Raw genomic sequence first — 57,671 nt, 5'->3', positions numbered from 1 at the left:
GTGAAGTGAAATAAATGGTATCTATTCCTTCTTTCGTTCCCTGAAGAGTGCAGATGAGGTTGCCTGCACCATGTCCGGTCTGTGAAGTTGTATCGTCTTCGTACACCTCAACCCCCAGATCCCTGAATTTTTTCTTCAGAACTTTGGCAATTTGAGCTTCATACTTTGTTTCAGAATCAATTTGCACCAGTTCCAGAAATTCGTTTAATAAGCGTTCCTCATTAATCATTTATGTACAAACCTCCAAATTTAAGCTTACTAAGCAAGTATACTCCCAAAATTTTAGCACAGCAAATCAGGAATCCATTAGAGCGGGATATTCCCGTGCTTTTTCTTAGGCCTGCTTTCTTTTTTATTGCGCAGCATCTCAAGCGCCTGAATGATTTTGATTCTGGTCTCACGCGGATCGATTACATCATCCACCATGCCCCGGCTTGCAGCCACATATGGATTGGCGAACTTTTCTCTGTACTCCTCGATTTTTTGTGCCCTGGTGGCCTCGGGATCATCACTGTTCTGGATTTCCCTTGCAAAAATAATGTTGGCTGCCCCTTGAGGACCCATTACGGCTACCTCCGCATTCGGCCATGCAAAAACAAGATCTGCGCCAATAGATTTACTGTTAAGGGCAACGTAAGCACCTCCGAATGCTTTTCTTAAAATAACCGTAAGCTTTGGCACTGTTGCTTCTGAGTATGCATAAAGAATCTTTGCGCCATGCCGGATAATTCCCCCATGCTCCTGTTTTACACCCGGAAAAAATCCTGTAACGTCCTCAAAGGTTATAAGCGGAATATTAAAGGAATCACAGAACCGGATAAACCTTGAGGCCTTATCAGAAGAATCTATATCAAGGCCTCCTGCCATTACCTTCGGCTGATTGCAGACAAGTCCTACCGTCTCACCCTTAATCCGGGCCAGGCCGACAACAATATTTTTAGCGAAGTCGCGCTGTACCTCCATAAACGTATCATGATCCACTACCTGTTCAATGACTTTTCGAACGTCATATGGACGAAGGGCATCAAAGGGAATAACATCTGTCAAATCAGGACGGTAATCATCGTCCTCATCCCATTTCGACATAGGCGGCTTTTCTTCGTTATTCTGAGGAAGGTAGCTTAACAGACTCCGCACCTGCTCAATCACTTCCTCTTCGGTCTCCCCTCTAAAGTGCGCGTTTCCGCTGATTGTATTGTGCACACGGGCACCGCCCAGATCCTCAGGAGAAATTTTCTCCCCTGTTACCGTTTCAATTACTTTAGGGCCGGTTATGAACATCTGGCTTGTTTTTTCCACCATGAAGACAAAATCAGTGATTGCTGGAGAATATACTGCACCGCCGGCACAAGGTCCCATAATGACTGAAATCTGCGGTATAACTCCTGAATAAATGGAGTTCCGGTAGAAAATATGGCCGTATCCATCAAGAGAAACAACGCCTTCCTGAATTCTGGCGCCGCCGGAATCATTCAAGCCTACAAATGGAGCTCCATTTTCAGCTGCTAAATCCATTACATTGGCAATTTTTTTTGCATGCATTTCCCCGAGGGCTCCTCCAAAAACAGTAAAGTCCTGTGAAAATAAGAAAATCGGCCGTCCGTTGACCTTTCCATAACCAGTTACAACACCATCACCAGGCCCTTTTTGGTTTTCCAGTCCAAAATCTGTGCTGCGGTGCTCAATAAATGGATTCAGCTCAACGAAAGTTCCCGGGTCCACTAATAAATCGATTCGTTCCCGGGCAGTCAGTTTCCCTTTTTCATGCTGTTTTTGTATACGCTCATCCCCGCCGCCCAGTTCGACTTCCCTGCGCCGGTCGTATAACTCATTTATTTTCTCATAGATGTCTGCCATGCTTTATTTCAATCCTTTCTTTTCACAAAATTCATATAAAATACCGCCTGTTGATTTCGGATGCATAAAGGCTACATGGGCACCTCCTGCACCAGCCTTCGGTTCATCCTGCAGCATCCTGATACCCTGTTCCTTCATTTCGTTTATGCGCTCCTGTATGCTGTCAACTCCCAGTGCTACATGATGCAGCCCTTCTCCCCGCTTTTCTATAAATTTGGCAATTGGGCTTTCTTCGCTTGTTGGCTCCAGCAGCTCAAGCTTTGTTTCCCCCGCTTTAATAAACGCAACCTTTACTCCCTGGCTGTCCACTTCCTCTATTCCGAGAAATTCAAGCTTAAGCGTTTCAATATAAAATGGAAGCGCTTTATTAATAGACCTGACAGCAATCCCAATATGGTCCACCTTCTTAATCATCTGTTTACCTCCTTATGAATGTCGGAATTCATCGAAGTCTTACAGGTATTTAGTAAGCCCCGCTTCCAAGACTTTAATAGTCAATGCTGGATGAGCGGGAACAAACTGCCCGTAAAGCCCGATTGGTTCAACTCCATTAGCCGAGATAAACTCCCCGCCTTTTGAAGTTTCAATTTATCAACTTCCCAGCAACAATGGGCATATTTAGAGTCTATTATTTAAATATTCGTTAAAAATGTCGAAATTCCTCTAAAAAATTGAGCGGTTGTTCAATTTGATGATTCTTAGTACAATAAAAGTAATAATTGGGACGAGGAGGCATAGAATGTCAAATAAAAAACTAGCGAAAGTGATTGTCTATTTAATGATATTTGCAATGCTTGCATCTACCCTCATTATGGGTATGTCGATGTTTTTATAACAAGAAAATTTATTCAGCTTTCAGCTGCTCAGGATGGCACTTCCGGGCAGTTTTTTTCTGGCGGAATACAATTTGTGCACTTTTTTTACAGGAGTTTTGTGAAATGCTTTTCAGCTTAAACCTAACGAGCAGGGAGAGCTTCGGACACAAAAGCAAGAATCCGAGAGGGGAGAGCCTGAACCCAGCCCAGCTTCGAACAGTACGGGTGAAAATACGAACTGCATAGTCCCAATCTTAAGATGATCCACCCCATAAAAAAAACTGCATCCAGTCAGATGCAGCTGTACTTTTTTTCAGTTATCTTTATTTATGGCACCGTAATCTTTTCCAAGTTCGTCAAAGCCTTTACCTGACGTGACTACTAAGATCTTTGTTCCAATCGGCACCCATTCATATAACGACTCGACGGCCTCATTTTGCAATCTAATACAGCCATTGGAAACATATTTGCCGATTGATGAAGGATCGTTCGTCCCGTGAATGCCGTAGATTCTGCCATCAGTATCCTTTGCGTCAAACCCTATCCATCTTGTGCCAAGCGGATTACGGGGGTCACCGCCTTTTATGTCCTTTTTTCTGTAGTAAGGATCAGCTGCCTTCACAGTCACAGTGAACAGCCCTTCCGGTGTAAGGTCATCCGTTTTCCCAGTTGCAGCTGTGATGACATGCTGCACTTTTTGATCCTTTATAATCGCAATTTCATTTGTCTGTTTATTGACAATTAGAAATGGATCTCCAGGCAGCGGATTAGGCCCCAATGGCCAGATTGGGGATAGTGAAAAAAACAAGACAGCCGCTGCAGCAAACTTCAGCATGACAGTTCACGCTCCAATCCTTTTCCTTAGTTTGCTTCTGAGGTCCCGTTTTGATTCATAACCTTATCCTTTATTCCTCTAAACGAGCTCTTTATAATTAAATACTGTTCCATTTCTTTTACAAAATGCAGCAGGGCGGCACGTGCTTCAAATTCCTCCCTTGTTTTGGGGAGCTCCATATTTTCAAAAGAAACCCTCATTCTGTACAGTTTTTCAAGAAATTGAATGGCTGTATTGCCAGGATGGATATGCTCAGATAATTCTTCAATAAAATCAGCGATCATCTCCCCCTGTTCAACAGGAAGTGCAATGGAGGTTACACTCGGAAGAACCCTTTCAATAATTTCAAATTGTTTCTCTCTCATTTTAAAATAATGATAATATAAATTTTCATCTCTTCGAAAGTGGTTTTCAACATCCCTGAAAGCCAGTGCTTTTGCCTCATCAATCAATTCCATTGTTTCCGTTATTTCTCTGCCGTCCCAGCTGCTTTCATGGGTACGCAAATAACTGACGATTTCGTCAAAGATAATTTTAAAGTTTTCTTCTATTTCCTGCCTATATTCCTTAAGCTTCGATTCCAGGCTCGGCATATAGAGGTTCGCAATTAGCGCAACACCGATTCCGACAATAATAATCCCCAATTCATTCAGTAAGAGTTCCTTTGAAACCTCCCCTGCAGAATAAATATGCAAAATAATAACTGAGCTTGTCACAATTCCATCGCTGGCCTTTGCCATGACAGCTGCCGGAATAAAAAACAGAAGCAGCAGTCCAATTACAAGCGGATGGTAAGCAATGCCTTCAAAAAACAAAGACGAAAATGCCATTGCCAGCAGACAGGCGAAAAATCGGTCCCAAGAAGCCCGGAGTGATTTTTTCTTTGTTACTTTTATGCATAATATAGTCAGGATGCCTGCAGAAACAAAATTATCAAGCTGCAGCATCTGTGCAATCATGATGCTGATGGAAGTTCCCACTGCAGTCTTGATTGTCCGGTAGCCAATTCTGTACCTCATTTATTCATACTCCTATGTTCAATTGCCCCTTATTAGAAGGCTGTTATGTATTTAAATGCGAAAGAGAAGATGATCCTTTGATCATCTTCTCCCATAGCATATATCGATTATAGCATTTTTTGCAAGAAATCCCTTGCGCGTTCACTTTTAGGATTAGAAAAAAACTCTTCAGGTGAAGAATCCTCGACCAGCACTCCGCCATCCAGAAACAGCACCCTGTCTGCCACTTCACGCGCAAAGCCCATTTCATGGGTGACAATTGCCATTGTCATACCCGTATGTGCTAAATCCTTCATTACATCCAGCACTTCCTTCACCATTTCCGGATCAAGTGCAGAGGTTGGCTCATCAAATAGCATAACTTCAGGCTGCATTGCAAGAGCTCTTGCAATGGCCACCCTTTGTTTCTGCCCACCGGATAACCGATTGGGATATTCGTGTGCTTTAGCAGATAATCCTACTTTCTCCAAAAGCCCAAGCCCTATTTTCTCAGCTTCCGATTTTGAAATTCCTTTAACCTTCATCGGTGCGTAGATCAGGTTTTGAAGGGCCGTTTTATGAGGGAATAAATGAAAATGCTGAAACACCATCCCTACATTTTCGCGCACTTTCATTATGTTCGTACTTTTATCCGTAATGTCCTGCCCATTAATCATAATCCTCCCGTCTGTCGGCATCTCCAGAAGATTGATGCAGCGGAGGAACGTTGATTTGCCCGAACCGGACGGACCTATTACAGCCACTACTTCACCATCATTAATATTGGTTGAAATTCCTTTAAGTACTTCAAGTTTGCCGAAATGCTTATGCAAATTTTCCACCTTAATCACTGCGTCTCATTCTCCTTTCAATTCCTTTTCCTAGAACAGTCAGGACCATAACCATAATGTAATAAATCAGCCCGGCAATCAGTATCGGTTCGAAGTAGGAAAACTTTTCGCCTCCCACAATGTAAGCCCGGCGCATCACGTCTGTTACCCCAATGACTGTTACGATTGCAGACTCTTTTGTAAGTGTAATAAACTCATTCATTAAAGCGGGCAAAATGTTTTTCATTGCCTGCGGAAGTATGATATCCATCATGGCCGGCCTGTATGGAACGCCCAGTGCCATTGCCGCTTCACTTTGTCCTTTATCGACCGCCAGAATTCCCGCCCTGATAATTTCTGAAATATAAGCCGCAGAATTAAGCCCAAAAGACAGGACTGCAGCTGTGGAAGAATCAATTTTATAGCCGATCAGCTGAGGTGATCCATAATATATGAGCATAAGCTGAAGAACAAGAGGTGTTCCTCTAAAAACGGATGTGTAGGCATCTGCAATCCAGCCTAGAAGTTTAAATTTGCTAATTTTAAAGAATGATAGAATAATACCTAATACAAAGCCCAGTATGCCTGCCATAGACACAATTTGCAGCGTGACGCCAATGCCTTTAAGTATATATGGAAGGGAGGGAATGAACTGCTGAAAATCCAGATTCACTATCTTTCCATCCTTTCTACTAGTAATTTATTTTCCGGTAAGAATAAAGCGTCCAAAGGAAAATATGCCTTGGACGCCAATTCCCAGCGAATTATTTGTTATCAAACCATTTTACGATCAATTTTTCCAATTCACCGTTTTCTTTCATCTTCAAAAGCTCTGCATTAAATTTTTCAGTTAATTCACTGCCTTTTGGAAAAGCAATGGCAGAACCCGCCTCTGTTTCATCTTCTTCAATTGTGAAGCCGGCCAGGTCTTTATTTTTTTCAAAATATCCTTTTGCTACCGTATCTTCAATCATGGCTGCATCAAATCGGCCTACCATAATTTCCTGAACCAATTCAGGGATGCGGTTGCGGTTTTCCACAGTCATATCAACTGTCTCACTAATTTCTTCTGCTTTATCTGCCTGAATGGAGGCAAGCTGAACACCTAATGTTTTTCCGTTCAAATCTTCCAATGATTCAATTCCGCTGTCTTTTTTAGAAACAATCATATGGCTCGCTGTATAATATACATCACTGAAATCAACGTTTTCTTTACGCTCATCAGTAGGTGTCATACCAGCTAAAACAAAATCAACCTGGCTTGTTTCCAGTGCAGGTATCAGTCCATTAAAGTCCATATCCTTCACTTGGATTTCATAGCCTAATTTCTCACCGATCGCTTTGGCCAAATCCACATCAAAGCCGATGATTTCTTCTCCTTTTGCGGAATCTACATATTCAAATGGCGGATAATCCGCTGAGGTACCCATAGTTAATACTTTTTTATCTGATTTTTCTCCTGATCCGCTTCCAGTGCTGGCTTCTTCGCTTGTGCCGCATGCAGCCAATAAGCTGACTAAGAGTACGCTTAATGCAATCAAGATCACTTTTTTCATTTTTGTTTCCCCCTATAAAATATGAATAATCTCTGCATAACTATTAATAAATATTCACTAAAATGAATTTTAACAGATTTTTATATTTATGCAATAAGGTTTTTAAATATTTAGAAGAAGTCTTATTATTCAGATAAGTACATAAATAAAAAGGTCCCGAAATTCGGGACCTTTCCTGGTATAAACTTAGAATGTCGATTACTTTCAGCGCAAGCAGCCTGCCCCATGCAGATCACAAGCATGCCGGGGCAGGCAAGGCGCTTCCGCTTTTCTTTTTTAAAGCTCTTCGCAATATTTTTCAAAGGTATCCTGCAGTTTCTGAACAACTGCCATAGGCTCATGGCCTTCAATTTCGTGACGCTCGATCATCGTGCATATCTCTCCATCTTTGAGAAGTGCAAAAGATGGTGATGATGGCGGATAACCTGTAAAATAAGATCTGGCTTTTTCAGTTGCTTCTTTATCCTGCCCGGCAAATACCGTAACCAAATGGTCAGGGCGCTTATCATAATGCAGGGAATGCATGGCCGCAGGACGGGCAATTCCGCCTGCACATCCGCAGACAGAGTTCACCATTACTAGCGTAGTCCCCTTTTTATTAAGGGCCTCTTCCACTTCTTCAGGTGTAGTTAGTTCCGTATAGCCGGCATGTGTTATTTCCTGTCTCGCCTGCCTGACAACATCATTCATAAATAAGTTAAAATCCATATTCAAAGTCATCGCTCCTCAGTTAAGAATTCTCTTGACTATATACATAATACCAATACAAAAGTAAAATTTACAATCAAGTCAATTTTTCGAATAAAAAAGTTTAGCTTTTGGATAATCGGGGAAATATAAAACTACAGCTAGATCCATACCCCTAAACTCCCTAGATTCGCCAGTGCCCGCAAGGCACTGGCCATTTTTTGATTTCAGGAAAAAGCTGAGCCGGAACAAAAATTCTATCTTCTAGTGTAGATATTAAATAATTCTTCAACTGCAGATGTAACTGTCCTGTTTCCTGCGATGACCTCGTTTTCGATTTTGGGAAGCAGCGGTTTTATGGCAGGGTGATAAAAAAAGCTGAATTGAAGCTGATCCAGGATCATAGAATGAATCCATTGTTTTGTTTGAAGCCTTCTTCTTTCCTCAAAAACACCTGAGGTCTTTGCGGTATTTTCAAATGTTTTAATCACATTCCAGATCTCAGGGATGCCCTCACCAAAGACAGATGAGCAGGTATAGGCTTGGGTTTGCCATCCTTTGGTAGCCGGCTGAAGAAAGTGAAGGATCCGGTTATACTCAGACTTGGTTTTCTGGGCCAATGCTTTATTGCTTCCATCAGCTTTATTGACAATTACCGCATCAGCCAGTTCCATAATCCCCTTTTTCATTCCCTGCAATTCATCCCCTGCCCCTGTCAATGTTAACAGCATGAAAAAGTCCACCATTTCCCTGACAATCACTTCACTTTGTCCCACACCGACTGTTTCAACCAGAATAACATCAAAACCAGCTGCTTCACACAGCAGCATGGTCTCTCTTGTTTTCCTGTGAACTCCTCCCAGTTTGCCTGCTGAAGGAGAAGGTCTTATGAAAGCAAGAGGGTTTCTGGATAGCTGCTCCATCCTGGTTTTATCCCCAAGGATACTGCCGCCGCTCAAGCTGGAGCTCGGATCTACGGCAAGCACAGCTACTTTTAAGCCGGCATCACAAAGATATGTCCCGAACGATTCAATGAACGTGCTTTTCCCTGCCCCTGGCACTCCGGTTATCCCAATCCTAAGCGATTGGCCTGAATGAGGCAAAAGTCTGTGAAGAAGTTCCTGTGCATGACGGAAATGATGCTCTGCATTACTTTCAATCAAAGTGATCGCACGTGCAAGCACTGCTCTGCTGCCACTCATGATTCCTTCTTCAAGTACGTTAAGATCAGGCAGAGAGGCAGATTTTTTTTGAAACCTGCCTCTTTTTTCGAATTTCTGCTTCGGCTCACCTGACTCCACACCACTTCGCACGATACTTGTAAAATTTTCTGGCTTTTGATCATCAAACCATTCCGGTTTCTTATCCTCAGTCATTTACTGGGTCACTTCCTCATACCCAAGACGGCTGTATATTTCCCTGATGACCTTCTGAGCAGCCACTGGAATGATGGTGCCCGGTCCAAAAATGGCAGATGCACCATGTTCATATAAATATTGATAATCCTGTGCCGGAATTACCCCGCCGATAACAATAATAATATCTTCCCTTTCCAGCTTCTTCAATTCAGCAGCAAGCTGAGGAAGAAGGGTTTTATGGCCTGCAGCAAGAGAACTGATGCCAATGACATGAACATCATTTTCGACAGCCTGAAGAGCTGTTTCTTCCGGTGTCTGGAACAGAGGTCCGATATCCACATCAAAACCAAGATCGGCAAAGGCTGTTGAAATGACTTTTGCCCCCCTGTCATGCCCATCCTGTCCCATCTTGGCAATCAGAATCCGCGGTCTTCTTCCTTCATTTTCAAGGAATTCATCTGTCATCTGCTTTACTTCCGCTATTTCTTCTTCGTTAGAAAAAGCAGAACTGTACACGCCGCTTATTGAACGAATAATTGCTTTATGGCGGTTGGCTACTTTTTCAATTGCACTGGAAATTTCGCCAAGCGTGGCTCTAGCCCTTGCTGCATCTACTGCAAGCTCAAGGAGGTTCCCTTCCCCTGAATCAGCAGCTTTTGTAAGGGCCTCGAGGGCCTCGGCAACTTTCTCATTGTCGCGGGAAGCCTTTAGCCTCTCCAGCTTTTCAATTTGCTTTAATCGTACAGCTGTGTTGTCAATGTCCAGAATGTCAATCGGCTCTTCTTTTTCCAGCCGGTATTTATTCACACCAATAATAGTTTCTTTTCCGGAGTCGATTTGTGCCTGCCTTCTGGCAGCCGCTTCCTCGATTCTCATTTTTGGCAATCCTGTTTCAATGGCTTTTGCCATTCCCCCAAGATTCTCGATTTCTTCAATATGCTCCCAGGCGCGCTTAATTAACTGATCTGTTAAGGCTTCTGCATAATAAGAACCGCCCCATGGATCTATTACGTTCGTGATCCCTGTTTCCTCCTGAAGATACAGCTGTGTATTCCTCGCTATACGGGCTGAAAAATCTGTCGGCAATGCGATAGCTTCATCCAATGCGTTCGTATGAAGGGATTGAGTATGCCCCATCGCGGCAGCATGCGCCTCAATGAGTGTCCTTGTTACATTATTAAAAGGGTCCTGCTCGGTTAAGCTCCAGCCAGAAGTTTGAGAATGTGTTCTAAGCGCCATAGATTTCGGATTCTGAGGCAGGAAGGTCTTCATCATTTTTGCCCAGATATAGCGTGCTGCCCTCATTTTTGCCACTTCCATGAAGTAGTTCATACCAATGGCCCAGAAGAAAGAGAGTCTCGGTGCAAAGGAATCAATATCGATTCCGGCTTTAAGTCCAGTTCTAACATATTCAAGTCCATCTGCAAGCGTATAGGCAAGCTCAATATCAGCAGGTGCACCCGCTTCCTGCATATGATAGCCAGAGATGCTGATGCTATTGAACTTCGGCATATATTTTGATGTATATTCAAATATATCAGCAATGATCTTCATGGACATTTCCGGCGGATATATATAGGTGTTGCGCACCATATATTCTTTTAAAATATCATTCTGGATCGTCCCCGAAAGCTTCTCCTGGCTTACTCCCTGCTCTTCCGCTGTGACGATATAAAAAGCCATAACAGGCAAAACTGCTCCATTCATTGTCATGGATACAGACATTTGATCTAAAGGGATTCCATCAAACAGCGTTTTCATATCCAGGATGGAATCAATGGCAACGCCAGCTTTCCCTACGTCCCCTTCGACTCTTGGATGATCAGAATCATAGCCTCTATGGGTAGCAAGGTCAAAAGCGACTGATAAGCCTTTTTGCCCCATTGCAAGATTACGCCGATAGAAAGCATTGCTTTCCTCTGCAGTAGAAAATCCGGCATATTGGCGGACTGTCCAGGGCCTGTTCACATACATGGTTGAATAGGGTCCCCTTGTATATGGAGGCAGACCCGGTTTAGCGTTTAGGTGCTCCAGATCTTTAAGGTCTTCATTTGTATATAGCGGCTTTATCATTATCCTCTCATTTGTTTCAAACAGAAGATTATCAATGGATGTATTGATTTCTTTCTCCGCTTTTCTTTTCCATTCATTCTTTGCTGATTGTTTTATTTTATGGATATCCAGGCTCTTAAAATCTGGTTTATTGGTCACTTTTCCCCACCTCCATCTCGTTCAGGATAGTTAAGAGAGTTTCATAGCAATCGCTTTTCATATGAACGTATCCGCTAATTCCAGCTTTCTCATATTCAGCACTTGTCTGCTTTTCAGGAAGGCCGGCTAAATAGATGACAGCTGAGGGAAAAGCTTTTTTCAAGTTCCTAATTAAAGGCACTGCCATTCTTTCGTATTGGTCATTGGATCCGCAAATAAAATAATGCCTGAAATTTGTTTTATGCATAAAGGCTGCAGCATGTTCAAGATTGACTACAGAATCGCTTCTAACTGCATTAACCCCTCCGGGTGCCAGGAAGCCTGCAATAAAATCAGCACGGGCCTTATGATCTTTCAATTCTCCAAGGCATATAAGCCCTGCTTGAGGATGAATCCCCTTTTCCTTTAACCTTTTAGATAAAATCCGTAAACCTTCGAATGACTCTGAAAGCCGAACCTGTGGAATAGGCTTGATAACACTATTGCCGGTTTCAATGATTTCCTTTACTTTAAGCGGCTCTTCATCAGGATTAGCATAGATATTCGTTCCGATAATACTTTGTTTTCTTGTATGAACATCTTTTTGCTTTTTTTCAAAAACTTGACTAACCTGATTCTGAACCCACCCTGTCTGGAGGGCTTCAGCTAATCCTCCCAGATCTTCTATCTCAAGGAATAGTTCCCAGGCTTTATCAATCAGTTCATTCGTCAGATGCTCTACATACCAGGAGCCGCCCGCAGGGTCAGAGACCTTAAGCAGATGAGCCTCTTCCATTAGAACCAGCTGGGTATTTCGGGCAATACGGTCTGAAAAAGAAGAGTGAGTCCCTTCCGGTTCATTATACGGGCTGACATGCAGGTATTGGATTCCACCCAAAACTGCTGCAAACGCTTCATTACCAGCTCTCAGCACATTCACATAAGAATCATAAGCTGACTTTGTAAATGATGACGTCTCTGCTGATATAACCATATTATTACTGTCACTCTCAGCTCCATAAACTTCTGCCACCTTGCCCCATAAAACCCTTGCCGCACGAAGTTTGGCAATCTCCATAAAAAAATTTGAGCCTATGGCAAAATTAAATAGCATTTTGGATAGTATTTCTTCGATTTTTTTGCCTTTACCAAGAAAATATTGCAGGTGATTTACTCCTCCTGCCAATGAAAAAGCAAGTTCCTGAATGGCATGCGCGCCGCCATTATGATAAACAGCAGTATTTACCATAATGGTTTTTAAACTAGGCATATGTTCAGCTGCGACATTAGTCGTTTCATTCAAATCAGCGTAAAGTTCATCAATTGAGCGATCGTTCATTTTGTCTGCAGCAACAATAGCAAGCGGGTCTGCTGCAATATATCCTGTAATTTTTTCACTTTCACTTAATTTTGCAAGTTCTTCTAATAATTGACGGATATTTGGACCGGCATCTACGCTAAAAGGATATTTTTTATAAAGTTCTCCCACAGCGATGCTGATCTTCTCTGGATTTGTCAGCTGTTCAGGCTGGAAAGCCAGCGCTGTCTGTCCTTTCGCTGCGGCATCAAGGAGTTTTTCTGCCAGCTCTTCAGAAGTTACAGCACTAACTTTCTGCGCAACCTTCCATTCTTCTCTCAGGTATCCTGCAGCATATGAACCCCTTCTAAAATCTTCTATGCCCGGATACTGAGAAAAGGGACATTCGGCCAGGTCCTCTCTGGAATAAAGCGGTTTCAATTTTATGTTTTCATATGTATTTCGTGATAATGTTTCTAGAGGTTTCCCTTTTAGAGCTTTTTCTGCACTTTGTTCCCAGTCTTTATTAGTCTGCTGCGGGAATTTTTCTTCAATCATTTGCTTTAATGACATATTATGCTGTCCTTGTAGCTGACAGCGTTCCCTCCCCTCGTACGGCAGCGGACCTGCTTCCGTGAAGAAACAATGCCGCTAAAAATTATAATAAAATTCTAAATTCTCCATATATCTATTTTAGTATACAAATGAGAAACAAGCAATGAACAATAAGAAGCCGCTGCCCTAAAGCAGGGAGCGGCAATTTAATCTATTAATAAATAGTTGTATTATCTTTTGATGTGTTTTCCAGAATTTCTTTCACGCGCTGCAGGAAGCGGCCGCAAACCAGGCCATCAAGCACACGGTGATCCAGAGACATACATAGGTTAACCATATCACGTACTGCAATCATGCCATTATTCATGACCACAGGGCGCTTTACAATGGATTCAACCTGAAGAATGGCAGCCTGCGGATAATTAATGATTCCCATTGACTGAACAGAACCGAATGATCCGGTATTATTCACAGTGAAAGTTCCACCCTGCATTTCAGCGGAAGTCAGTTTACCTGTACGTACTTTTAGTGCAAGATCATTGATTTCACGGGCAATACCCTTAATCGTTTTCTCATCAGCTGCTTTGATGACCGGAACGAATAACGCATCATCTGTAGCGACTGCAATGGAGATGTTGATATCCTTCTTCTGGATAATCTTATCACCTGCCCACATGGAATTAATCTGCGGGAATTCCTTAAGGGCTTGTGCAACTGCTTTTACAAAGAAAGCAAAGAATGTAAGGTTGAAGCCTTCTTTTTGTTTAAATTCACCTTTAATACTGTTGCGGTATTCAACAAGATTTGTAACATCCACTTCCATCATTGTCCATGCATGAGGTGCTTCGTGTTTGCTGCGGAGCATATTGGCAGCAATCGCCTTGCGCACTCCGGTAACAGGGATTTCCACATCACCTGGCAATACTGGTACATTTGGTGCCGGCGCTGCTTGCTTGGATGCTGCAGGCTGGGAAGGAGCTGGAGATGGAGCCGGTGCTTCAGTCTTTTCCGGTGCGGCTGCAGCAGCTGCTGCTGTAGGAATATCTCCGGACTCAATGATTTTCATAAGATCTTTACGGGTGATGCGTCCGCCGCCGCCTGTACCTGTCACCTGGCTCAAGTCGATGCCATGCTCTTGAGAAAGCTTTAAGACAGCAGGTGAATAGCGGACTCCTTTTGGAGCATCTGCTGGTGTAACCTGTGAAGATGGTGCAGGAGCTTCAGGTGCAGCTGCAGCTTTTTCCTCTGCTTTTGTTTCAGCCGGAGCATCGTGAACTGCTTCTCCGCCGCCTTCAGTTTCAATTGTTAATATTATCTGGCCTACTTCGTAGGTTTCGCCTTCTTCTGCAATTAATTCTTTGATTACACCTGAAAACGAGGACGGTACCTCTGCGTTTACTTTGTCTGTCATTACTTCAGCAAGCGGGTCATACTTATTTACTTTATCGCCAACGGAAACCAGCCATTTGCTGATTGTCCCTTCTGTGACACTTTCCCCCAGCTGGGGCATTTTAATTTGTTCAATAGCCATTGGGTAACCTCCTTTAGCTGCCCGCACTTTCGCGGGTCATGCAGATCGTGCAGCTGAATCCAGAACGGTCTCAATCCGGAGAGCTGCATCTGCGCTTCTGTATTTATTTAACGATTTTCCTTATTAAAATTCAGCAAGTTCACGCATTGCTTTTTCAACTTTATCCGGATTAACCATAAAGTATTTTTCCATAGTCGGGGCATATGGCATTGCTGGTACATCAGGACCGGCAAGGCGTTTGATTGGCGCATCCAATTCAAACAGGCAGTTTTCTGCAATAATGGCAGAAACTTCACTCATGATGCTGCCTTCTTTATTATCTTCAGTAAGAAGAAGAACTTTTCCTGTTTTAGAAGCAGCTTCGATAATTGCTTCTTTATCTAACGGATATACCGTTCTTAAATCCAGGATGTGCGCTGAGATGCCATCTTTAGCAAGTCTTTCAGCAGCCTGAAGAGCAAAATGGACACATAGGCCATAAGTGATGACCGTGATGTCTTCTCCCTCGCGTTTTACATCTGCTTTACCGATTGGAAGTACATAATCATCATCAGGAACCTCGCCTTTAATCAGGCGATATGCGCGCTTATGCTCAAAAAACAGCACAGGGTCCTCATCACGGATAGCCGCCTTTAATAACCCCTTAACATCATAAGGTGTAGAAGGCATAACAATTTTAAGACCCGGCTGATTCGCAAATACTGCTTCAACAGACTGGGAATGATATAGGGCTCCATGAACACCGCCGCCATATGGTGCACGGACTACTATCGGACAGCTCCAGTCATTATTTGAACGGTAGCGGATGCGTGCCGCTTCTGAAATTATCTGGTTAACAGCCGGCATAATGAAGTCTGCAAATTGCATTTCTGCAATTGGACGCATTCCATACATGGCTGCACCGATTCCAACCCCTGCAATTGCTGATTCTGCAAGCGGAGTATCAATAACGCGGTCTTCGCCAAATTTATCATATAGCCCTTGTGTCGCTTTAAATACGCCGCCTTTTTTACCTACGTCTTCACCTAAAACAAATACCTTTGAATCTCTTTCCATTTCCTCGCGGATTGCCATAGTTACCGCATCGATATAAGAAATTACAGCCATATTCTCTCCCCCTTACTGTTCAGCATATACATGCTTTAAAGCAGATTCCGCTTCTGCATATGGAGCGTTTTCAGCATAGTCAGTTGCTTCGTTTACCAAATTCATAACCCGGTCATTGATCTCTTTTTCAATCGCATCGTCCATTACACCATTTTCTTTCAGATATGCGCCAAAAGTAATAATCGGATCTTTAGTTTTCGCTTCAGCCACTTCATCAGGAGCACGGTAGCTTCGATCATCATCATCTGATGAGTGAGGTGTTAAACGGTAAGAAATGGTCTCAACTAAAGTCGGGCCTTCTCCGCGGCGGCCTCTGTCTGCTGCTTCTTTCACAGCGTTATAAACTTCAAGCGGATCATTTCCGTCAACTGTTACACCCGGCATTCCATAGCCAATGGCTCTGTCAGATACATTCTCGCAAGCAAGCTGCTTTTCAATCGGAACAGAGATTGCATATTTATTATTTTCACACATAAAGATTACAGGAAGCTTATGAACACCCGCAAAGTTCGCACCTTCATGGAAATCCCCCTGGTTTGAAGAACCTTCTCCAAATGTTACAAAAGTCACCAGGTCCTTCCCTTCAAGCTTTCCGCCGAGAGCTACCCCAACAGCATGGGGCACCTGTGTAGTAACAGGAGAAGACCCTGTCACGATTCGGTTTTTCTTTTGTCCGAAGTGTCCAGGCATTTGGCGGCCGCCTGAGTTTGGATCTTCCGCTTTAGCAAACCCTGACAGCATTAACTCCTTTGCAGTCATGCCAAATGTTAAAACAACACCCATGTCACGATAATACGGCAGAACATAATCCTTCTCCCGATCAAGAGCAAATGCGGCACCTACCTGTGCAGCTTCCTGCCCCTGGCATGAAATAACGAATGGGATTTTTCCCGCACGGTTTAAAAGCCACATGCGCTCATCAAGACGGCGGGCTAATAGCATCGTCTCATACATCTCAAGAACTTTCTCATCACTTAAACCTAAATCTTTATGACGGTTTTCAGCCATTTATACAACCTCCTAAGCTAATATGTATCAGTCCGGGCTCCAATTGGAAACCTGGACTTGTTTATTTAAACGGATCTTTACCCGTGGATTGCTTTTCCATCTACAGCAAGGGCAGCTTCACCGATTGCTTCAGATAACGTCGGATGCGGATGGATAGTATGTGCTACTTCCCAAGGAGTTGCATCAAGAACGCGTGCAAGGCCAGCTTCTGAAATCATATCTGTTACATGCGGTCCGATCATATGAACACCAAGGATATCATCTGTATCTTTATCTGCAACAATTTTGACAAAGCCGTCAGATTCTCCAAATACAAGTGCCTTTCCGATTGCCCGGAATGAAAATTTGCCAGTTTTCACATTATGGCCTTTTTCTTTTGCTTCATCCTCTGTTAATCCTACACTTGCTGCTTCAGGTGAACTGTAAATGCATTTAGAAACCAGACTGTAGTCAATTGGAGAAGGATTCTGGCCTGCAATGTGCTCCACGGCAACAATCCCCTCATGAGAGGCAACATGCGCCAGTTGAAGTCCGCCAATGACGTCACCAATCGCATAAATATGTGATTCCTTTGTCTGGAAGTATTCATTTGCTGCAATAAATCCCTTTTCTATTTGAATATCTGTGTTTTCAATCCCGATGCCCTCTGTATTTGCCTGACGGCCAACAGAAACAAGCAATTTCTCCGCGGAAAATTCCTTTTGGGAACCTTTCACTTCAGCTGAAATAGTTACTCCTTCACCTTTCTGAAGAGTTTCAGGAAGTACCTTTGCTCCTGTAACAATTTTGACTCCTTTTTTCTTCATAAGGCGCTGCATTTCTTTAGAAATTTCTTTGTCTTCTGTAGGAATAATGCGGTCTGCATATTCGATTACTGTTACATCAGCACCAAAGTCTGATAACATGGATGCCCATTCAATACCGATGACACCGCCGCCAACAATTATAATGGAGCTTGGCACTTCTTCCAAAGCTAATGCTTCATCTGAAGTCATTACAAGCTTTCCATCAATATCCAGACCTGGCAGGGTGCGCGGGCGAGATCCAGTTGCTACAATAACATTTTTAGGGATCAGCATTTCATTTTCGTCCCCATTGTTCATTTCAACAGAAATTGTCCCTGGCATTGGAGAGAAAATAGATGGTCCAAGAATACGGCCTGTCCCTTCAAAAACATCAATCTTTCCCTGCTTCATCAAGTGCTGAACACCTTTATGAAGCTGATCAACAATTTTATTCTTACGCTCCTGTACCTTGCCAAAATTAATAGATACATCACTTGTCATTACGCCAAAATCTTCACTATGCTTTGCAGTAGCAAACACTTCAGCACTTCTTAGCAACGCCTTGCTTGGTATGCAGCCTTTATGAAGGCAAGTCCCTCCAAGTTTTCCTTTTTCAACGATTGCCGTTTTTAAACCTAGTTGCGATGCACGGATGGCTGCTACATAACCGCCTGTGCCTCCGCCTAAAATCACCAAATCATATTCCTGTGCCAAGTTGCTTCCCCCTTCTATTTCAACGCTGCTTTGCCAGCTGTTTTTCCAGGATATTCTTTTTCAGTCTCTTCACCGCGCAGTACGCGAAGTGCACCTTCAGCCAGTGCCTGAAGCTCATTTTCACCAGGCTGGACGATAACATCAGCTATCCAGTTAATCCGCTCACTTATTTCTTTTACAAACCCCTTGCCATAGGCAAGACCGCCTGTAAGGATAATTGCATCAACCTTTCCGCCAAGCACTGCACTGGCAGACCCAATCTCCTTAGCTACCTGATAAGCCATTGCGGAGTATACGAGCTTTGCATTCTCATCTCCGTTTTCAATCATCTTTTCTACCTTCACGGCATCATTTGTTCCCAGGTAACCAACAAGACCGCCTTGTCCAACAAGTTTCTTCATCACTTCTTCACGATAAAAGCTGCCGGAGTAGCAAAGTCCCACCAAATCACCTGCAGGTACTGTACCTGCCCGTTCCGGACTGAAAGGCCCATCTCCATGAAGGCCGTTATTAACATCCACTACTCGGCCTTTTTTATGAGCTCCTACAGTAATACCTCCGCCCATATGCGTAACGATCAGGTTCAGCTCCCCGTACTTTTTGCCGAGTTCCTTTGCCACTCTCCTGGCAACAGCTTTCTGATTCAATGCATGAAAAATACTTTTTCTTTCAATCATTGCAAAGCCTGAAATACGGGCAATTGGGTCCAGTTCATCAACCACAACCGGATCCACGATGTACGATGGAATATTTAAACCGGAAGCAATCTCATATGCCAGGATTCCGCCAAGGTTTGAAGCATGCTGACCAGCATAACCGGCACGAAGATCCTCAAGCATTGAATCATTAACTGAATAGGTGCCCCCTTCAATTGGGCGAAGCAGCCCGCCGCGGCCGCACACTGCACTTAATTTGGAAATATTGATTCCTTCATGATCCAGTGTCTCTAAAATGGTCTGCTTGCGGAATTCATACTGATCGATAATACTTTCATAAGAGTTAATGACATCTGCATCATGGCGCAATGTCTTCTCCAGGACAGAGATCTCATTATCGAAAACTCCAATCTTTGTTGAAGTGGATCCCGGATTGATGACGAGAATTCGATGTTCTTGTTCTAGCACGTTTAAACCTCCATAAAGAGCGGAAATCTCCCTTGTAAAAACATACTCTTACTCAGGTATTTAATCTGCCCGCTGTATTTTTTCTACTCTGCTATTAAAGGCAAAGACGCTGAATTCATCATTCAGCGCTTTGCCTTTCAGGAATGATAGGCTATATTCACCTGCTTCCTAAAACCTATCTGCGGCTTAGGATATGATGGCCGTTTTGGAGGAATTGTCCGCGTGAATTACGCATTCTTTCAATTCTTTCCTCAACCATGCGGTCAGCCGCTTTATATGTCGGAATTCCATCCCTTTTAGCAATATCAATAACTTTTTCAATATTGTTATATACAGTTTCTACTTTTTTCATTGCACGTTCACGGTTGTATCCGTAAAGCTCATCAGCAACATTGATAACTCCGCCGGCATTAATTACATAATCAGGTGCATAAACAATGCCCATTTCATGGATTATATCACCATGGCGGGTTTCTTTAAGCTGGTTGTTGGCAGCTCCAGCAATGACCTTTGCTTTCAGCTGAGGAATTGTATCATCATTAACCGTTGCTCCTAAAGCACATGGTGCATAAATATCACATTCAACGCCGTAAATTTCATTTGGCTCCACTGCTTTAGCACCGAACTCTTCAACCGCACGCTGAACTGCTTCTTTATTAATATCCGTTACTATTAACTGTGCCCCTTCTTCATGCAGATGGCGGCAAAGATTAAACGCTACGTTACCAACACCCTGAACCGCAATTGTTTTGCCTTCAAGCGAGTCAGTTCCAAAGGCAGCCTTTGCTGCAGCCTTCATTCCTCTGTATACGCCATATGCAGTAACTGGTGATGGGTTGCCTGAAGAACCGAAGGCAGGCGAAATACCTGTTACATAATCTGTTTCTTCATGGATCAGATCCATATCAGCTACAGTAGTGCCCACATCCTCTGCAGTAATGTAACGTCCATTTAATCCCTGGATATAACGTCCGAAAGCACGGAACATCTCTTCGTTTTTGTCCTTGCGCGGATCACCGATAATAACCGTTTTACCGCCACCAAGGTTTAAGCCAGCTGCTGCATTTTTATAAGTCATTCCGCGTGCAAGGCGCAGTGCGTCCTCAATAGCTGCCTCTTCAGATTCATAAGTCCACATGCGTGTGCCGCCAAGTGCAGGGCCTAAAGTAGTGTCATGAATAGCAATAATAGCTTTTAAGCCTGATTGTTTATCCTGGCAAAACACCACTTGCTCGTAATCATAAGTTTCTAAGTATTTAAAGATTTCCATGTTATATTTCCTCCCCGGATTATAGAAAATTTTTGTTCGTGTGAGTATATTCTTTATTGCAATTTATAAAATGCTGGTTATTACTTTGCTGAGCATATCGCTAATGCCAATGAATAAACCTTGCTTTCTGCCGTATCCGCCCTTGAAGTAAGAACGATAGGCGCTTTAGCCCCTGCGATAACAGCTCCTACTTTTGCTTTGGCAAAGTAGACAAGTGATTTATATAAAGCATTTCCAACTTCTATAGTCGGCACCAATAAAATATCTGCTTGACCGGCAACCTCGCTTTTGATTCCCTTATGGTCAGCAGCTTCAATAGAAATGGCATTGTCCAAAGCCAGAGGACCATCGACTATACAGTCTTTAATCTGGCCTCTTTGATTCATAAGAGTTAAAGCTGCGGCATCCAAAGTTGCCTGCATAGCAGGATTAACCGCCTCTACTGCAGCAATAGGAGCTGCAAGAGGGTTTTCGATTCCAATGCTATTTGCAATATGAACTGCATTTTTTAGAATTTGTGCTTTTTGATTAAGATCCGGTGCAATATTCATAGCGGCATCCGTTACGATTGTGAACTTTTCAAAACCTGGAACCTCGAAAACAGCCACATGCGATAACACATTTCCTGTTCTTAAACCAAATTCTTTATTTAAGACTGCTTTTAAAATGCCTGCTGTCGGGATATTCCCCTTCATCAGCACATTTGCCTTTTGCTCTTTCACAGCCCTTACTGACAATTCAGCTGCATGTGCAGCCGTTTCTGCATGAACGATTTTAACTTTAGGGCTTTTAGCTGCTTTGCTATGCTTCTGATTAAGGATTTTACTGATTTTTTCTTCATCCCCAAACAATAAAAAGCTTGCTAAGTTCAGCTTAATTGCTTCAGCAACTGCTTCCAGCACTTCTTCGTCTTCCGCTGCGGCTACGGCTACTGTTTTCTCACCATATTGGGTTGCTTTCGTTAGAAGCGAATCCAATGTCATCTGTTCAACCCCCTTACATGAAAAGCGCAGGCGTCAAGCCTACCCCCGATATAAGAGGATAGGTTCGGCAATTAAGAAAAATCGACGCCAATTTCTTGATGTTCTTCCGTTTATTATTCTTGCAAGAAGTGTGCCAACTTTAAAATGACCTGAAAACGCTTTATTCACTAAACTAAAGTACGCATTTTATTGCACACTATGAAAATTATTGCATGCCACCTTTTGCAATATTGTATTTTTCCAATTTGTAATAAAGATTCCTGACAGAGAGTCCGAGCATTTTTGCCGTCTTGGTTTTATTGCCATCAAGCTTTTGAAGAGTTTGCCTAATCACCTTTTCCTCATATTGCTCGACCAGTTGAGTTAATGATTTCTTTTGCCCTTCTCCACTTGCTTCAATACCAGGTGACGGATTATTGGCCCCCAGATCCGGAATATGCCTTTCTTCTATTTGGGTTTCGCTGTAATTCATAAAAATTATGGCTCTCCCAAGGATATTATCGAGCTCCCTTACATTGCCCGGCCAATCATATGCCATCAGCTTATCAACAGCTTGTTCTGTCACACCTTCTATATTCCGTCCATATTCCTGGTTTATCTTTTGAATAAGTCTGCTGCACAGTAAAGGAATATCCTCCTTCCTGCGTCTTAATGAAGGAATATGTATGGGCATTCTATTCAGCCTGTAATATAAGTCTTCCCTAAAGGTGCCATCTGCAATTCCTTTTTCTAAATTTACATTGGTCGCGGCAATGACCCGAACATCAATAGAAATAGGCTTGGTCCCTCCCACTCTTGTTATTTCATGCTCCTGAAGAACCCTGAGCAGTTTCGCCTGAGTGTTGGCTGTCAGCTCGCCAATTTCATCCAAAAAAATACTGCCTTTATCTGCTTCCTCAAACAAACCTCTCTTGCCTCCTCTTTTTGCACCCGAGAATGCCCCCTCTTCATAACCAAATAATTCACTTTCCAAAAGAGATTCTGATAAAGCAGCACAATTGACCCTGATAAATTTGTTATATTTTCGGTCGCTTGCATTATGTATAGCATGGGCGAACAGCTCTTTGCCTGTCCCGGACTCGCCTCTAAGCAAAACTGTGGCAGGAGTTTTAGCTCCAAGCCTTGCCTGTTCAATTGCGATGGTCATCTCTTCAGACGTTCCAATTATATCCTCGAATGAATACTTCGCTTCCAGTGTACGGATAATCTGTCTGGCCCGGATTAATTCACGATTCAGGCTTTGAATCTCCGAAACGTCGTGAATAACACCAACGCTCCCTTTTATCTTTCCATCTACAATAACTGGGGCAACGTTAACGATGACATCCTTTCTTTTAGGTCCGACTCTCATGGCCACCCCCCTCATCGCTCTTCGCGATTGAAGGACCTTCATATGAACACTTTCGCCTTCAGAAATATCTGCAGTAGCAGGCTTCCCGATTACTTCTTCCTCTTTAAGGCCTGTAAGCCTGGAGTATGCCGGATTGATCAAAATCCCTTTCCCATCTTCATCAACAACGGAGATAGCTTCCTCACTTGACTGAATAATGGCCTGCAGCATCGTCTGTATGTCTTTCAAATTCGTAATTTCTTCCGCAAGCGAAACTACTTCTGTTATATCCTTAAAAACGGCAAAAGCACCCATTAATTCGTTATTTTCACCGAGCATAGGTATTCTTGTCGTAATAATCTTCAGTCCATTAGCCAAAGTCATTTCCTGATTCGCTTCGATTCTCCTTGTCGCCATAACTCTGGGAAGCATGCTGTCTGTAATGATTTCATTAATTTTTTTTCCTAATGCATCTTTCCTCTTTATTCCTGTCATTCTTTCCGCGCTATGATTAAAGACTGTAATTTCATTGCGGTTATTGATTACAATCATCCCGTCATCGGTTGAATTAAAAATCAGGTCATGCTTATATGTTTCATTTCTGAATTTCGAAATCAGCTCTTCCTTTTCCTCAAGTAATTTTGCAATTAAGAAAGCTACACTTCCAGGTATTAGAACTGTATTTTTACCTCTGGCTTCCCTGATGGCGATAAACACCTGCTCATTTCCGGTAACTTCAATAATAATGTCAATACCTTGATCCATAAAAAGGCGCCAATCAGTGCCGATCGGGATGCCGCATTCTTTGGCAAGCTGCAGTCCCTCGGCATCTGGATTGGTATCCACCATGGCTTTTATATCCAGTACTGCCGTTTCTTTAATTATTTTTAGGATGGCGGTACCGCCTTTTCCTGCACCGACAATCATCACTGTTTGCATAGTCTTACCTGCTTTCATTGAAAATCCTTGCACATTTTATAGAATCCTCATGCAATATTATTCATGTCTTATTTTAGCATAGCTGTGGCACTTGACAAATTTCTTTAATGATTTATGATTTCGGTAGGCAACTCGATTTGAAGGGAATTTTTTTATGATTAGAATAATTGCTTTATTAATTTTACTCTTGCCGGGCATCTTGGCGGTGTATGGGATAAAATTAATGAGAGACATGGTATTTGGCATCCTGCAAAGCCCATTTCCATTCTTATGGCTTCAATTTGTGTCAGGTTTCCTTTTCTTGATCATAGGGCTTGGCTTTATAGCAGGGTTTATTCTTTACCGTGATCGAAAAAGAAACAAAGTTCAGGATCGTTTCAAAACTAAATGATTAGTGGGGTATTAAAATGAAACCGTTGCAGATATCGCCGGAAACAGCATTAAAGCTCGCTGAAAAACTTAATCTTCCTCTTGAGCAAATCATGCACATGCCTCAGCACATACTGATCCAAAAAATGATTGAACTTGAGAAAGAAGCAAAAAAATAAAGCAAAGGTTCAGTTTGAAGCATTCAAACTGAACCTTTTTTATTTCGGGTAACCTTTATTAACTAGAACAAATAGAAAGCGCCCCAGGAGGAGCGCTGCAAAATCATTAAAATATTTATTATGAGTCCTTACCCTTTCAAGAAGCTTTATGCTCCAGACGAAGCTTATCAGCTACCATTGCAATAAATTCGGAATTGGTCGGCTTTGCTTTTGTCATGCTGACGGTATAACCGAAAAGAGAGGATATTGAATCTATATTACCGCGGCTCCAGGCAACTTCAATTGCATGGCGGATCGCACGCTCAACCCGGCTAGCAGTCGTATTAAACTTTTTAGCTATATCCGGGTACAGCACTTTTGTAATGGAACCGAGAAGTTCAATATCATTGTAAACCATTGAAATCGCTTCACGCAGATATAAGTACCCCTTAATATGGGCAGGAACGCCAATTTCATGAATAATGCTGGTAATGCTGGCATCCAGATTCTTGGGTTTTGCTTCTGCCTGAGGACGGTAGGATGGAGCAGGTTTGCGGAGAAATGAATTGGATTTTCCGCTGACCTGGCGAATATGGCTTGCCAAATTATCCATATCAAATGGTTTAAGAATGAAGTAAGAAGCTCCCAAATCCACTGCTTTTTTGGTGACATCCTCCTGGCCGAATGCAGTAAGCATAATTACATTAGGGAGTGTACTCAAATTTAATTCTCTCATTTTCTCGAGTACAGCAAGTCCATCTAAGTGAGGCATGATGATATCCAGCACAAGAACATCAGGCTGTGTCTGCTCTAAAATGTCGAGGCAATCCTGTCCATTATGTGCAACACCTGCAACTTCCATATCCTCCTGGGAAGATATATATTCCTCTAAAAGCCCGACCAATTCCCTATTATCATCCACAACACAAACTTTTATTTTCTTCAATTACTTTCCTCCTCGGCCCATTATGGTCTCTTTAATGAATGTTCAATTGAACACGCTCTTTTTTTGATATCTATTATCTATTCTAAATGAGAAATTCGACAATGCAACAAAAATTCCTTTACTTTTTTGAATTTTTCTTAAAAAACCAGCGAAACCTCATTTTTTCTTTTGTTTTCTCCTGTTTTCGACTACTTTCGCCATACTCCTTGCATTTCATGTATATTTGTCGAAAAATCTTTAAACACCTTCATTTTAACATAATAAAAAAAAGACGGGATTTCCCCGCCTTTTTTAATTCATCCATTTCGTATTATGATGCTTTTTCTTCCGTCTTTTCATATATATCGATGCCTGCTTCATTAAGCATCCATTCTATATGAACACCATATCCTGAAGTAGGGTCATTTACAAATACATGTGTTACAGCTCCAATTATCCTGCCATCCTGAATAATCGGGCTTCCGCTCATCCCCTGGACAATGCCGCCTGTTTTATCAAGGAGCTTCTGATCCGTCACCTTAATGACCATTCCTTTTGTTGCAGGGAACTTTTGAGGAATTGTGCTGACAATCTCAATATCAAACAATTGTACTTCATCATTATCGACCACAGTCAGTATTTGAGCAGCTCCCTCTTTTACCTGATGAGAAAGTGCAATTGGCATCGGTTTATCAAAAATCCCATTTTTCATATCCCGGTTTAATTCCCCAAAAATACCGAAAGGACTGTTTCTGACAATATTTCCGATTATTTCTTTGTCCGAGGAAAATCGTGCAAGTTTTTCACCAGGATTGCCATTGCTTCCTTTTTCAATTGAAGTTACAGTTGATCTGACAATTTGTCCGTCTTCAACCACAATAGGTTTTTTTGTATCCATATCGGAAATAACATGGCCAAGAGCTCCATACTTTTTCGATTCCGGGTGATAGAAAGTCATGGTACCAATTCCTGCTGCAGAGTCACGTATATATAATCCAAGCTTATAGGTTTCTTCCCCGTCTTCTTTTAGAGGAGTCAGCTCCGTTTTCACCTTTCCGCTTTCGCGGCTAACAATGATTTGGAGAGGATTTCCGCTTTTGCCCGCTTCTTGAACAAAAGGGGCAACATCTGACATCTTTTCAATTTTCTTGCCATTAATTTCAGTAATGATATCTCCAACTTTTATCCCGGCCGTTTCGCCCGGCGATGCTTTTCCTTCAGCTGTATTAACCTGGTGGTGCCCCACAACCAGCACGCCTACTGTATTTAGTTTAACCCCGATTGATTGGCCTCCTGGAATTACTTTAAAATCTTTTAAGACATTAACATCAACTTTCTTTATCGGAAAACCTGCCAGCTCTAGAAGCATTTCATTTTTCCCATTTTCTTTAGCTGAAAGCGAAATCGAATGGTTATCTTCATTAAGTGCAACACTTGTATTATCTATGGACAGCCCGGCTGACACTGCTTCCGCCTTTGCAAAATTTAGCTGCTGCCCTTCAAAAAGGGTTATATTTGCGGGTATTTGCAAATATTCCTGAACAGGCTTGGAAAAACCTAAAGCAATTAATGAAACAAGGAGAATTCCACCAATTATTTTGCGTAAAACATCATATGTCAAATTTTTCACTCTCCTCGCTTCTAGTCCATCCACGTCAAATGGCTACATCTTTAATTTTGCCTGCATCGAAGGCATTTATAACTGCCATTGACATAAAAAAAGCTATCCTGCTTTGGATAGCTTTTCAAGGTATTAGATCTGACACTGCCACTGATGGATACAGACCTGATATTGGTTCAGCATTATTTTAGCTGTTTTGCCATATGCAGCAGCTCTTTTGCATGCTCTTTTGTCAAATCAGTAATTTCCACTCCAGAAATCATACGGCTGATTTCTTTTATCTTCTCTTCCTCATTCAGCGGCTTCACTGTTGTTTTAGTCCGTCCTTCATTCGTGTTTTTGGCAATAAATAAATGAGTATCTGCAATCGCTGCAACCTGTGGCAGATGAGAGATGCACAGCACCTGTGAATCCACGGAAACATGGTGAATCTTCTCCGCGATGGCTTGTGCCACCCTTCCGCTAACCCCTGTGTCCACTTCATCAAAGATAATACTTGTAACCCCCTGATGTTTCGAAAAAATACTCTTTAGTGCAAGCATAATTCGGGATAATTCTCCTCCCGATGCTATTTTAGACAGAGGCTTAAGCGGTTCTCCCGGATTGGTGGAAATATAGAATTCTGCTCTGTCAATTCCATTTTTCAAAAGGACTTCAGGATCAGAAAAGAACCTTACCTCAAAAACTGTTTTTTCCATGTATAATTCCTTAAGCTCTTTATGAATTAACTTCGTAAGCTTTAGTGCAGATTTTCTCCGCAGTTTGCTTAGTTCTTCCCCTTCAACCATCAGGTCTTTTTTCAGGGCAGCAACTTCTTTTTGAAGCTTATCAATATGGGTCTCTTTATTTTGCAGCGTTTCAATTTCTTCTTCTATTTTTGCTGCGTATTCCAGCACTTCATCGACTGTTTTTCCATATTTTCTTTTTAGTCCATTAATTTCATTCAGTCTGGTTTCAATTTCATTAAGCCTATGGGGATCATATTCCATAAAGTCCATTTCATTGCGGAGGGAACTGGCTGCATCTTCAAGCAAATAAAAGCTGTTTGCCACATTTTCCGCTATTTCTTTATATGAGGGGTCCAATTCAGCGGCATCATTCATATATCCCATAACCATTCCAATCCAATCGAGCCCTTTTTGCTCTCCTTGCAGAGCATTATAGCCCGACTGAACCGAATCAAAAATACGTTCATAGTTGGACAGCTTTCTCTTTTCTTCAATCAAGTCCTCATCTTCATTCAATTTCAGCTGTGCAGACTGAATTTCATCAAGCTGAAACTGAATTAAATCAAGCCGGTGCGCCATTTGCTGTTCATTCTCACTTAGATTCTTAAGCTTTTTCAATGTGCTTTCATATAACCTATAAATTCCCTGGTATTCCGAAAGGGAAGCAGCAATTTTCGGTCCTCCAAACTGATCGAGGAGTGGAAGGTGCAAGGTTTCATTCATTAATTCCTGATGTTCATGCTGGCCATGTATATCAATAAGCGAACTGCCGATTTCCCTTAAGGCAGAAATGGTTACTAATTTCCCATTCACTCTGCAGACGCTTTTTCCTGACTTTGATATATCCCTGCGAAGAACAATCATTCCCTCTTCAATCTCTATCCCGAATTCAGCAGATCGTTTATAGCAAGGGTGCTTTGGATCATCAAGGATAAAAAGCCCCTCTAGTTCAGCCTTATCTTCACCATGCCGGACAAATTCTGCAGATCCTCTGCCTCCGGCCAGCAAGTGAATGGCATCGATGATTATGGATTTCCCCGCCCCTGTTTCACCAGTTAAAACAGTTAAGCCCTTTTCAAATGAGACAGAAAGGGCTTCGATAATAGCAAAATTTCGTATGGTTATTTCATTTAACAAACTTATCACCTCATTAGAAAAGCAGAAGCGCCTTGCTTACTGCGACACCTCGATCGGGGCAGGCGCTCTGAGCTTGAAAAATATCTACAGCATTTCAAGAAAGCGGTTTGAAATGGCTTCTGTGTCTTCAGGGGTTTTGCATATGATCAGGCATGTGTCATCCCCGCAGATTGTCCCCAGAATTTCTTCCCAGTCAAGATTATCTATCAGTGCGCCAATAGCCATGGCATTGCCCGGAAGAGTTTTCATTACAAGGAGATGTCCTGCAGTATCCACTCTGACAAAGGCATCCATTAAATTTCTTTTAAGCTTTTGCAGTGGATTGAAACGCTGATCGGCAGGAAGACTGTATTTATATCTGCCGTCCATTAGAGGAACTTTTACAAGGTGAAGCTCTTTAATATCTCTTGAAACGGTCGCCTGGGTAACATTAAACCCCGCGTTTTTCAATTCATCCACCAGGTCATCCTGTGTTTCTATATCGTTATTAGTAATAATTTCGCGTATCTTAATATGTCTTTGCCCTTTATTCATTTTTTCACCTCTATAATCAGCCGCTTGACAGCAGGCAGAAAAAATTAATTTATAGTGTTTTGTACTTTAATGTTAGCTGATTTTCTCAATAAAGTACAATTTTCCCGTATATTATATATTATAATTCGTCCTATCACGACAAATTCCTTTAAAAAAAGGAACAGGCATCAGCCTATTCCTCTATATTAACCTGCTTCGTTTTCAATTCGGCATGGGCTTCTTTTACAACCTCACCTGTCTGGGCTTTAAGGAGGTTTTCTCCTTCTTCTTTGGTGCCAGACCAATACAGGTGGAGGAGAAATTCTATGTTGCCGTCACCGCCGGTGATGGGGGAATAGGAAACGTCCTTGACATCATAGCCAAGACCCAAAGCAAATTCGATAGTTTTATCAAGAACAGCTTCATGGATTTTAGGATCTCTGACAATCCCTTTCTTCCCAACCTGGTCCCGTCCGGCTTCAAATTGCGGTTTCACTAAGGCAATTGTATCACTTCCAGGAACAAGCAGGGTTTTTAATACCGGCAATATAAGCTTTAATGAGATGAACGAAACATCAATCGAAGCAAAATCAGGCATACCGGCTGTAAGGTCTGCCGGAGTTACATACCGGAAATTAGTCCTTTCCATGACAACAACCCGTTCATCCTGCCTTAATTTCCATGCAAGCTGATTATATCCTACATCCAAAGCATAGGACATTTTGGCGCCATTTTGCAGAGCACAATCTGTGAAGCCGCCCGTTGAGGATCCAATATCAAGGAGGATCTTGCCTTCAATTTCTAATTCAAAAACCTTAAGAGCTTTCTCAAGCTTTAAGCCCCCCCGGCTGACATAGGGCATGACCTTCCCTTTGATTGTCAGCGGAATATCGGCACTAACCTTCTCACCCGGCTTATCCAGCCTGCTTTCATTGCTGAACACCAAACCGGCCATAACGGCCCTTTTTGCTTTTTCTCTCGTTTCAGCAAGACCTCTTTCAACTAATAAAACATCTAATCGTTCTTTCTTTATTTTCATATTTTAAGCCCTTTTTTGTTTTTTTCTTGCCAGTATTCCCATTCTTTCCACAACATCGTCAACAGTCATCCCGATTTCTTCCAATAGTTCATTTACACTGCCATGCTCAATAAATTTATCAGGTATTCCCATACGGTCTATTTCTGTATGATGGAAGCCATGGTCATGTGCATATTCAAGAACAGCACTTCCAAAGCCCCCCTGCAGCACAGCTTCTTCTATCGTAAGAATAGGCAGATTTGCTGCAAACAATTCATGCAGCATCTTCTCATCAAATGGCTTAATAAACCTTGCATTAATGACTTTAATGGAGTGTCCTTGTTTTTCCAGGAGTTGAGCTGCTTTCAATGCCATTGGAATGGTTGTCCCAAAAGTTAATATTGCTCCATCACTGCCTTCACGCAGAACTTCCCATGTACCAATTGGAATAGTCTTAAGCTCTGTGTCCATAGGCACCCCGATGCCATTTCCGCGCGGGAAGCGCATAGCGATTGGGCCATCGTTATATACAATAGCTGTTTTCACCATATGCTGGCCTTCATTTTCATCTTTTGGCATCATCAGAACCATATTCGGCAGATGCCGCAGAAATGCGATATCAAATACACCCTGGTGCGTTTCCCCATCTGCACCAACAAGCCCCGCCCGGTCGATTCCAATAAATACATTCAGGTTTTGGCGTGCAATATCGTGTACCACCTGATCATAAGCACGCTGCAGGAAAGTAGAATAAATCGCAAGGAACGGCTTCATGTTTTGAGTTGCCAGCCCGGCAGCTACTGTTGCTGCATGCTGTTCAGCTATTCCAACATCATACATCCGTTCCGGAAATTCACTTGCAAAGCCTTCAAGCTTCGAACCAACAGGCATCGCTGGTGTGATTGCAACAATTCTTTCATCTTTTCTGGCAAGTTCCCTGACGGTTTCTGACACAAGTTTGCTCCATGCAGGCGGTGGTGCAGCTGCAGGCTTCACAAAGTCCCCTGTTTCCATTTTATAAGGGCCAGTACCGTGCCAAGTGCCAATCCTGTCATTCTCTGCAGGGTGAAAGCCTTTCCCTTTTTTCGTTATAACATGGAGAAGCACCGGGCCTTCAGTTTTCTTTGCATAAGCAAGGTTCTCAAATAAAGCTTCATAGTTATGGCCATCGACAGGCCCTAAATAGGTAAAGCCCAATTCCTCAAAGAACATGCCTGACACGAACAGATACTTTAGGCTATCTTTCAGTCTTTCAGCAGTTGAGGCCAATTTGCCGCCCACTGCCGGAACCTTTTTTAATAAATATTCAAGTTCATCTTTTACCCAATTATATTTGCCTGCCGTCCGTAGCCTTCCCAGGACATTGTGCAGTGCACCTACATTAGGGGCAATTGACATTTCATTATCATTCAGTATGACAATCATATCTTTTTTTTCATGTCCGATATGATTTAAGGCTTCTAAAGCCATTCCGCCTGTTAAGGCACCATCCCCAATAACAGGAATGACATAATTGTTCTCTTTTTTCAGGTCTCTTGCAATGGCCATTCCCATTGCGGCAGATAAAGAAGTAGAGCTATGGCCGGTTTCCCATACATCATGCTCGCTTTCGATCATTTTGGGAAAGCCGCAAAGACCTTTATATTGCCTAAGAGTATCAAATTGACACGCCCGGCCTGTAAGAATTTTATGGACGTATGACTGATGTCCGACATCCCAGATAATTTTATCCTTCGGACTGTCAAAACATTTATGCAATGCAACAGTCAGCTCAACAACTCCAAGATTAGGGCCAATATGTCCCCCTGTGCCTGATAGCTTTTCGACCAGGAAATTGCGGATATCCTGGCTGAGACTTTCCAATTCTTTATTCGAGAGCCCTTTTAAAAAGGAAGGGTCTTTAATTGATAACAGATCCATACTGCGGACCACTCACTTTCGTTTCTTATTCATCCGTTTTCACATATATTTTGGCAATTATGTTTATAGCAGAGTAATGCTTGTTTATTCCAGCGTCCAGCCTGTCCAAAAGATAATAACTTAAGATTACCTTATTACAGGAGATTTTCCAAATGCTTTTCATTTTAAACAGCCACTCACTCAAGCTGGCTTTGCCGGGGAATACTCCCGGCAGCAATTCCTATCATACCAAAATATATACATTGATGACCATCATTTTATTAAACAGCAAATACCGCTGGTACAATTAGTACAGCGGCAAGACCGTCGTTTCTTAATTCATTTTTGTATCCTGATCAAAGCAATAATGAGTATGTATAATAGAAATTAGTGGTCCCTGTTTGCAATTAGATCTGTTATTTCTTCCAGCAGTTCTGTTTGGAGGCCAGTTTCCTTCAGCTTCTCTTTTGCAGATCTGATATGGTATTCGAGAGCCTCTTTCGCGCCATTCATTGTCAGAAGTGCCGGATAGGTGCTTTTATTTTTTGATTCATCACTGCCAACAGGCTTCCCGATTATCTCTTCTGTCCCCTCTAGGTCGAGAATATCGTCTCTGATTTGAAAAGCCAGCCCCAGATGAAAAGCAAAATGGGAAAGAGCCTGAATCGTTTCCTCATTGGCATTTGCCAAAATAGCACCTGAAACCACACTGCATTCAAGCAATTTACCGGTCTTATGCACATGAATATACTCAAGGTCCTCTATGGCCAGCTGTTTGCCTTCTCCCTTAATGTCTGCAGCCTGCCCGCCAACCATCCCTTCAGCACCGGCAGCTCTTGACAGCACCCTAATCAGAGACAGCTTCATTTCGGCTGAAGCGAATTCGTCTGGTGTTTCCGCAATTGTCTGGAAGCTGTATGTGAGCAAGGCATCGCCTGCCAGAATGGCAAATGCCTCCCCATATACTTTATGGTTAGTAGGCTTACCTCTTCTTAAATCATCATTATCCATGCTTGGCAAGTCATCGTGAATAAGCGAATAGGTATGGATCATTTCAATCGCCGCCGCACTCCACACCCCTTTTAACGTATCTTCGCCAAAAGCAGCCAATGTAGCAAATAAGAGCATCGGCCTGATCCGTTTCCCTCCGGCTTCGAGTGAATATAGCATCGATTCCTTGATTTCAGCTGGAGCCTTTAATTTATGTACATATTCTTTTAGATGCATTTCAAGTTTTTTCTTATGAAATTCAGAGAAAGAACTTAATGATTGCTGCTGCAAAATTATTCCTCCTCCGGAATGGCGAAGTTTGTCTTTCGGCCATCTTCCGTCAGTATTTCCGTAAGCTGTGATTCTACATTTTTAAGCTTATCATGGCATAGCTTTGAAAGTTCCATGCCTTTTTTATAAATATTAATAGCCTCTTCAAGAGGAACATCTCCCTCTTCAAGCTTTTCTACAATAACTTCAAGTTCTTCCATTGCTTGTTCAAATGAAAGCTGCTTTTCATCCGCCATGCCATTCACTCCTCAATATCCGTTACCCTGCATTCAATTGTTCCATCAGGGACCTTCAATTTTAACATATCATCTACTTTAACCTGAGACACAGTCTTTATCAGGGCTTCATTTTGTGTATAAGCAAGGCTGTAGCCTCTGTCCATAATTTTCAGAGGACTTAGTGCCTCAAGGGTTGAAATGACCCTTGCAAAATCCTTTTCTTTTACAGCCAGGGTGTTTGCCATTGTTTTGTTTAATAATTTATGGAGCCGTTCATGTTTTTCTTTTGCCTGATCCTTCAGCTGGCCGGGATGATTCCGTACCAGCCTTTTTTGCAGGATATCAGCCTGTTCCTGTTTTAAATCATGCAGCCTTTTTGCCCCCCGCAATAGCTGTTCGGTGATTTTATCAAGCTGTTCCAGTTTTTGTTCATACAATTTTTGCGGATACCGGAAAGCATAGGATTTCTGTACCCTTAAAAGCCTTTCATTTTGCAGGGCAATTTGTTCCTTCATTGATCTAATCAGCCTTGATTGCCTGTTAAAAAGCCTTTCGGTCAGGTCATCAATATGCGGGACTGCCAATTCAGCAGCTCCCGTTGGGGTAGGAGCCCTTAAATCTGCTACAAAATCCGCGATTGTAAAATCTGTTTCATGGCCGACAGCTGAAATTATAGGTATTACCGACTTAAATATGGCTTTTGCCACAGATTCCTCATTAAAGGCCCAAAGCTCTTCAATGGAGCCTCCTCCCCGGCCGATAATTAAAACATCGGCTTCACTGGATGAATTGGCTACTTCTATCGCTTTCACAATGGATGGAGCTGCATGGATACCCTGGACCAGCGCAGGGCAGATCAGTATGTTCGCGATGGGAAAGCGCCTTTTAAGCGTCGTAAGTATATCTCTGATTGCAGCTCCAGTGGGGGATGTGATAACAGCAACTGTACGTGGATAACGCGGGATACTTTTTTTATGCGCAGGCGAAAAATATCCTTCTTTCTCCAATTTCTCTTTCAGCTGCTCATATGCCAAATAAAGCTCACCTATCCCGTCCGGCTGCATTTCTTGTACATACATCTGATATTGGCCGCTGGATTCATAAACTGAAATCGCTCCGCGAACTAATACTTTCATGCCATTCTCTGGCCTGAATTTCATGGATCTCGCATTTCCTGCAAACATCACGGCTAATATTCTGGCTTTTTCATCCTTTAAAGTGAAATACATATGACCGCTTGAGTGCTGTTTAAAGTTAGAGATTTCTCCCTTAACTAAAATATTTTGCAAATGAGGGTCAGCGTCAAATTTTCTTTTTATGTATTTAGTTAGTGCATGAACTGTCAGATACTGCTGTTCCTTCATAACAATCTCCTTTATGCAGAAGCTGCATTGGCCGTGCATCTCCTGCAGAGCAATAACACAGGGCAAGCGCAGACGCCTTGTCCACTCCCGACACCTTAGGAGCAGGCGCTCCTTCTAAATAGCCGGCTCTTTTATCGTGAGATGACAAAAGGTGTCGAAGCTTCCATGTGGAGCTGAACAGTTAAAGCGTTGAAACTTCTTGCCTATCAAAAAAAACTGTCCATCCATTAGCCCGCATAACAGGCTTCCTAAATACAGGATAATGGAAATGGACAGATTTTGCATCTATGGCGGCCATGAATTTAGTTTTTGCTTATCGAATACTCTGCTGCCTTTAACGTATTATGCATTAACATGGTAATGGTCATCGGTCCCACTCCGCCTGGAACAGGAGTAATATATCCTGCTTTATGCTTCACATTTTCGAAATCAACATCACCGCAAAGCTTTCCTTCCTCATTTCGATTCATGCCCACATCAATCACGATTGCGCCATTTTTAACATGGTCCTCCGTAATTAAATTGGCTTTGCCTGCTGCTGCCACCAGTATATCTGCCCGCCTGGTATATTCCTTAAGATTAGCTGTTTTCGAATGACAATAGGTAACAGTTGCATCTTTATTAAGAAACAGCTGCCCGGCAGGCTTCCCAACAATGTTGCTTCTGCCTATTATCACTACATGCTTTCCGGAAATGTCTGCTCCGATGCTTTCGAGCATTTCAATGATCCCTGCAGGAGTACATGGGATATAGGCATCCTGAGATGTCATCATCCTGCCAATATTAATGGGATGGAATCCATCCACATCCTTCTCAGGTGATATAGTCTCAATGATGGCTTTTTCATTAATATGTTTTGGCAGCGGCAGCTGGACCAGGATGCCATGGATTTCATCATTCTTGTTTAATTCAGTGATTTTACTGATAAGCTCTTGTTCACTGACACTTTCGGGAAGGTCAATAAGCATAGAATTCATGCCAAGCTTATTGCAGGTTTTCTGCTTGTTATTCACATACGTTCTTGATGCCTGATTATCCCCCGCTAAAATAACTGCCAAGCCTGGCGTGACTCCTTCTGCCTTTAGCTTTTGCACTTTAGCACCAATACGATCCTGTTTCTTTCTTGCAATTTCTTTTCCATCTATTAATTCTGCAGCCATTTGTAATCCCCCTGTCAGAAAGTCGAAAGCGCTTTTGATAAGGACTGGGTGCTTGCTGGCATCCATAGTGTATGTTTATTAAAGCTTTTCCTTTACCTTTGATAAAACACCATTAATAAACTTGCTGGATTGATCGTCGCCGTATAATTTGGCAATTTCAATTGCTTCATCGAGCACCACATTTGCCGGCACTTCCTCTTTTAAATACCGAAGCTCAAAAACAGACAAGCGCAGAAGGTTGCGATCTACTGTGGCAAGCCTCTCCAGCGTCCATTTTTCAAGAAACCCTTTAATTTCGCTATCAATTGTTTCTTTATGCTCAAGCACACCTGATACAAGTGTGCTGAGATACTCATCACTTTTTTCTCCCTCTAAAACGTGTTCGATGGCTGTCTCCGGTTCTGTCCCGCTTACATCAATTTGAAATAACGCCTGCAATGCTTTTTCTCTGGCTGTTCTTCTCTTCATCTTTATAAAACTCCTTTATAGCTAGCATTAGTAATTTTCATTTTTGAGCATTTGCACGTCCAAAAATTGCATAAGAAGATAATAGCATAAGTAAGGAATCTTCGCACTACAACAAGAGCATAATGTTTGGCGAAGAAAATTATCAAGAAAACTTATAATATTAATTTCCCCTTTACAAACTCCTTTATAACGGATTAGAGAATGAATGATGAAGAGTGAACCATAAGAAAAGCCAAAGACGAGTCTGATGTCTTTGGCTTGTTGTGTATGTTACATTTCCTGTTCGTATTCAACTTCATGCTTTTGGTTCTCAAACATAATTCCTACTACGTGAATGTTTACTTCCTGAGCGTCCAATGCTGTCATATTAAGGAGGGCCTGTCGGATGTTGTCCTGGATTTTTTGCGCAACGCTTGGAATGGACACGCCGAATTTCATCAGGCAATATACATCGACTTTGATGCCTTCTTCTGTTAATTCAACTTTAACACCTTTGCCATGGTTCTTTTTACCAAGCCTTTCGACTACTCCTGTAGCGAAGTTTCCGCGCATTTGCGCAACCCCTTCTACTTCCGAAGCAGCAATGCCGGCAATAACTTCAATAACTTCCGGTGCAATTTCCACCTTGCCAAGACCTGAATTTTCAGGGCTCATTTCAAGAATATTATTTTCGTTCATTTTGGCACCTCCACAAGTCTTTAAGAATTCATTACATCATGCAATTCAAGAAATTTAGTATTAAACTGCCCTTCCACAAAATTTTCATGGCTTAAAAGCTTGAGGTGGAACGGGATGGTTGTATGAACCCCTTCCACTACAAATTCGCTTAATGCCCTTTTCATTCTGGAAATAGCTTCTTCTCTAGTATTTCCATAAGTGATCACTTTTGCAATCATTGAATCGTAATATGGAGGAATCATATAGCCCGGGTAGGCAGCGGAGTCCACTCTGACACCAAGCCCGCCAGGAGGCAGATACATATTGATCCTTCCTGCTGATGGCATAAAGTTCTTCTCCGGGTTTTCCGCATTAATTCTGCATTCGATTGACCAGCCGTTAAATGTCACATCACTTTGTGTGAAATTAAGCTTTTCTCCAGAAGCAACCTTAATTTGCTCCTTGATTAAATCAACTCCTGTTACCATTTCTGTAACTGGATGCTCCACCTGAATACGCGTGTTCATTTCCATGAAATAGAATTTTCGATTTTGATAATCGTAGATAAACTCTATCGTTCCGGCGCCTGTATAATCAACCGCTTTCGCAGCTTTTACAGCTGCATTTCCCATCTCTTCACGTGTTTCACCGTCAAGAGCAGGTGAAGGCGTTTCCTCGAGCAGCTTTTGCAGCCGCCTTTGAATAGAACAATCTCTTTCCCCAAGATGAACAGTATTCCCGTAATTGTCTGCAAGAACCTGAATCTCCACATGACGGAAGTCTTCAATGTATTTTTCGATATAAACGCCAGGATTCCCGAATGCTGTCATTGCTTCCTGCTGTGTGATCGTAATTCCTTTAATAAGCTCCTGCTCATTGCGCGCTACACGGATTCCTTTCCCGCCTCCGCCAGCAGTCGCTTTAATAATGACCGGATATTCAATCTTTTCTGCAAGCTGAATAGCATCTTCCGCATCCTTAATAATTCCATTAGAGCCCGGAACGATCGGAACTCCCGCTTCCTTCATCGTTTCTCTTGCAATATCCTTTGTGCCCATTTTATTGATGGCTTCAGGAGTCGGACCGACAAAAATAATATTACATTCTCTGCACAGCTCGGCAAAGTCCGCATTCTCTGCAAGAAACCCATAACCAGGATGGATGGCGTCACAGCCAGTAAGCTTCGCGACACTTATTATATTAGTAAAATTTAAATAGCTGTCCTTAGATGCTGTTGGACCAATGCAATATGCCTCATCCGCCAGCTGAACATGGAGCGCTTCCCTGTCTGCTTCTGAAAAGACAGCAACAGATTCAATCCCCATTTCGCGGGCTGCCCTGATAATGCGGACAGCTATTTCTCCTCTGTTGGCAATCAAGAGTTTTTTAATCATTCTGTAACCGCTCCTTATTCAGGCTTAACTAAAAATAGTGGCTGGCCATATTCTACTAATTGACCGTCCTTTACAAGCACTTCTACAATTTCACCATTAACTTCCGCTTCAATTTCATTAAATAATTTCATTGCTTCTACAATGCAGACAATGGAATCCTTCGTAACTTTTGAACCGGCTTTTACATATGCTTCAGCGTCAGGTGATGATGATTGGTAAAAGGTCCCTACCATTGGGGATACAATCTTATGTAAATTTTCTGCAGCTTCAGCCTTTGGTGCTGGAGCTTCTGCTGGAGCTTCTGTTTTTGGCTCTTCCACATTCACAGCAGCTGGCTGGACCGGCTGAGGAGCAGGTGCTAACACTTGGGCAGCTGCAGGCTGGACTTGCTGAACGACTGCTGCTTCATTGCCTTTTTTCTTCATCTTAATTTTAGAACCTTCATGCTCATATACAAATTCATCAATATTTGACTGATCTACCAATTTAATCAGTTCACGGATTTCTTGTACTTTTAACATTTTGGCACCCCTTGTTTTCTCATTGCATGATAATCCCTCTATTCCGGATGGATAAAACTGCCAAGGCAGAAACGTACGGATGGGAGGTTATGCATGGTTTGAATTATGACTAGATACTAATATCATACGATAAGACCTTATAAAACTTCAACATTCTATTATGTACTGGATAACAATTTCTCTATCCGCCATATGTTCCATTCTAATATTTTTCTAAATGTTTGTGAAATGTTTCATGGGATTTAACGAAATTTCATCCAAAATCACTTCTTATCCAGGACTATTGTACCATTAGTTTATGTAATAGTTACCAAACTTAAAAACAATATTAAATGGGAGCCCGCAGAATTTTGCAGGCTCCCTCTATTTTTTTATTTTTCAACCTGGAACTCTACAGCCACAGCCTCAAGCTTTCCAATTTCATTCCTTACTTCCTGGATGATATTGTTTGCAGCAGCTGGAGAATGATCTTTGGCCTTAACAGTAATTTGAACCTTCTTGCCATCCGCACGGACTAGCACATCTTCATAATCCATCGCTCTGATTAATGTTTCAAGCATCGCCTCCTTTTGGGCGATTTCATTTAATTCATCAATTTGATCTTTTGCCTTCATTCTTTCTTCAGCAGGCAGGTCAGTTTGACCAAGGACCTCCTGTAGTCCTTCCTTCATGCGGCTGCGCTCGTCATCAAGCTGAAGACGTAGATTTTCGAACATTTCATCACTGGCAGTGTTTGTAATGATCGCTTTGCCATCTTCACTCTCAACGGCCTCCATTTCACCCGCTGCCTTTTCTTCCATTCCAGCAAGGTCACTGCCTTTTTGTTCCGGTGATGTTACATAATACACCGATAATACAACCACCAAACTCAGCATTGTTAATAGCCAGACCGTTTGTTTCTTTAAAAGCATCTATTATTCCCCCTTAGTTTTTTTAGGCATTACGGATACTCTATGGCTTGGAACATCCAATGCTCTGGTTACTGCCTCAATAATCCATTTTTTCACTTGTATATTTTCAGCCCCTTTTGCCACAACCAGTACTCCCCTTATTTCAGGTTTCTTGGTTTCTATGACAATGGGAACCTCTTTTTCTCCATTTCGGACAATCACAAGCTGTTCCTCTTCTGACTGGTCCTCAACCTTCCTTTTGCCGCCTTCCCGATCGGTTTCATCGGTTTTCTGAGTCTGGGTTGTTTTGTTTTTCTCAAGAACTTTCTTTTCTGTGGCATCGACATTCACCACAACCGTGGCATCTTCAACCCCTACGATAGCATCGAGCGCTTCTTTTATTTGAGCTTCATATGCTTTTTCATAATTGGAAATGGTGTCATTTCCCCCAGATTTCTGCTGGCCGAATGCCGGCACCTCTTCCTCCTGCTTCACTTCTTCCCCATCCTTAAAAACGGGCAAGTCCCCGGTGGAACTGTCTTCTTGAAACAGCGTATTGCTGATCAGCATGATGGCTGCCCCAAATAGGAGAACAAGCAGTAAATAATGGAATTTTCCAGGTTTCTTATCAGACTGTCCATCTTTGGAAATCATTTTTTTTATCCATGTGAAAGGACCTTTTTCATTATCCATCCCTCTCCATATTCCCCCCTTCTACCAGAACTTCGATTGAGTTTGCGTCTACATTCCATTTTTGTGCGAGAAGAGAAGCAATTCTTCCTGCATCTTCATGTTCGGGCCCGCTGGATGGAAGAGGTTTCCCGGCATTGATTTCCACTGTTTTAACCACTTCTACAGCTTCAGCTTCTGCATCTTCTGCTTTGAGTTGGATCATGACCTTTTGCAGGTTATCCGGGAAGGCTTGATCACTGCTTTCATCTACTAAAATATCAATGTTAGCAATTTCCAGACCGTACTGTTCCATCAACTCCTCTTCTGCGTCCTGTTTCATGTGGACAGCCATTTGTTCTAAAATATATGCATCACTTGAGGCTTGTATTTCTTTTTTCTTCATTTCTATTAAATTTTCCATATTTTTTTCTCCTGCCCCCTCAAAAACCGGGACTGAAACTAGTGCTTCTTCAAAATCACTTGAAACAATTTTTAAAATCGGTGTAAGAATAATCGCTATCAGCAGCAGCCCTGTCACCATTTTAGTGTACTTCTGAAGCTTGGAGCTGGGGAGGAGCATATCAATGACAGTGGCAAGCAGAACAAATAATATGATGTTGGTTACCCATTCTTTTATGAAATCCACTTCATTCCCTCCCTACCGGACCATCATGGTCAGATTGCCGGCTGCTATAATAACTGTAATGCTAAGGAAAAACATCAGGGAGACAATGGCCAGAGCTGCAAAAACATAGATGATGCTTTTGCTGATTATATCCAGGCAGGCTATGATTGGCCCTCCTCCCAGCGGCTGCAAAATGGCTGCCGCAAATTTATATATAAACGCAATCATTAATATTTTGATTGCAGGAAATGCTGCAATAATAAGGAGAATGGCTACTCCAGCTATCCCCACCGTATTTTTCAATAGCACCGATGCGCTAATTACCGTATCTGTCGCATCTGTAAACATCCTGCCGATGACAGGAATAAAATTCCCTGTAATAAACTTTGCTGTACGGATCGTAATTCCATCAGTAACTGCGGCAGATGCTCCCTGAACTGATATAACTCCCAGAAAGACCGTCAGGAACATCCCAAGAAGCCCAATGCTCCAATTCCGGAGCAGATTGGCAAGCTGTGTCACCTTGTAATGTTCCGACAATGTGCTGACAATGCTTAACAGGGCTGATAAAAATAGAAGCGGAAGAATTACATACTGGATAAATAATCCGCTGACATTCATCAAAAATAGGATCACCGGGTGGAAAAACGCTGCAGACACCACACCTCCCGAAGAAGCAATCAATGCAAGCAGCAGCGGTATGAGAGCCATTATGAATGACACCATAGTTGAAATGGTTTCCTCTGTATAAGTGATCGCCACATGGAAGCTGTTAAGTGCAATAATAATTAACACCATAAAGACGATTGAATAGGCTGCTTTACTGACAGTACTTTTTTCAAATGAATTCTGCAGAGACTGCAGGAACATGCTGAATACCGTCAGCAATATCAGGGTCCCCAGCAATTTTCCATTGACTATAAACTCATGGAACACAAACTTAACCGCGCCTCCAGCCCAATCTTTTAGTGAAAATTCCTTATCTCCTTTAATGAATTCATAGAGACTCCCCTTTTGACTTTCGGGCAAAAATCCTCCATACTCTGTTGTAATTTCTTCCCAAAATCCTTTTATTTCATTAAGATCTAACTTCTCAACCTGAGTTTCAATTAAATCCTGCGGGGATATTGTCTCTTCTGCTTCGCCGGTCTTTGGTGAGGCTTGTACAATTGGTGCCAGGAAAAAGAATATAAATAAGCTGAACCCTAAAATCATCTGCATCCTTTGCTTCATTTTTTTCACCTCTTTTAAAAGACCCTGTCTAATGCCAGCAATATGTGCCTGTCCAGTCCGGCAGCCTGTTATTAGAAGGCTGCCGTCTAGCTTGGAATCATACGGATAATGGTTTCGATTAATACCGTAAGGATCGGAATGGCCATGGCAAGAATAAGAATCTTCCCGCCCATTTCGATTTTTGCTGCAATAGCTCCCTGCCCTGCATCCTTCGTAATTTGGGCAGCAAACTCAGCAATATAGGCTATTCCAATTATCTTTAAAATGGTTTCAACATAGACGATGTTCACCTTTGCATTGACGGCAATCTTTTCAATCATATGGATAATGGCATAAATTTGGTCGACCAAAAAAAGAAAGATGGCACAGCCGACAAATACAATCAGCAAAAAAGCAAAATTCGGCTTTTGCTCCTTAACTATCAGTGCCAGGAAAGTGGCTACAAGCGAAAATCCGACTATTTGGAGAATTTCAATGGCTGAGCCCCCCTTTTATCCCTGAAACAAAAAGACTGATTTAATTTTTTGGAAAAGGTTATCTACAATGGAAGCAACCATGAATAAGATATAAATGAATCCGAAAAGCGTTACCCATTGGGCGTATTCTTTTTTGCCCACCTGATCTAGAATGGTATGCAAAAAGGCTACAACAATTCCCACACCTGCAATCTTAAAAATGATATCTACCTCTAAGCCCATCTTTTCTCCCCCTAAGCTCTGATCAGCGTCCGGCAATAAAGCCGGCATTTCCTACATTAGTAATATGATTAAGAGCAATCCGGATAAGAACCCCAGACTTTTGACCATTCTCTCGTATTTTGCTTGTCTGTCTTGCGCATCAGCTTCTTCACGTTCCAGATGGGAAAGGGTCAGCATAATCTGCTTTTGCTGTGAAAGGCGGTCATGTCTTCCAAGTGTTTCGCCAAATTGCTTCATGATCTCAAATTCCCCTTGTTTAAAAGCGGTCATGCTCCATATTTCCTCCAAACTTTCTTCCCATGCATCCTTTACTGTCGTCTCTGATTCGGTAAGTTTTTTTGCAAAGGATTCAAAGATACAGGATAAAGGCTTGGAAAGCTGGGCCGAAAGCCGTCTGGCTGCTTCATGAAGGGGTGTGTGGCCATACATAATTTCAGCTTCTAAGGATTGCAGTGCCGATTTCAGCTGACGAAGCTGGCGCGGCCGTTCGGTCAGATGCCTTGAGGCCTCAAAGCCTGCCCATGTTGTTGCAATAATAATCAAAGCAGCTCCTATAAGCTTCATCATTTACATCACGCCCGCTTGATGCTGATATCCCGCACCGTCTGAGTTTCGAATGCTGACAATGCTGCCAGGTCCATCTTTTCTGCTCAATTCAATAAATCGCTGAAAAATACCCATTTCAAGTAACGCCTGTAAAGTAGGGCGCCTCTTAATTTCCTCCAGGGAATTTCCATGTGTAGTCATAATCAGCTTTATTCCGGCATTTACTGCCTCCATTATGGCTTCAGCATCTTCAAGCCTGCCAATTTCATCGACTACCAGAACCTCAGGGCTCATGGAACGAATCATCATCATCATTCCCTCAGCTTTGGGACAGGCATCAAGGACATCAATTCTGTTTCCAAAAGTCATCTGCGGGATTCCATTGACACATCCTGCTATTTCGGAGCGTTCATCCACAATCCCAACCTTACTTGCAGGGAGGTCACTGCTTGGATCACCAGATGAAATGATTCTTGCAATATCACGAAGCAATGTAGTCTTGCCAGTCTGCGGCGGTCCAATGATCATGGTATGCATCCAGCCATTTCTGTAAATCCTCGGAATCAGCTTTTGGGCAATGCCAACTTTCTCTCTGGCAATTCTAATGTTAAAAGAGGAAATATCCCGGATCGCCTTAACCTTGCCTTGCTCAAGAATGACCTTTCCGGCAAGCCCAACCCGATGGCCGCCCTCAATTGTGATATAACCTCTTTTAAGCTCTTCCTCGAGTGTGTAAATTGAGAAATGGCTTATTTTATTTAGTAAATGCACGGCATCCTCTGATTCAACTATATAAGGGAGAAAATGGGGTACTCCCCTCGCTGTTAATTCAATAGGCCTCGAAATTCGAACCCTGATTTCCTCCAGATCCTTTAAGATGTTCGGAGGGATTCTCTGTAATTGTTCGGCAATTTTTTTCGGCAAAAAGGCTATAATCGTATCCACGTCTGCTCCTCCTTTTTCACAATCTGATTTCGGACTAGCTTCTCATTATTTAAAATGTATGCCTGCAGCAAAACAATATGACTTAGATTTGCAAGCTTCACATTTATTTAGTACAAGCTATTGCCTGATTAAAAAGATGTCTTTCTTCAAAAAATATTCAAAACGAATATAATGAAAGGCTGGTGCCCGTTATGAAAACAAAATGCATATACATTATGGTTATCTTTCAGCTGATTGTTCTTGGTTTCTTTACTGCAGAAGGAAGGGCTCATCAGAAAAATACAAAAGGACCGCAAAATGTCATTCTGTTGATTGGCGATGGAATGGGAATGGGCCAGATAGAAATTGCAAGAAAGCTGGAGTACGGGAAGGACGGGAGGCTGTTCATGGAATCTCTCCCGCACACCGCATTAGTGCATACCGAATCTGCCAATAATCTTGTGACAGATTCAGCTGCCGGCGGTACGGCTCTTGCAACTGGAAGAAAAACGAATAATGGAATGATCGGAGTTACGCCTGATGGGAAGGAAGCAGACAGTATTCTGGATTTATTCAAGAAAAACGGTAAAAAAGCAGGGATAATATCCACCAATACAATTACAGATGCAACACCTGCAGCCTTTACAGCAAGTGTTTCAAACAGATGGTCGGGACAGGAGGAAATTGCACGCCAGCAGCTTGAATCCGGGGTAGACGTGCTGCTTGGAGGCGGCAGAGCATACTTCAAACCGGAAAAGCAAAGCGGGAGGGATTTATTGAAAGAGGCAAAGCAAAAGGGATATGCTTATGCAGTGAATCGGGAAGAATTGCTGTCTGCGAAAGGCTCAAAGCTGCTTGGCTTGTTTAACGAGGGATATATGAACTTTAAATCGGACCGGCAAATACTGGAGAGCAAAGAACCCAGCTTAAAAGAAATGACTGAAAAAGCAATCGATATCCTCTCAAAAGGAGAACAGGGATTTTTCCTCATGGCCGAGGGAGCAAGAATTGATCATGCTTCACACGCTGGTGATATTACAGGCATCTGGAAAGAAACGATTGAGTTTGATGAAGCTGTCAAATTTGCCGTCGAATGGGCACAAAAGGACAAAGAAACTTTGGTGCTGATTGTCGCAGATCATGAAACCATGGGGATATCTGCATCAGAACCGCTGGATATACACCATTTAAAGGAAGTTAAGGCATCTCCGCAATATATGGCCAGTCAATTGGCAAAAGATGATAATAGGGGCATTTATCGGTCAGAAAGTGTGAAGAATGTTTTAAAAAAGTATGCAAATATTGACTTAACTGAGATGGAAATAGAATCATTTAATCGGAAGCTTCAGAACACAGACAGCCAGGTTTATCCTCAATCCTTAGCAGCATGGGAAATAGGGAGCCTGATTGCTGAGAAATATCATGGGGGTATTTTAACGGGTACAGTAAGAGCTCTTAGCTCTACCGGCGGCCACACAGGCAATATGATTCCTTTATTTGCTTATGGCAATGGGAGCGAAGCTTTTACAGGAGTGCTGGAGAATACGGATATCCCGAAAAAGATTGCCGGACTGATGGATTACAGCTGGCATTAATGTAAATACGCATTTTTTCTCTTTCTCCCGCGTAATTCTAGAAAGATACATTAATGAAAGCGGGGAATGAAAGTTATGTATTATTATCAGCCATTTGTCCGCAATACTGTACAGAGTGGGAGCCATTTCAGATCCAAGCCAAATACATTAAGGGTTTCAGGTGAGGGAAAGTTAGCTGCACAGCCAGATCTGGCTAATATAAAGCTGGGAGTTATAACAGAAGATCAGGAGCTTCAAAAAGCACAGGGGCAGAATACTGCTGCCATTTCAAATATCCAAAAATCTCTTAATGCCATAGGAATAACAGATAAGCAAGTTCAAACGTCAGATTTCACTATTTTTCCACAGTATGATTTTGTGGATGGCAAGCAAATATTCCGCGGTTACAGAGTTGAGCATATACTCGGCATTACTGTTGCTGAATTAGATAATGCAGGACTTGTTGTGGATACAGGAGTGGAAAACGGTGCAAACACGGTTAGAGAAATTACTTTCGAAACTGAAACTCAGCAGGATTTGTACCAGCAGGCTTTAAACGCGGCTGTAATGGATGCTTACAAAAAGGCTAAAACAATCGCTGCTGCACTAAATGTACAATTGATCAGCACCCCAGTATCCGTGACAGAAGGAACTTTAGGGATGGAGCAGCCTGTATCTATACAATCCTCCGCTTTTGTCAAAAGTGCCGTCAGCACACCGATCCAGCCTGGCACCATAGAAATTGAAAGTCGCATCACGGCTGAGTTCATATATTACAGCTAGGAAGCTTCTGCTTATAATCATGGAAAAGAAGCTAATACTAATAAGGTGTCGAGGAATTCTATAGAAATGAGGTTATGAGATGAATGAAAATCTGGATGAATTTTTAAAGAATCAGAAAAAAGGCGACAGGGCTTATCTGGGAGGAACCCGTGATAACAGAACTGCTCCTGCATCTGACCCTGACTATAATAATCGCAATGACACTGACATATCCCCCGGCGCTGAGGGCAGGAAATATAAAGGATAAAAAAATCCCGATTGCTCGGGATTTTTTCCATTTATGCACGTGAAACGTATGAACCATCAGTTGTATTGATGATCAATTTATCCCCTTCATTAACAAAGAAAGGAACTTGTACAGTCAGGCCTGTTTCAACTGTTGCAGGCTTTGTTCCGCCGGATGCAGTATCCCCTTTAATGCCTGGTTCTGTTTCTGTTACTGTAAGTTCAACAGAGTTAGGAAGCTCGATTCCAAGAGACTCTCCCTGATAAAGCATAATAGCGACTTCCATGTTTTCTTTTAAGAATTTTAATTCATACTCAATTGCTGATGCAGGCAGCTCGATCTGCTCATAAGATTCATTATCCATGAAAACATGCTGATCTCCATTTGCATATAGGTATTGCATTTTACGGTTATCGATTTGTGCCTTCGCTACTTTTTCTCCTGCACGGAAGGTTTTTTCCTGAATGGCACCAGTGCGAAGATTCCGCAGTTTGGATCGTACAAAAGCCGCTCCTTTTCCCGGTTTTACGTGCTGGAAATCCATTACACGCCATATGCCGTTATCAACTTCAATTGTCAAACCCGTACGAAAATCGTTTACTGAAATCATGAGTGTGTCCTCCTAATGTGTACATTTAAAGAATAATTAATTCTTTAGTAGAATGAGTAAGTGTTTCATTATGATCGTTTGTTATGACTGTATCATCCTCAATTCGGACACCGCCAATTCCCGGTATGTATATGCCCGGCTCCACTGTTACGATCATTCCGGGCTCAAGGATAACATCAGACTTAAAGGATAATGCAGGACCTTCATGGACTTCAAGGCCGATGCCGTGTCCCGTAGAATGGCCAAAATATTCGCCATAGCCTTTGCCTGCAATATAATCACGAGTTAAGGCATCTGCCTCTTTGCCGCTCATTCCAGGTTTGATGCCTTCCATCCCCCGCTCTTGAGCTTCCTGCACAATTCCATAGATTTCTTTCAGCTTATCTTCTGGTTCTCCAACAGCAATTGTGCGGGTAATATCAGAAACATACCCTTTATAATAAGCACCGAAGTCAAGAGTGACAAAATCGCCTTTTTCAATTACCTTATCACTGGCGACTCCATGCGGAAGAGCAGAACGGTACCCGGATGCTACGATAATGTCAAACGATGATGAATCTGCACCCGCTTTTCTCATAAAGAATTCTAATTCATTCGAAACTTCCAGTTCAGTAATACCTGGCCGAATGACATCAAGAATATGTTTAAACGCAGCATCTGCAATGTCTGCCGCCACCTTTATTATCTTAATCTCTGAATCGTCCTTTATCAAGCGTAACTTTTCAATAGTGTCAGAAACAGGGATCAGCTCAGCGTTAACAGCTTTATCATAGGCTTTATAGGAAGCAAAAGTAACATGATTCTCTTCAAAACCAAGCCTTTTGATTCCGAGCTGTTTTGCCTGTTTGGCGACTTCTTCCGGAATTGCACCAGTATGCTTCACAATTTCATATCCTTCACATTGTTTAGCAGCCTGTTCCGTGTAGCGGAAATCGGTTATGAAGAGTGCTTTATCCGCACTGATGAGCACGACGCCCGATGAACCGGTAAACCCTGTCATATAACGGCGATTGTAGGTGCTGGTAATCAGCATGCCATCTATCCCAGACTCTGTAAAACGCGCTCGCAATTTTTGTATTTTCTCCATTTTATTCTCTCCCCTTGTCAAAATCCATTAAGGCATAAAACGCCAGTTCATACCCTTTAAAGCCGAGGCCGACTATTTGTCCCATTGAAGCGGGGGCAATGACAGAAATATGCCTGAATTCTTCTCTGGCATGAACATTTGAAATATGTACTTCGATCACAGGAATCTGAATTCCTGCAACAGCATCCCTTATTGCATAACTATAATGGGTAAATGCTCCGGGATTGAAAATTATACCCTGTGTGCCATCTTCATTGGCAAGGTGAAGCTTATCAATAAGTTCACCTTCGTGATTTGACTGAAAACAGATCACTTCTGTTTCATATGAAGCACCCAACGCCTTCATTTTTTGCTCGAGATGATCAAGTGTTTCTTTTCCATAAACACCTGGTTCCCTTTTGCCGAGCAGGTTTAAATTCGGCCCATTTAACAGGAGTATTTTCCCCATATTCAACCACCTTTTTAACAATTGCTTACAGGCTTTCCCTTCTCTTTAATATCCTGCTGACAGCACTGAAAAAGAATGCCCACTTAAGAACATTCTATCATAAAGCAAACTTTCATACAGTTCTGACGTATAGCACTTTTCGCTTTATTTTTCATTATTCCCTCCATTGACATTAGCCTTCAGCTCATACTGATTTAATCTTCATTTACGAATGATAACTCTTGTTTAGGCTCTTTTTTAAAGACTCTTTCGTATAAATTGTTTTTCACTCATCAATGTTGTCCGTTGATTGCAGCGAGGGGATGCACCCTTTCCGCAGCGCGGGCGCTGAGCCTCCTCGTTGCTTCGAGTCTGCGGGATCTCACCTGTCCCGCTGCTCCCGCTGGACATTGAATAGGCTGCCTTGGGTTCACACCGCACGAAGAAAATGCGCATGTACTTTCGAGGACACCTTACGCTGCAATCAACTCAGTAAATATAATTCAAATAGCAACAAACTTTGCGAAAACATCCAATCCATTAAATTATTTCTGGATCAGTGCGGGCCTTTTTTTCATCTTCAGTTTTGCCTTTGAGTTCATGAGCTTCATATGAAATGGAATACCCAACAAATACACCAAATAAAATATAGAAACAAATTGAGGTAATTATTGTATTTCGCTCAAGCTCCCAAAACGGGCTGATGCCCGGGAAGATAGGGTTGAGTATAAAAAATACCAGTAAAAAAAGGGCAATTCCATAGCCTGCTCCGACCAAAATACTTTGAAATCTCCGCAGCGCTGCATAATAAATCAGGGCAGCTATAATAGATATTCCGCCTATCAGGAAGATCGAGATCATTGTCCCCAGCCATCCCTCTTTCCATGCTCCAATCGTCCAGGGCTCGAGAATGACATTTGGGCGAATTTCCGTGAAATTAAACACATAAGCAAGATAGGCCAGTCCGCTCCAAAGAATGCCTCCAACCAATCCGGTAATGACCACCATTGCCATAAAAGACATTGGTTTTTCCCTTTGATTCTGTTCCAAGCGCTCTTTTTCTTCTGCCACTTTGCGCCACCTCCTTTTCCTATTATGTCCACACACAATTATTCCATTGCATCAATTTCAATTAAAAGCATCCTGAATAATTTCCGCTGCAAAAACCATATATATTTTTATATATTTTCCTTTAATATAGAGGTTTTATGGGATTTTAAGTCGAATAAAATAATTAAGGATGAAGCTCTATAATTTTTGCTTATTTCCGGTTATGCGAGTTCCGGGACTGGGGTGCAGAGCATAAATTTAAGTATAAGCAATATTCCCGATAATATGGAAAACCTTACTAAGCCTCATGAAAAGTTAATGTTCCTCTGTTTAAATTGTAAAGAAATAGGAAAATAAAAAAATAAAGACTACTTTCATTAATTATTTCGATAAACTTTAGCTTATAGAGTTTAAAAGCTTATAAAATTGCTCATCATGCTTTTAGGGAGGTGGCTTTCTTGAAAAAACCATTTACATTTTATATTGTCTCCGGTCTCATAATTCTAGCTGTTATCGGAGTTGCCGTCAGCCTGATCTCAAATCCTGCCGGTTTTTTGCAGAGAATAGCTGTCATTGTTATCATTGGAGCTGCAGTATACTTTCTTTTTCAGCGCTTTAACAGATATAATCCCTCAAAGCGAGAGCAGCGAGCTTTTATAAAGGCAGCCAAAAAATCAAAAAGACGTTTTAATAATAATAAAGAATCTGGCACTGCCAATGGAAGAAAGGGATCTGTCGGATCGATTACTTCCATTAAAAAGTCCAGAAAAAAATCCTCTCCACATTTGACAGTCATAGAAGGCAAAAAAGGCAAAAAGAAAAATCGAGCCTCCCTATAATCAGGGCTCGATTTTTTATGTTGATAATATTTTTGACTTATAGCTCCTGGCTTTTATTATTAGTAGCTCCATGATGTAAAAAACTGCTCCGCACATTGTCTGCCATGCTCCAGGAGGTCTTTTTTCTTCTTCTCGGTAATATTAAATTCCACAGTCAATACACCATCCGTTGGAATGAAAATAATGTTTTGTGCATGCTTTCTCGAGATGTATCTTGCATCATGCGCGTCCTTCATCGTTTCAAAAAGCGCCGCGTACATTTGTATGGCGTTGTCGATTTTGTTAGGAGGCCGTTCACTTAGCTCATGGCTTAACTTTATCCCGAGCACAGGCCTCGTCTTTTTCACACTTTCCTTATCAAAAAGCCACATCGGAAAATTGCTTAAAACTCCGCCATCCACAATGACACTTGTACTGCTGTATCCCTTCAGTTTAACCGGCTCAAAAAAATACGGGAGACTGCAGCTCATTCTGATTGCTTTGGCTACCGGAAATGAAGCTGGATCAATGCCATAATTCACAAGGTCATCAGGCAGTACAACCAGTCTTCCATTGGTCAGGTCAGATGCTATGACTCTAAGGGAATCAGGCGGCAGATCTGAAAATGTTTTAATCCCCCTGTCGGCTAATTTCTGAGCCATCCAGCTTTCCAGCTCAGCTCCTTTATATAACCCCAGATGCCAATACAAGTTAAGCCATTTACCCACTGCAAAGGGGATAAACGTCTTTCTTTCATCAAGAAGCTTTCGGATTTCAAATTCATCGACGAGCTGATATATTTCCTCACTGGTGTAATTGGCAGCTATTAATGCAGCCACAATGGATCCTGCACTTGTACCAGCAACCCGTTTGAAGCGAAATCCCTTTTTATGAACCACATCATATGCGCCGATTAAGGCAAATCCTTTGATGCCTCCCCCTGAAAAAACCCCATCTATATACATGAAAGCCACTCCTGTCGATGTACTTGCTCATAGAGGAACCTTTACTTATACATCTTTAATCAGGAGCTTTTTAAAATAGTACGGCTGACAAGCAAAATTTAATAATTACGTAAAATATTGCACTTCTGCTTCTGGAAAATATGAGTGAATATATTCCCTAATTGTTTGTTCCAGATCCTTTGCTTCATCAGTCGGATATACATACTTGCCAATACCATATCGTCCCCACTTATATTTGCGCTTTTCTTCATCCATTTCAAGCTTTGTTTTTGGGTAGCGCTTTTCAATGACCTTTTTGGCCGGTTTCGTAAATCTGTGCTGGATTAGTTCAAAAGTTAAGCCTTCAAGGCTGATGCCATCAAGTGCTTTGCTTAACCTCTGAAAAAGTTCATGGTAGCCTTCACGCCAATCATCGTGCATGTAAATAGGCGCCACGATAAATCCAAGCGGATAGCCGGCATTGGCTACTTTACGGGCAGCTTCAAGCCGGTCGTCGAATGAGGAAGTTCCCGGCTCAAAGTTTTTTATTACATAGCGCGAATTAACACTAAATCGGAAACGTGTTTTCCCATTATGTTTCGCATCCAGCAAATGATCGACATGATGATACTTTGTGACAAACCGAAGCTGTCCATATTCAGTCTGACCAATAAATTCGATGGTCTTTTTCAGGGAGTGGGTTAGATGATCTATCCCTACGATATCGGATGTACACGCAGCTTCAAATCGAGTCAGCTCCGGTTTACGCTCTTCCATATATTTAGAGGCCTGCTCAAAAATTTCTTCGAGGTTTACATATGTCCGAATATACGGCTTGCTTCCAAGTGTGGTTTGCAGATAGCAATAATGACAATGCCCCATGCAGCCTGTAGCAAGAGGAATGGCGTATTCTGCAGAGGGCTTGGATGTATCGAATTTTAGAGTCCGCCTGATCCCTACTACTAAAGTGGACTTTGCATTGCGATATTTCTGTAATTCGTTGTCACCCGGAATATTCCTCACCTGATTATGTGAAGTTGTTTCCCGGATTTCTATATTCATTTTTTCAAATTTTTCCTTTAGCTCTCTTCCTAAGGGGTATTCAAGAGCTTGAGGCTCTATATAAACTAGCTGAGGAATAAATGGCTTCATTGGTTAACCTCTCTTTGTCAATTTGTCGGCCAGCAGATAATCCTGGCTGGATCCTATGACTGTAGTATGAGCCAAATAAACGAGCAGCAAAAAAAGAAGATGGAACAAATATTTCCATCTTCTTCTCTCATTTCATTTATATTTATAATCCGCATTTAAGCTGTGCATTACAGTTTGTGCAAGTATTGCAGCCGCCGATTTCTTTTACTTTTCCTTTGCGGCATACCGGACATGTATTGCCTACTTCTGAACCGATTGTTACATCGGTTGAGCGCAGGTCGCTAATTGTGTCAACCAGCACTACATGCTGCTTTGATTTTTCTTTTTTGACTGTATCATCGCTATCAAAGGTGTTCTCTTCAGCTTTAAGCGTCAGTACCTGAGAATCGCGCGATCCGTCCACATATACTGTTCCGCCCTTTGCTCCGCCGCGGTATAGGCGTTCATATACCTTTTCAACCTGTTCAACACTATAGCCTTTTGGTGCGTTGACCGTTTTACTGATTGAGCTGTCAATCCAGCGCTGGATCACACATTGGACATCTGCGTGTGCCTCCGGAGCAAGATCCATCGCCGCAATAAACCATTCAGGCAGATTTTCAGGATCAGCATCCGGGTTACGGTCTAAATATTCCTGAACTATATCTGCCTTCACTTCAATGAACTTGCCTAAGCGGCCGCTTCTGAAGTATGAGAAGGAGAAATATGGTTCAAGGCCCGTAGATACTCCCACCATGGTTCCTGTGGATCCCGTAGGAGCAACGGTTAGAAGATGCGAATTGCGGATTCCGCTTTTTAAAATAGAAGCACGGATATCTTCAGGCATTTTCTTCATGAAGCCTGTTTCTGTAAAAGCTTTGCGCAGGCGATTCGTTTCTTCAGGATTTTCACCTGTTAAGAACGGGAAGCTTCCTTTCTCCTCTGCAAGCTTTATAGAAGCTTTGTATGCTGAAGTAGCAATGGTTTCAAAGACTTTATCAATCAGCACGTTGCCTTCTTCAGATCCATATTCTGTTTCACAATAGATCAGCAGATCATGAAGCCCCATTACACCAAGACCAACACGACGCTCGCCTAATGCCTGCTTTTTGTTCTCTTCAAGGAAGTATGGTGTAGCATCTATGACATTGTCCTGCATCCGTACACCCACTTCAACAGTACGCTTCAGCTTTTCAAAATTAACTGTTTTATTTTCCTTATCTGCCATTTCTGCAAGGTTTACTGCTGCAAGGTTACATACGGAATTTGGCGCCAGAGGCTGCTCGCCGCAAGGATTTGTAGCTACGACCTTTTGTCCGTAAGCCTGTGCATTCGTCATGTCGTTGGCATTATCAATAAAGAAAATGCCTGGTTCAGCTGAGTATGTTGCACAGATGTTAATCAGGTTCCATAGCTCTTTCGCTTTAATTTTACGATGAACGCGCACTTTATAGCCTAGTTTTTCCCACTCTCTGACATCACCTACTTTATGCCATTCTTCGTTGTATGTTTTCATCGTTTCGGCATCATAGGACTCAACATCCGGGAAACGAAGCTCATATTCTGCATCATTTTCAACCGCATCCATAAATTCTTTCGTGAGGCAGACTGAAATGTTTGCTCCTGTCAGGAACTCAGAGTTGTGAACACTATAAGTACCTCCAGCCGCAAGCTTTTCCTCTGCGTCTTTAATGATTTTTTCACTGAAGCCGCCATAGCCTGGAATGCTTTTGTAATTAATAATGCCCTGGTACATGGCAATTTCCTGTTCATTAAACGGAGTGAATTTTAATTTTTCTTTAGCATATTTTTTTATGGTTTCATCCTTTGTATTTTCAAGAAGGAAGCGTAAAATTCTTGGGTTTTGCATTTTCGAAATGATGAATTCGATAATGTCCGGATGCCAATCAGATAGCATAATCATCTGTGCACCTCTTCGGGATCCCCCTTGCTCCACAAGATGTGTAAGCTTCGCAATATCATCCAGCCAGGAAACTGAACCGGAGGATTTTCCGTTCACTCCTTTTGCGAGTGTATTGCGCGGTCTAAGAGTTGAACCGTTTGTCCCTACGCCGCCGCCGCGGCTCATGATTTCCATTACCTGCTTGCGGTGCTCGGAAATTCCTTCACGGGAATCCTGCACGAATGGCATTACATAACAGTTGAAATACGTAACATCTGTTTCAGCACCTGCTCCGTACAACACCCGGCCAGCCGGAATAAAATTCAGGTTTTTCAATTCCTGATAGAATTTTTCAAACCATTCTTTTCTTTTTTCTTCGGTTTTTTCAACAGATGCAAGGCCAGTTGCATTACGCTTGGCGATTTGCTCATAATAGATTTCCAGAGGCTTCTCGATTACATCAAGAGGCTTTGTAATAATGCCTGTTCTCACTTCTTCCGGATCATCCAGCACTCCTCTGTAATCTTCTTCTACTAAAACCTTTGCTGTCTTGTTTTCCCAGTCTATGTCGAGAATATAGCCTAATCCGCGTGCAGGAAATTTTGGATCTTCCTTTATGGTGAGAACAACAAAGTCACCGTTTGTGAGTGTCACTTTCTCGGTGTCTTTGAAGGTATAGCGGTCTAGCATAACCAAGCGGGAAACACCTTTGTGGGTCATTTTCATATCAGGGGTTACAGGGTGAACCTGAGGAAAGAGACGGATGTCCTTGTTTAAACGTTCAATGTTTAATTTCATTTTTTGTCCTAGGGCAACAGACATTGTTACAACTCCTTCTTTCTAAATCAAATATGGAAGTACATTTTGACAGATAGAGTAAATCTATCTGTCAAAATAGTACCCTAAAGTTACCACATCTTAAACCATAAAATCAATATATAGTGTTATTAATATTTTCGACAACACTACATGTTGTGTTGAGTTCAGCAAATTATCGTTTTGTCAAACTTAAAAAATACTAAAATTTGAAGAAAAACAGAGTTAATGACCGATTTTCGACAATTAACGATAAATTTTAACACATTTTGAAGCTTGCACTTTTTTTGTTCATTATTTGGAAAAATATTCATTAATCTTGCACCCGGATACCCTGCTCCCGCAGGACTCCGAATAAGTTTCCTTGAGTACACACCGCACGAAGAAAATGCACGTGCATTTTCGAGGATCTTGCACCTTCCCGCTCCAATCAACTCAGTAAAAATAAAACAAATGGCAGCAAACTTGCGAAAACATCCTTAAAAAAAGAGAAAAAGCGACTTAGCCGCTTTTATCTCTTATAGTTCCATTCATCGCTTTCATATCGTTCTTTTGCGATTTTTTGTACATATGCCATCTCATCATCTGAAAGCTCGTAAGGTTCCAGCACAATGTTCAGGCCTTCCTCAAACCCCTTCTTGAAAGCTGCCTTGGCCTGCTCAAGAGTAATATTTTCTGTTGTCAGCTCATTTATGGCCACAGCTTTATTTTTAAAAGCCTTTTGCATTCTCTCTTTTACCCGGTCATTAGGATATTTGAACAAGCTAAAGAGCTTGTCTTCATCCAAATCAAGTAATATAGAGCCATGCTGAAGGATGACACCTTTTTGTCTTGTCTGTGCACTCCCTGCTACTTTACGGCCTTCAACTACAAGTTCATACCAGCTTGGGGCATCAAAACAAACAGCCGATCTTGGATTTTTCAGAGAGTCCCTTTCTTCAGCAGTCTTTGGCACAGCAAAATACGCCTCCATACCAAGTGCGTGAAAACCTTTTAGAATTCCTTCAGAAATGACTCTGTACGCTTCCGTTACTGTAGTGGGCATTTCCGGGTGGTTTTCAGGAACGATCACGCTGTAGGTGAGTTCATGTTCGTGAAGCACCCCTCTTCCGCCTGTTGGTCTGCGGACAAAACCCAAACCATGCTGCTTCACTGCTTCCATATCTATTTCCTTTTCAGCCTTTTGGAAGTATCCAATCGAAAGAGTTGCGGGGTTCCAGCCATAAAACCGGATTACCGGAGGCATCTTTCCTTCACTGTTCCAGTCAAGCAAAGCTTCATCCAAAGCCATATTAAAGGAGGGTGACCCCTCTTTAGAATCAATAAATCGCCAAACTTCTTTAGTCATATATAACCCTCGTTTTCAGATTCTTTAACTAGTCATTTGCGGTTATTAGTCTACCAAAATTGATGTGAAATTAAAAGCATGTTGAATTTCCAAAACAAATTTACCAGATTTCCTTTACTCCCATTAGGAAAGACTTATATAATATTAGTTGGCTTACCTATGTGTG

58 protein-coding genes (1 of these 58 cut by a window edge) are annotated in these 57,671 nt (G+C 42.1%); 8 read left to right on the top strand and 50 right to left on the bottom strand.

All coding sequences use genetic code 11. The annotated features are described in order from the left end of the window. From AC6CHU_RS09965 to mce, 3 genes are all read right to left on the bottom strand, one after another. Nucleotides 1-229: the start of a tripeptidase T gene (locus AC6CHU_RS09965; protein ID WP_498121403.1), read on the bottom strand. 890 nt of this gene lie to the left of the window's left edge; 229 of the gene's 1,119 nt are visible here — the first part of the coding sequence; its start codon is at nucleotides 227-229; its stop codon lies off the left edge, out of view. 77 nt (nucleotides 230-306) lie between these two features. Continuing rightward, nucleotides 307-1,857, bottom strand: a complete 1,551-nt coding sequence (locus AC6CHU_RS09960) for an acyl-CoA carboxylase subunit beta (protein WP_159865305.1) — start codon at nucleotides 1,855-1,857, stop codon at nucleotides 307-309. Between the two features lie 3 nt (nucleotides 1,858-1,860). Further along, complete coding sequence (mce, locus tag AC6CHU_RS09955; protein WP_159865302.1) at nucleotides 1,861-2,271, bottom strand: methylmalonyl-CoA epimerase; 411 nt, start codon at nucleotides 2,269-2,271, stop codon at nucleotides 1,861-1,863. A 325-nt stretch (nucleotides 2,272-2,596) separates the two neighbouring features. Between mce and prli42 the strand changes: the two genes are divergently transcribed. Beyond that, nucleotides 2,597-2,692, top strand: coding sequence for a stressosome-associated protein Prli42 (prli42, locus tag AC6CHU_RS09950; RefSeq protein WP_152539676.1), 96 nt, complete (start codon nucleotides 2,597-2,599; stop codon nucleotides 2,690-2,692). Between the two features lie 293 nt (nucleotides 2,693-2,985). On the opposite strand, the gene AC6CHU_RS09945 is transcribed toward prli42, so the two are convergent. From AC6CHU_RS09945 to AC6CHU_RS09865, 17 genes are all read right to left on the bottom strand, one after another. After that, entirely contained in the window at nucleotides 2,986-3,507 is a 522-nt protein-coding gene (locus AC6CHU_RS09945; protein ID WP_251283717.1) for a L,D-transpeptidase, read from the bottom strand. A gap of 26 nt (nucleotides 3,508-3,533) precedes the next feature. Then, entirely contained in the window at nucleotides 3,534-4,526 is a 993-nt protein-coding gene (locus AC6CHU_RS09940; protein WP_159865296.1) for an aromatic acid exporter family protein, read from the bottom strand. A 107-nt stretch (nucleotides 4,527-4,633) separates the two neighbouring features. Further along, nucleotides 4,634-5,356, bottom strand: a complete 723-nt coding sequence (locus AC6CHU_RS09935; protein WP_159865293.1) for an amino acid ABC transporter ATP-binding protein — start codon at nucleotides 5,354-5,356, stop codon at nucleotides 4,634-4,636. Further along, nucleotides 5,349-6,008 (bottom strand): amino acid ABC transporter permease, encoded by a 660-nt coding sequence (locus AC6CHU_RS09930; RefSeq protein WP_498121400.1) that lies wholly within the window; start codon nucleotides 6,006-6,008, stop codon nucleotides 5,349-5,351. Before AC6CHU_RS09930 ends, AC6CHU_RS09935 begins: the two co-directional genes overlap by 8 nt. 91 nt (nucleotides 6,009-6,099) lie before the next feature. Next, on the bottom strand, nucleotides 6,100-6,891 hold the full coding sequence (locus tag AC6CHU_RS09925; RefSeq protein WP_498121398.1) for a transporter substrate-binding domain-containing protein: 792 nt from the start codon (nucleotides 6,889-6,891) through the stop codon (nucleotides 6,100-6,102). Nucleotides 6,892-7,167: 276 nt separating this feature from the next. Then, complete coding sequence (locus AC6CHU_RS09920) at nucleotides 7,168-7,605, bottom strand: BrxA/BrxB family bacilliredoxin (protein WP_159865284.1); 438 nt, start codon at nucleotides 7,603-7,605, stop codon at nucleotides 7,168-7,170. Nucleotides 7,606-7,835: 230 nt separating this feature from the next. Beyond that, nucleotides 7,836-8,954 (bottom strand): methylmalonyl Co-A mutase-associated GTPase MeaB, encoded by a 1,119-nt coding sequence (gene meaB, locus AC6CHU_RS09915; protein ID WP_251283715.1) that lies wholly within the window; start codon nucleotides 8,952-8,954, stop codon nucleotides 7,836-7,838. Beyond that, the gene (scpA, locus tag AC6CHU_RS09910; RefSeq protein WP_498121396.1) at nucleotides 8,955-11,147 is read right to left on the bottom strand and encodes a methylmalonyl-CoA mutase; all 2,193 of its coding nucleotides are present in this window, start codon (nucleotides 11,145-11,147) and stop codon (nucleotides 8,955-8,957) included. Next, nucleotides 11,137-12,996 carry a methylmalonyl-CoA mutase family protein gene (locus AC6CHU_RS09905; protein WP_498121394.1) on the bottom strand — a complete coding sequence of 620 codons (1,860 nt, stop codon included), beginning with the start codon at nucleotides 12,994-12,996 and terminating at the stop codon, nucleotides 11,137-11,139. Before AC6CHU_RS09905 ends, scpA begins: the two co-directional genes overlap by 11 nt. A 196-nt stretch (nucleotides 12,997-13,192) precedes the next feature. Next, a complete protein-coding gene (locus AC6CHU_RS09900) occupies nucleotides 13,193-14,509 on the bottom strand; it encodes a dihydrolipoamide acetyltransferase family protein (protein WP_159865272.1) in 1,317 nt (438 codons plus the stop codon). A gap of 123 nt (nucleotides 14,510-14,632) precedes the next feature. Continuing rightward, on the bottom strand, nucleotides 14,633-15,616 hold the full coding sequence (locus tag AC6CHU_RS09895; RefSeq protein WP_251283712.1) for an alpha-ketoacid dehydrogenase subunit beta: 984 nt from the start codon (nucleotides 15,614-15,616) through the stop codon (nucleotides 14,633-14,635). A 12-nt stretch (nucleotides 15,617-15,628) separates the two neighbouring features. Continuing rightward, nucleotides 15,629-16,624, bottom strand: a complete 996-nt coding sequence (locus tag AC6CHU_RS09890) for a thiamine pyrophosphate-dependent dehydrogenase E1 component subunit alpha (protein ID WP_159865266.1) — start codon at nucleotides 16,622-16,624, stop codon at nucleotides 15,629-15,631. A gap of 77 nt (nucleotides 16,625-16,701) precedes the next feature. Next, nucleotides 16,702-18,123 carry a dihydrolipoyl dehydrogenase gene (gene lpdA, locus AC6CHU_RS09885; RefSeq protein ID WP_159865263.1) on the bottom strand — a complete coding sequence of 474 codons (1,422 nt, stop codon included), beginning with the start codon at nucleotides 18,121-18,123 and terminating at the stop codon, nucleotides 16,702-16,704. Nucleotides 18,124-18,137: 14 nt separating this feature from the next. Next, the gene (gene buk, locus AC6CHU_RS09880) at nucleotides 18,138-19,247 is read right to left on the bottom strand and encodes a butyrate kinase (protein ID WP_159865260.1); all 1,110 of its coding nucleotides are present in this window, start codon (nucleotides 19,245-19,247) and stop codon (nucleotides 18,138-18,140) included. Nucleotides 19,248-19,422: 175 nt separating this feature from the next. Beyond that, complete coding sequence (gene bcd / locus AC6CHU_RS09875; protein WP_061791231.1) at nucleotides 19,423-20,517, bottom strand: branched-chain amino acid dehydrogenase; 1,095 nt, start codon at nucleotides 20,515-20,517, stop codon at nucleotides 19,423-19,425. An 80-nt stretch (nucleotides 20,518-20,597) separates the two neighbouring features. Further along, the gene (gene yqiS / locus AC6CHU_RS09870; protein ID WP_159865257.1) at nucleotides 20,598-21,500 is read right to left on the bottom strand and encodes a phosphate butyryltransferase; all 903 of its coding nucleotides are present in this window, start codon (nucleotides 21,498-21,500) and stop codon (nucleotides 20,598-20,600) included. Between the two features lie 205 nt (nucleotides 21,501-21,705). Then, nucleotides 21,706-23,769, bottom strand: a complete 2,064-nt coding sequence (locus AC6CHU_RS09865; RefSeq protein ID WP_498121390.1) for a sigma-54 interaction domain-containing protein — start codon at nucleotides 23,767-23,769, stop codon at nucleotides 21,706-21,708. Between the two features lie 154 nt (nucleotides 23,770-23,923). Here AC6CHU_RS09865 and AC6CHU_RS09860 point away from each other — a divergent pair, with 154 nt between their 5' ends. Both AC6CHU_RS09860 and AC6CHU_RS09855 read left to right on the top strand, forming a co-directional pair. Beyond that, complete coding sequence (locus tag AC6CHU_RS09860) at nucleotides 23,924-24,160, top strand: DUF2627 domain-containing protein (RefSeq protein WP_159865251.1); 237 nt, start codon at nucleotides 23,924-23,926, stop codon at nucleotides 24,158-24,160. Between the two features lie 16 nt (nucleotides 24,161-24,176). After that, on the top strand, nucleotides 24,177-24,317 hold the full coding sequence (locus AC6CHU_RS09855; protein ID WP_159865248.1) for a YycC family protein: 141 nt from the start codon (nucleotides 24,177-24,179) through the stop codon (nucleotides 24,315-24,317). 136 nt (nucleotides 24,318-24,453) lie between these two features. Here AC6CHU_RS09855 and spo0A read toward each other — a convergent pair whose 3' ends face one another. From spo0A to dxs, 6 genes are all read right to left on the bottom strand, one after another. Next, nucleotides 24,454-25,242 (bottom strand): sporulation transcription factor Spo0A, encoded by a 789-nt coding sequence (gene spo0A, locus AC6CHU_RS09850; protein ID WP_159865245.1) that lies wholly within the window; start codon nucleotides 25,240-25,242, stop codon nucleotides 24,454-24,456. Nucleotides 25,243-25,552: 310 nt separating this feature from the next. After that, nucleotides 25,553-26,842 carry a SpoIVB peptidase gene (gene spoIVB / locus AC6CHU_RS09845; RefSeq protein ID WP_251283708.1) on the bottom strand — a complete coding sequence of 430 codons (1,290 nt, stop codon included), beginning with the start codon at nucleotides 26,840-26,842 and terminating at the stop codon, nucleotides 25,553-25,555. 182 nt (nucleotides 26,843-27,024) lie between these two features. Next, on the bottom strand, nucleotides 27,025-28,707 hold the full coding sequence (gene recN, locus AC6CHU_RS09840; protein WP_159865239.1) for a DNA repair protein RecN: 1,683 nt from the start codon (nucleotides 28,705-28,707) through the stop codon (nucleotides 27,025-27,027). A gap of 84 nt (nucleotides 28,708-28,791) precedes the next feature. Further along, nucleotides 28,792-29,241, bottom strand: coding sequence for a transcriptional regulator AhrC/ArgR (gene ahrC / locus AC6CHU_RS09835; RefSeq protein WP_009332889.1), 450 nt, complete (start codon nucleotides 29,239-29,241; stop codon nucleotides 28,792-28,794). A gap of 172 nt (nucleotides 29,242-29,413) precedes the next feature. Continuing rightward, the gene (locus AC6CHU_RS09830; RefSeq protein WP_159865236.1) at nucleotides 29,414-30,259 is read right to left on the bottom strand and encodes a TlyA family RNA methyltransferase; all 846 of its coding nucleotides are present in this window, start codon (nucleotides 30,257-30,259) and stop codon (nucleotides 29,414-29,416) included. A gap of 3 nt (nucleotides 30,260-30,262) precedes the next feature. Further along, a complete protein-coding gene (gene dxs / locus AC6CHU_RS09825; RefSeq protein ID WP_159865233.1) occupies nucleotides 30,263-32,158 on the bottom strand; it encodes a 1-deoxy-D-xylulose-5-phosphate synthase in 1,896 nt (631 codons plus the stop codon). Between the two features lie 152 nt (nucleotides 32,159-32,310). Between dxs and AC6CHU_RS09820 the strand changes: the two genes are divergently transcribed. Further along, the gene (locus AC6CHU_RS09820; protein ID WP_159865230.1) at nucleotides 32,311-32,448 is read left to right on the top strand and encodes a hypothetical protein; all 138 of its coding nucleotides are present in this window, start codon (nucleotides 32,311-32,313) and stop codon (nucleotides 32,446-32,448) included. A gap of 76 nt (nucleotides 32,449-32,524) precedes the next feature. On the opposite strand, the gene AC6CHU_RS09815 is transcribed toward AC6CHU_RS09820, so the two are convergent. The 16 genes from AC6CHU_RS09815 to spoIIIAA all read right to left on the bottom strand — a co-directional run bounded on the left by AC6CHU_RS09815 (nucleotide 32,525) and on the right by spoIIIAA (nucleotide 44,809). Then, a complete protein-coding gene (locus tag AC6CHU_RS09815) occupies nucleotides 32,525-33,418 on the bottom strand; it encodes a polyprenyl synthetase family protein (RefSeq protein ID WP_498121386.1) in 894 nt (297 codons plus the stop codon). 2 nt (nucleotides 33,419-33,420) lie between these two features. Then, entirely contained in the window at nucleotides 33,421-33,654 is a 234-nt protein-coding gene (gene xseB / locus AC6CHU_RS09810; protein ID WP_048008230.1) for an exodeoxyribonuclease VII small subunit, read from the bottom strand. A 5-nt stretch (nucleotides 33,655-33,659) separates the two neighbouring features. Further along, nucleotides 33,660-35,000, bottom strand: a complete 1,341-nt coding sequence (gene xseA, locus AC6CHU_RS09805) for an exodeoxyribonuclease VII large subunit (RefSeq protein WP_159865227.1) — start codon at nucleotides 34,998-35,000, stop codon at nucleotides 33,660-33,662. A gap of 302 nt (nucleotides 35,001-35,302) precedes the next feature. Next, nucleotides 35,303-36,160, bottom strand: a complete 858-nt coding sequence (gene folD, locus AC6CHU_RS09800) for a bifunctional methylenetetrahydrofolate dehydrogenase/methenyltetrahydrofolate cyclohydrolase FolD (RefSeq protein WP_498121384.1) — start codon at nucleotides 36,158-36,160, stop codon at nucleotides 35,303-35,305. A gap of 78 nt (nucleotides 36,161-36,238) precedes the next feature. Continuing rightward, nucleotides 36,239-36,628, bottom strand: coding sequence for a transcription antitermination factor NusB (gene nusB, locus AC6CHU_RS09795; RefSeq protein WP_159865221.1), 390 nt, complete (start codon nucleotides 36,626-36,628; stop codon nucleotides 36,239-36,241). 270 nt (nucleotides 36,629-36,898) lie between these two features. After that, nucleotides 36,899-37,306 (bottom strand): Asp23/Gls24 family envelope stress response protein, encoded by a 408-nt coding sequence (locus AC6CHU_RS09790; RefSeq protein WP_035330002.1) that lies wholly within the window; start codon nucleotides 37,304-37,306, stop codon nucleotides 36,899-36,901. Between the two features lie 20 nt (nucleotides 37,307-37,326). Further along, the gene (gene accC, locus AC6CHU_RS09785; RefSeq protein ID WP_251283705.1) at nucleotides 37,327-38,679 is read right to left on the bottom strand and encodes an acetyl-CoA carboxylase biotin carboxylase subunit; all 1,353 of its coding nucleotides are present in this window, start codon (nucleotides 38,677-38,679) and stop codon (nucleotides 37,327-37,329) included. Between the two features lie 14 nt (nucleotides 38,680-38,693). Beyond that, nucleotides 38,694-39,200: an acetyl-CoA carboxylase biotin carboxyl carrier protein gene (gene accB, locus AC6CHU_RS09780; RefSeq protein WP_159865215.1), complete on the bottom strand. Its 507-nt coding sequence runs from the start codon at nucleotides 39,198-39,200 to the stop codon at nucleotides 38,694-38,696. Nucleotides 39,201-39,571: 371 nt separating this feature from the next. Next, nucleotides 39,572-40,111, bottom strand: a complete 540-nt coding sequence (locus tag AC6CHU_RS09775) for a SpoIIIAH-like family protein (protein WP_159865212.1) — start codon at nucleotides 40,109-40,111, stop codon at nucleotides 39,572-39,574. A gap of 3 nt (nucleotides 40,112-40,114) precedes the next feature. Beyond that, entirely contained in the window at nucleotides 40,115-40,783 is a 669-nt protein-coding gene (spoIIIAG, locus tag AC6CHU_RS09770) for a stage III sporulation protein AG (protein WP_159865209.1), read from the bottom strand. Beyond that, nucleotides 40,776-41,408 (bottom strand): stage III sporulation protein AF, encoded by a 633-nt coding sequence (spoIIIAF, locus tag AC6CHU_RS09765; protein WP_159865206.1) that lies wholly within the window; start codon nucleotides 41,406-41,408, stop codon nucleotides 40,776-40,778. The genes spoIIIAG and spoIIIAF overlap by 8 nt, the downstream gene beginning before the upstream one ends. Before the next feature lie 12 nt (nucleotides 41,409-41,420). After that, a complete protein-coding gene (gene spoIIIAE, locus AC6CHU_RS09760; RefSeq protein ID WP_251283704.1) occupies nucleotides 41,421-42,620 on the bottom strand; it encodes a stage III sporulation protein AE in 1,200 nt (399 codons plus the stop codon). A gap of 86 nt (nucleotides 42,621-42,706) precedes the next feature. Then, nucleotides 42,707-43,096, bottom strand: a complete 390-nt coding sequence (spoIIIAD, locus tag AC6CHU_RS09755) for a stage III sporulation protein AD (protein ID WP_172581968.1) — start codon at nucleotides 43,094-43,096, stop codon at nucleotides 42,707-42,709. A 15-nt stretch (nucleotides 43,097-43,111) separates the two neighbouring features. Beyond that, a complete protein-coding gene (gene spoIIIAC, locus AC6CHU_RS09750) occupies nucleotides 43,112-43,318 on the bottom strand; it encodes a stage III sporulation protein AC (RefSeq protein ID WP_009332905.1) in 207 nt (68 codons plus the stop codon). Nucleotides 43,319-43,369: 51 nt separating this feature from the next. Then, nucleotides 43,370-43,885: a stage III sporulation protein SpoIIIAB gene (gene spoIIIAB / locus AC6CHU_RS09745; RefSeq protein WP_159865200.1), complete on the bottom strand. Its 516-nt coding sequence runs from the start codon at nucleotides 43,883-43,885 to the stop codon at nucleotides 43,370-43,372. Continuing rightward, nucleotides 43,886-44,809, bottom strand: a complete 924-nt coding sequence (gene spoIIIAA, locus AC6CHU_RS09740; RefSeq protein WP_498121379.1) for a stage III sporulation protein AA — start codon at nucleotides 44,807-44,809, stop codon at nucleotides 43,886-43,888. It abuts the gene before it with no gap. Between the two features lie 191 nt (nucleotides 44,810-45,000). Between spoIIIAA and AC6CHU_RS09735 the strand changes: the two genes are divergently transcribed. The 3 genes from AC6CHU_RS09735 to AC6CHU_RS09725 all read left to right on the top strand — a co-directional run bounded on the left by AC6CHU_RS09735 (nucleotide 45,001) and on the right by AC6CHU_RS09725 (nucleotide 47,392). Beyond that, nucleotides 45,001-46,383 carry an alkaline phosphatase gene (locus tag AC6CHU_RS09735; protein ID WP_498121377.1) on the top strand — a complete coding sequence of 461 codons (1,383 nt, stop codon included), beginning with the start codon at nucleotides 45,001-45,003 and terminating at the stop codon, nucleotides 46,381-46,383. Between the two features lie 75 nt (nucleotides 46,384-46,458). Next, a complete protein-coding gene (locus AC6CHU_RS09730) occupies nucleotides 46,459-47,145 on the top strand; it encodes an SIMPL domain-containing protein (protein WP_498121375.1) in 687 nt (228 codons plus the stop codon). Nucleotides 47,146-47,224: 79 nt separating this feature from the next. Then, nucleotides 47,225-47,392, top strand: a complete 168-nt coding sequence (locus AC6CHU_RS09725) for a hypothetical protein (protein ID WP_251283700.1) — start codon at nucleotides 47,225-47,227, stop codon at nucleotides 47,390-47,392. Nucleotides 47,393-47,423: 31 nt separating this feature from the next. Here AC6CHU_RS09725 and efp read toward each other — a convergent pair whose 3' ends face one another. From efp to AC6CHU_RS09705, 4 genes are all read right to left on the bottom strand, one after another. Next, a complete protein-coding gene (gene efp, locus AC6CHU_RS09720; protein WP_159865188.1) occupies nucleotides 47,424-47,981 on the bottom strand; it encodes an elongation factor P in 558 nt (185 codons plus the stop codon). 25 nt (nucleotides 47,982-48,006) lie between these two features. Next, the gene (locus AC6CHU_RS09715) at nucleotides 48,007-49,068 is read right to left on the bottom strand and encodes a M24 family metallopeptidase (protein ID WP_159865186.1); all 1,062 of its coding nucleotides are present in this window, start codon (nucleotides 49,066-49,068) and stop codon (nucleotides 48,007-48,009) included. Between the two features lies 1 nt (nucleotide 49,069). Beyond that, complete coding sequence (aroQ, locus tag AC6CHU_RS09710; RefSeq protein WP_159865183.1) at nucleotides 49,070-49,516, bottom strand: type II 3-dehydroquinate dehydratase; 447 nt, start codon at nucleotides 49,514-49,516, stop codon at nucleotides 49,070-49,072. Nucleotides 49,517-50,035: 519 nt separating this feature from the next. Further along, nucleotides 50,036-50,566 (bottom strand): YqhR family membrane protein, encoded by a 531-nt coding sequence (locus tag AC6CHU_RS09705; protein ID WP_159865180.1) that lies wholly within the window; start codon nucleotides 50,564-50,566, stop codon nucleotides 50,036-50,038. 428 nt (nucleotides 50,567-50,994) lie between these two features. Here AC6CHU_RS09705 and AC6CHU_RS09700 point away from each other — a divergent pair, with 428 nt between their 5' ends. Then, on the top strand, nucleotides 50,995-51,384 hold the full coding sequence (locus AC6CHU_RS09700; RefSeq protein ID WP_311315906.1) for an SA1362 family protein: 390 nt from the start codon (nucleotides 50,995-50,997) through the stop codon (nucleotides 51,382-51,384). A 59-nt stretch (nucleotides 51,385-51,443) separates the two neighbouring features. On the opposite strand, the gene AC6CHU_RS09695 is transcribed toward AC6CHU_RS09700, so the two are convergent. The 4 genes from AC6CHU_RS09695 to AC6CHU_RS09680 form a co-directional block, all read right to left on the bottom strand. Then, nucleotides 51,444-52,328 carry a patatin-like phospholipase family protein gene (locus tag AC6CHU_RS09695; protein ID WP_498121372.1) on the bottom strand — a complete coding sequence of 295 codons (885 nt, stop codon included), beginning with the start codon at nucleotides 52,326-52,328 and terminating at the stop codon, nucleotides 51,444-51,446. 105 nt (nucleotides 52,329-52,433) lie between these two features. Beyond that, nucleotides 52,434-53,459 carry a spore photoproduct lyase gene (gene splB, locus AC6CHU_RS09690; protein WP_159865171.1) on the bottom strand — a complete coding sequence of 342 codons (1,026 nt, stop codon included), beginning with the start codon at nucleotides 53,457-53,459 and terminating at the stop codon, nucleotides 52,434-52,436. A gap of 142 nt (nucleotides 53,460-53,601) precedes the next feature. After that, on the bottom strand, nucleotides 53,602-56,163 hold the full coding sequence (locus tag AC6CHU_RS09685; protein ID WP_159865168.1) for a vitamin B12-dependent ribonucleotide reductase: 2,562 nt from the start codon (nucleotides 56,161-56,163) through the stop codon (nucleotides 53,602-53,604). A gap of 505 nt (nucleotides 56,164-56,668) precedes the next feature. Continuing rightward, a complete protein-coding gene (locus AC6CHU_RS09680) occupies nucleotides 56,669-57,505 on the bottom strand; it encodes a lipoate--protein ligase family protein (RefSeq protein ID WP_159865165.1) in 837 nt (278 codons plus the stop codon). Between the last annotated feature and the right edge of the window lie 166 nt (nucleotides 57,506-57,671).

This window comes from Cytobacillus sp. GQ23 (assembly GCF_059758675.1).
Note: the sequence above shows the minus strand (reverse complement) of the source record. Positions and strands in the feature narration are given on the sequence as shown.

What these genes read in the sequence shown, in the direction of transcription:
- AC6CHU_RS09960 (WP_159865305.1), bottom strand. Translation starts at nt 1,857, where the DNA reads ATGGCAGACATCTATGAGAAAATAAATGAGTTATACGACCGGCGCAGG.
- mce (WP_159865302.1), bottom strand. Translation starts at nt 2,271, where the DNA reads ATGATTAAGAAGGTGGACCATATTGGGATTGCTGTCAGGTCTATTAAT.
- prli42 (WP_152539676.1), top strand. Translation starts at nt 2,597, where the DNA reads ATGTCAAATAAAAAACTAGCGAAAGTGATTGTCTATTTAATGATATTT.
- AC6CHU_RS09945 (WP_251283717.1), bottom strand. Translation starts at nt 3,507, where the DNA reads ATGCTGAAGTTTGCTGCAGCGGCTGTCTTGTTTTTTTCACTATCCCCA.
- AC6CHU_RS09940 (WP_159865296.1), bottom strand. Translation starts at nt 4,526, where the DNA reads ATGAGGTACAGAATTGGCTACCGGACAATCAAGACTGCAGTGGGAACT.
- AC6CHU_RS09925 (WP_498121398.1), bottom strand. Translation starts at nt 6,891, where the DNA reads ATGAAAAAAGTGATCTTGATTGCATTAAGCGTACTCTTAGTCAGCTTA.
- meaB (WP_251283715.1), bottom strand. Translation starts at nt 8,954, where the DNA reads ATGACTGAGGATAAGAAACCGGAATGGTTTGATGATCAAAAGCCAGAA.
- AC6CHU_RS09905 (WP_498121394.1), bottom strand. Translation starts at nt 12,996, where the DNA reads ATGTCATTAAAGCAAATGATTGAAGAAAAATTCCCGCAGCAGACTAAT.
- AC6CHU_RS09900 (WP_159865272.1), bottom strand. Translation starts at nt 14,509, where the DNA reads ATGGCTATTGAACAAATTAAAATGCCCCAGCTGGGGGAAAGTGTCACA.
- AC6CHU_RS09895 (WP_251283712.1), bottom strand. Translation starts at nt 15,616, where the DNA reads ATGGCTGTAATTTCTTATATCGATGCGGTAACTATGGCAATCCGCGAG.
- AC6CHU_RS09890 (WP_159865266.1), bottom strand. Translation starts at nt 16,624, where the DNA reads ATGGCTGAAAACCGTCATAAAGATTTAGGTTTAAGTGATGAGAAAGTT.
- bcd (WP_061791231.1), bottom strand. Translation starts at nt 20,517, where the DNA reads ATGGAAATCTTTAAATACTTAGAAACTTATGATTACGAGCAAGTGGTG.
- yqiS (WP_159865257.1), bottom strand. Translation starts at nt 21,500, where the DNA reads ATGACATTGGATTCGCTTCTAACGAAAGCAACCCAATATGGTGAGAAA.
- AC6CHU_RS09865 (WP_498121390.1), bottom strand. Translation starts at nt 23,769, where the DNA reads ATGCAAACAGTGATGATTGTCGGTGCAGGAAAAGGCGGTACCGCCATC.
- AC6CHU_RS09860 (WP_159865251.1), top strand. Translation starts at nt 23,924, where the DNA reads ATGATTAGAATAATTGCTTTATTAATTTTACTCTTGCCGGGCATCTTG.
- AC6CHU_RS09855 (WP_159865248.1), top strand. Translation starts at nt 24,177, where the DNA reads ATGAAACCGTTGCAGATATCGCCGGAAACAGCATTAAAGCTCGCTGAA.
- ahrC (WP_009332889.1), bottom strand. Translation starts at nt 29,241, where the DNA reads ATGAATAAAGGGCAAAGACATATTAAGATACGCGAAATTATTACTAAT.
- AC6CHU_RS09830 (WP_159865236.1), bottom strand. Translation starts at nt 30,259, where the DNA reads ATGAAAATAAAGAAAGAACGATTAGATGTTTTATTAGTTGAAAGAGGT.
- dxs (WP_159865233.1), bottom strand. Translation starts at nt 32,158, where the DNA reads ATGGATCTGTTATCAATTAAAGACCCTTCCTTTTTAAAAGGGCTCTCG.
- AC6CHU_RS09820 (WP_159865230.1), top strand. Translation starts at nt 32,311, where the DNA reads ATGCTTTTCATTTTAAACAGCCACTCACTCAAGCTGGCTTTGCCGGGG.
- xseB (WP_048008230.1), bottom strand. Translation starts at nt 33,654, where the DNA reads ATGGCGGATGAAAAGCAGCTTTCATTTGAACAAGCAATGGAAGAACTT.
- xseA (WP_159865227.1), bottom strand. Translation starts at nt 35,000, where the DNA reads ATGAAGGAACAGCAGTATCTGACAGTTCATGCACTAACTAAATACATA.
- folD (WP_498121384.1), bottom strand. Translation starts at nt 36,160, where the DNA reads ATGGCTGCAGAATTAATAGATGGAAAAGAAATTGCAAGAAAGAAACAG.
- nusB (WP_159865221.1), bottom strand. Translation starts at nt 36,628, where the DNA reads ATGAAGAGAAGAACAGCCAGAGAAAAAGCATTGCAGGCGTTATTTCAA.
- AC6CHU_RS09790 (WP_035330002.1), bottom strand. Translation starts at nt 37,306, where the DNA reads ATGAACGAAAATAATATTCTTGAAATGAGCCCTGAAAATTCAGGTCTT.
- accC (WP_251283705.1), bottom strand. Translation starts at nt 38,679, where the DNA reads ATGATTAAAAAACTCTTGATTGCCAACAGAGGAGAAATAGCTGTCCGC.
- accB (WP_159865215.1), bottom strand. Translation starts at nt 39,200, where the DNA reads ATGTTAAAAGTACAAGAAATCCGTGAACTGATTAAATTGGTAGATCAG.
- AC6CHU_RS09775 (WP_159865212.1), bottom strand. Translation starts at nt 40,111, where the DNA reads ATGCTTTTAAAGAAACAAACGGTCTGGCTATTAACAATGCTGAGTTTG.
- spoIIIAG (WP_159865209.1), bottom strand. Translation starts at nt 40,783, where the DNA reads ATGGATAATGAAAAAGGTCCTTTCACATGGATAAAAAAAATGATTTCC.
- spoIIIAE (WP_251283704.1), bottom strand. Translation starts at nt 42,620, where the DNA reads ATGAAGCAAAGGATGCAGATGATTTTAGGGTTCAGCTTATTTATATTC.
- spoIIIAC (WP_009332905.1), bottom strand. Translation starts at nt 43,318, where the DNA reads ATGGGCTTAGAGGTAGATATCATTTTTAAGATTGCAGGTGTGGGAATT.
- spoIIIAB (WP_159865200.1), bottom strand. Translation starts at nt 43,885, where the DNA reads ATGATGAAGCTTATAGGAGCTGCTTTGATTATTATTGCAACAACATGG.
- AC6CHU_RS09735 (WP_498121377.1), top strand. Translation starts at nt 45,001, where the DNA reads ATGAAAACAAAATGCATATACATTATGGTTATCTTTCAGCTGATTGTT.
- AC6CHU_RS09730 (WP_498121375.1), top strand. Translation starts at nt 46,459, where the DNA reads ATGTATTATTATCAGCCATTTGTCCGCAATACTGTACAGAGTGGGAGC.
- AC6CHU_RS09725 (WP_251283700.1), top strand. Translation starts at nt 47,225, where the DNA reads ATGAATGAAAATCTGGATGAATTTTTAAAGAATCAGAAAAAAGGCGAC.
- efp (WP_159865188.1), bottom strand. Translation starts at nt 47,981, where the DNA reads ATGATTTCAGTAAACGATTTTCGTACGGGTTTGACAATTGAAGTTGAT.
- AC6CHU_RS09715 (WP_159865186.1), bottom strand. Translation starts at nt 49,068, where the DNA reads ATGGAGAAAATACAAAAATTGCGAGCGCGTTTTACAGAGTCTGGGATA.
- aroQ (WP_159865183.1), bottom strand. Translation starts at nt 49,516, where the DNA reads ATGGGGAAAATACTCCTGTTAAATGGGCCGAATTTAAACCTGCTCGGC.
- AC6CHU_RS09695 (WP_498121372.1), bottom strand. Translation starts at nt 52,328, where the DNA reads ATGTATATAGATGGGGTTTTTTCAGGGGGAGGCATCAAAGGATTTGCC.
- splB (WP_159865171.1), bottom strand. Translation starts at nt 53,459, where the DNA reads ATGAAGCCATTTATTCCTCAGCTAGTTTATATAGAGCCTCAAGCTCTT.
- AC6CHU_RS09685 (WP_159865168.1), bottom strand. Translation starts at nt 56,163, where the DNA reads ATGTCTGTTGCCCTAGGACAAAAAATGAAATTAAACATTGAACGTTTA.
- AC6CHU_RS09680 (WP_159865165.1), bottom strand. Translation starts at nt 57,505, where the DNA reads ATGACTAAAGAAGTTTGGCGATTTATTGATTCTAAAGAGGGGTCACCC.